This window comes from Roseomonas sp. OT10 (genome assembly GCF_020991085.1).
In the GTDB taxonomy this organism is placed as follows: domain Bacteria; phylum Pseudomonadota; class Alphaproteobacteria; order Acetobacterales; family Acetobacteraceae; genus Roseomonas; species Roseomonas cutis.
Genome location: NZ_CP087720.1, coordinates 171630 through 228116 on the forward strand (window position 1 = coordinate 171630; position 56487 = coordinate 228116).

Annotated in this window: 52 protein-coding genes and 4 pseudogenes (2 of these 56 running past the window's edge); 16 read left to right on the forward strand and 40 right to left on the reverse strand. The window is 67.9% G+C overall.

Annotated elements, in window-relative coordinates; all coding sequences use genetic code 11:
* Positions 1–1480 carry the 3' portion of a solute symporter family protein gene (locus tag LPC08_RS25105; protein ID WP_230453174.1) on the forward strand. The gene continues 65 nt to the left of window position 1, outside the view, so the window shows 1480 of its 1545 coding nt (coding positions 66–1545); the start codon falls outside the window, past its left edge; it ends in the stop codon at positions 1478–1480.
* A complete protein-coding gene (locus LPC08_RS25110) occupies positions 1480–2247 on the forward strand; it encodes a maleate cis-trans isomerase family protein (RefSeq protein WP_230453175.1) in 768 nt (255 codons plus the stop codon). Before LPC08_RS25105 ends, LPC08_RS25110 begins: the two co-directional genes overlap by 1 nt.
* A 432-nt stretch (positions 2248–2679) precedes the next feature.
* Here LPC08_RS25110 and LPC08_RS25115 read toward each other — a convergent pair.
* A pseudogene (locus LPC08_RS25115) lies at positions 2680–2907 on the reverse strand (GMC oxidoreductase); the annotation flags it as partial.
* Between the two features lie 28 nt (positions 2908–2935).
* Positions 2936–3481 carry a TetR/AcrR family transcriptional regulator gene (locus LPC08_RS25120; protein WP_230453176.1) on the reverse strand — a complete coding sequence of 182 codons (546 nt, stop codon included), beginning with the start codon at positions 3479–3481 and terminating at the stop codon, positions 2936–2938.
* A gap of 284 nt (positions 3482–3765) precedes the next feature.
* Here LPC08_RS25120 and LPC08_RS25125 point away from each other — a divergent pair.
* Positions 3766–4209: pseudogene (locus tag LPC08_RS25125) on the forward strand (IS110 family transposase); the annotation flags it as partial.
* 686 nt (positions 4210–4895) lie between these two features.
* Here the strand turns inward: LPC08_RS25125 and LPC08_RS25130 are convergent.
* Positions 4896–5924: an IS110 family RNA-guided transposase gene (locus LPC08_RS25130; protein WP_230453177.1), complete on the reverse strand. Its 1029-nt coding sequence runs from the start codon at positions 5922–5924 to the stop codon at positions 4896–4898.
* A gap of 178 nt (positions 5925–6102) precedes the next feature.
* On the opposite strand from LPC08_RS25130, the gene LPC08_RS25135 reads away from it, so the two are divergent.
* Positions 6103–6696, forward strand: coding sequence for a transposase (locus tag LPC08_RS25135; protein WP_230453382.1), 594 nt, complete (start codon positions 6103–6105; stop codon positions 6694–6696).
* Here the strand turns inward: LPC08_RS25135 and LPC08_RS25140 are convergent.
* The 4 genes and pseudogenes from LPC08_RS25140 to LPC08_RS25155 form a co-directional block, all read right to left on the reverse strand.
* Positions 6688–7101 carry a cyclophilin-like fold protein gene (locus LPC08_RS25140; RefSeq protein WP_230453178.1) on the reverse strand — a complete coding sequence of 138 codons (414 nt, stop codon included), beginning with the start codon at positions 7099–7101 and terminating at the stop codon, positions 6688–6690. The two genes, LPC08_RS25135 and LPC08_RS25140, sit on opposite strands and share 9 nt — an antisense overlap.
* A gap of 91 nt (positions 7102–7192) precedes the next feature.
* Positions 7193–7960 carry a glucose 1-dehydrogenase gene (locus LPC08_RS25145; protein WP_230453179.1) on the reverse strand — a complete coding sequence of 256 codons (768 nt, stop codon included), beginning with the start codon at positions 7958–7960 and terminating at the stop codon, positions 7193–7195.
* A 38-nt stretch (positions 7961–7998) separates the two neighbouring features.
* Positions 7999–8925 carry an SMP-30/gluconolactonase/LRE family protein gene (locus LPC08_RS25150; protein ID WP_502592171.1) on the reverse strand — a complete coding sequence of 309 codons (927 nt, stop codon included), beginning with the start codon at positions 8923–8925 and terminating at the stop codon, positions 7999–8001.
* A gap of 92 nt (positions 8926–9017) precedes the next feature.
* Positions 9018–9341, reverse strand: a pseudogene (locus LPC08_RS25155) (cysteine hydrolase family protein); the annotation flags it as partial.
* 103 nt (positions 9342–9444) lie between these two features.
* Between LPC08_RS25155 and LPC08_RS25160 the strand changes: the two are divergent.
* On the forward strand, positions 9445–10266 hold the full coding sequence (locus tag LPC08_RS25160; protein ID WP_230450819.1) for an IS5 family transposase: 822 nt from the start codon (positions 9445–9447) through the stop codon (positions 10264–10266).
* A gap of 2 nt (positions 10267–10268) precedes the next feature.
* Here the strand turns inward: LPC08_RS25160 and LPC08_RS25165 are convergent, their stop codons facing one another.
* The 5 genes from LPC08_RS25165 to LPC08_RS25185 all read right to left on the reverse strand — a co-directional run bounded on the left by LPC08_RS25165 (position 10269) and on the right by LPC08_RS25185 (position 15521).
* Positions 10269–10586, reverse strand: a complete 318-nt coding sequence (locus tag LPC08_RS25165; protein WP_230453181.1) for a cysteine hydrolase family protein — start codon at positions 10584–10586, stop codon at positions 10269–10271.
* A gap of 14 nt (positions 10587–10600) precedes the next feature.
* Entirely contained in the window at positions 10601–12820 is a 2220-nt protein-coding gene (paoC, locus tag LPC08_RS25170; RefSeq protein WP_230453182.1) for an aldehyde oxidoreductase molybdenum-binding subunit PaoC, read from the reverse strand.
* Between the two features lie 4 nt (positions 12821–12824).
* Positions 12825–13775, reverse strand: coding sequence for an FAD binding domain-containing protein (locus LPC08_RS25175; protein WP_230453183.1), 951 nt, complete (start codon positions 13773–13775; stop codon positions 12825–12827).
* On the reverse strand, positions 13772–14410 hold the full coding sequence (gene paoA, locus LPC08_RS25180; protein ID WP_230453383.1) for an aldehyde dehydrogenase iron-sulfur subunit PaoA: 639 nt from the start codon (positions 14408–14410) through the stop codon (positions 13772–13774). The genes LPC08_RS25175 and paoA overlap by 4 nt, the downstream gene beginning before the upstream one ends.
* Positions 14411–14810: 400 nt before the next feature.
* Positions 14811–15521, reverse strand: a complete 711-nt coding sequence (locus LPC08_RS25185; RefSeq protein ID WP_230453184.1) for a dihydrofolate reductase family protein — start codon at positions 15519–15521, stop codon at positions 14811–14813.
* A gap of 149 nt (positions 15522–15670) precedes the next feature.
* Between LPC08_RS25185 and istA the strand changes: the two genes are divergently transcribed.
* Together istA and istB are read left to right on the forward strand one after the other, a co-directional pair.
* Positions 15671–17194, forward strand: coding sequence for an IS21 family transposase (istA, locus tag LPC08_RS25190; RefSeq protein WP_230453384.1), 1524 nt, complete (start codon positions 15671–15673; stop codon positions 17192–17194).
* Entirely contained in the window at positions 17184–17963 is a 780-nt protein-coding gene (gene istB, locus LPC08_RS25195) for an IS21-like element helper ATPase IstB (RefSeq protein WP_230453185.1), read from the forward strand. The genes istA and istB overlap by 11 nt, the downstream gene beginning before the upstream one ends.
* 88 nt (positions 17964–18051) lie before the next feature.
* On the opposite strand, the pseudogene tnpB reads toward istB, so the two are convergent.
* The 4 genes and pseudogenes from tnpB to LPC08_RS25215 all read right to left on the reverse strand — a co-directional run.
* A pseudogene (gene tnpB / locus LPC08_RS25200) lies at positions 18052–18207 on the reverse strand (IS66 family insertion sequence element accessory protein TnpB); the annotation flags it as partial.
* Positions 18207–18602, reverse strand: coding sequence for an IS66-like element accessory protein TnpA (gene tnpA / locus LPC08_RS25205; RefSeq protein ID WP_230453186.1), 396 nt, complete (start codon positions 18600–18602; stop codon positions 18207–18209). The gene tnpA and the pseudogene tnpB, both read right to left, overlap by 1 nt.
* Before the next feature lie 363 nt (positions 18603–18965).
* Positions 18966–20033, reverse strand: a complete 1068-nt coding sequence (locus tag LPC08_RS25210) for a PD-(D/E)XK nuclease domain-containing protein (protein WP_230453187.1) — start codon at positions 20031–20033, stop codon at positions 18966–18968.
* A gap of 119 nt (positions 20034–20152) precedes the next feature.
* A complete protein-coding gene (locus tag LPC08_RS25215; RefSeq protein WP_230453188.1) occupies positions 20153–21118 on the reverse strand; it encodes a Piwi domain-containing protein in 966 nt (321 codons plus the stop codon).
* A gap of 131 nt (positions 21119–21249) precedes the next feature.
* Here LPC08_RS25215 and LPC08_RS25220 point away from each other — a divergent pair, with 131 nt between their 5' ends.
* Positions 21250–22593, forward strand: a complete 1344-nt coding sequence (locus LPC08_RS25220) for an IS1380 family transposase (RefSeq protein WP_184521074.1) — start codon at positions 21250–21252, stop codon at positions 22591–22593.
* Positions 22594–22721: 128 nt separating this feature from the next.
* On the opposite strand, the gene LPC08_RS25225 is transcribed toward LPC08_RS25220, so the two are convergent.
* The 9 genes from LPC08_RS25225 to LPC08_RS25265 form a co-directional block, all read right to left on the reverse strand.
* The gene (locus tag LPC08_RS25225; RefSeq protein WP_230453189.1) at positions 22722–24077 is read right to left on the reverse strand and encodes an argonaute/piwi family protein; all 1356 of its coding nucleotides are present in this window, start codon (positions 24075–24077) and stop codon (positions 22722–22724) included.
* Between the two features lie 484 nt (positions 24078–24561).
* Positions 24562–25035 (reverse strand): hypothetical protein, encoded by a 474-nt coding sequence (locus LPC08_RS25230; RefSeq protein ID WP_230453190.1) that lies wholly within the window; start codon positions 25033–25035, stop codon positions 24562–24564.
* 3 nt (positions 25036–25038) lie between these two features.
* Positions 25039–25578 (reverse strand): helix-turn-helix domain-containing protein, encoded by a 540-nt coding sequence (locus LPC08_RS25235; RefSeq protein ID WP_230453191.1) that lies wholly within the window; start codon positions 25576–25578, stop codon positions 25039–25041.
* A 364-nt stretch (positions 25579–25942) separates the two neighbouring features.
* Complete coding sequence (locus LPC08_RS25240) at positions 25943–26779, reverse strand: segregation and condensation protein A (RefSeq protein WP_230453192.1); 837 nt, start codon at positions 26777–26779, stop codon at positions 25943–25945.
* Positions 26772–27509 (reverse strand): hypothetical protein, encoded by a 738-nt coding sequence (locus tag LPC08_RS25245; protein ID WP_230453193.1) that lies wholly within the window; start codon positions 27507–27509, stop codon positions 26772–26774. Before LPC08_RS25245 ends, LPC08_RS25240 begins: the two co-directional genes overlap by 8 nt.
* A 10-nt stretch (positions 27510–27519) precedes the next feature.
* The gene (locus LPC08_RS25250) at positions 27520–28566 is read right to left on the reverse strand and encodes a site-specific integrase (RefSeq protein ID WP_230453194.1); all 1047 of its coding nucleotides are present in this window, start codon (positions 28564–28566) and stop codon (positions 27520–27522) included.
* Between the two features lie 47 nt (positions 28567–28613).
* The gene (locus LPC08_RS25255) at positions 28614–28973 is read right to left on the reverse strand and encodes a type II toxin-antitoxin system PemK/MazF family toxin (RefSeq protein WP_230453195.1); all 360 of its coding nucleotides are present in this window, start codon (positions 28971–28973) and stop codon (positions 28614–28616) included.
* Complete coding sequence (locus tag LPC08_RS25260; protein ID WP_230453196.1) at positions 28974–29192, reverse strand: hypothetical protein; 219 nt, start codon at positions 29190–29192, stop codon at positions 28974–28976. It lies immediately after the preceding gene.
* 449 nt (positions 29193–29641) lie between these two features.
* A complete protein-coding gene (locus LPC08_RS25265) occupies positions 29642–30220 on the reverse strand; it encodes a recombinase family protein (protein ID WP_230453197.1) in 579 nt (192 codons plus the stop codon).
* 136 nt (positions 30221–30356) lie between these two features.
* Between LPC08_RS25265 and LPC08_RS25270 the strand changes: the two genes are divergently transcribed.
* A complete protein-coding gene (locus LPC08_RS25270) occupies positions 30357–33314 on the forward strand; it encodes a Tn3 family transposase (RefSeq protein ID WP_230453198.1) in 2958 nt (985 codons plus the stop codon).
* 95 nt (positions 33315–33409) lie between these two features.
* On the opposite strand, the gene LPC08_RS25275 is transcribed toward LPC08_RS25270, so the two are convergent.
* The 8 genes from LPC08_RS25275 to LPC08_RS25310 all read right to left on the reverse strand — a co-directional run bounded on the left by LPC08_RS25275 (position 33410) and on the right by LPC08_RS25310 (position 40431).
* The gene (locus LPC08_RS25275) at positions 33410–34585 is read right to left on the reverse strand and encodes a hypothetical protein (protein ID WP_230453199.1); all 1176 of its coding nucleotides are present in this window, start codon (positions 34583–34585) and stop codon (positions 33410–33412) included.
* Between the two features lie 281 nt (positions 34586–34866).
* Positions 34867–35280, reverse strand: a complete 414-nt coding sequence (locus tag LPC08_RS25280) for a hypothetical protein (protein ID WP_230453200.1) — start codon at positions 35278–35280, stop codon at positions 34867–34869.
* Positions 35280–35639, reverse strand: a complete 360-nt coding sequence (locus LPC08_RS25285) for a hypothetical protein (protein ID WP_230453201.1) — start codon at positions 35637–35639, stop codon at positions 35280–35282. Before LPC08_RS25285 ends, LPC08_RS25280 begins: the two co-directional genes overlap by 1 nt.
* A gap of 92 nt (positions 35640–35731) precedes the next feature.
* Positions 35732–36256, reverse strand: a complete 525-nt coding sequence (locus LPC08_RS25290; RefSeq protein WP_230453202.1) for a hypothetical protein — start codon at positions 36254–36256, stop codon at positions 35732–35734.
* A 158-nt stretch (positions 36257–36414) separates the two neighbouring features.
* Entirely contained in the window at positions 36415–37200 is a 786-nt protein-coding gene (locus tag LPC08_RS25295) for an 8-oxoguanine DNA glycosylase OGG fold protein (protein WP_230453203.1), read from the reverse strand.
* A gap of 122 nt (positions 37201–37322) precedes the next feature.
* The gene (locus tag LPC08_RS25300; protein ID WP_230453204.1) at positions 37323–38408 is read right to left on the reverse strand and encodes a hypothetical protein; all 1086 of its coding nucleotides are present in this window, start codon (positions 38406–38408) and stop codon (positions 37323–37325) included.
* A 129-nt stretch (positions 38409–38537) separates the two neighbouring features.
* Positions 38538–39020, reverse strand: coding sequence for a hypothetical protein (locus LPC08_RS25305; protein ID WP_230453205.1), 483 nt, complete (start codon positions 39018–39020; stop codon positions 38538–38540).
* Positions 39021–39189: 169 nt separating this feature from the next.
* Complete coding sequence (locus LPC08_RS25310; RefSeq protein ID WP_230453206.1) at positions 39190–40431, reverse strand: hypothetical protein; 1242 nt, start codon at positions 40429–40431, stop codon at positions 39190–39192.
* 212 nt (positions 40432–40643) lie between these two features.
* Here LPC08_RS25310 and LPC08_RS25315 point away from each other — a divergent pair, with 212 nt between their 5' ends.
* The 3 genes from LPC08_RS25315 (at position 40644) to LPC08_RS25325 (ending at position 44169) form a co-directional block, all read left to right on the forward strand.
* Positions 40644–42497, forward strand: coding sequence for an ATP-binding protein (locus LPC08_RS25315; protein WP_230453207.1), 1854 nt, complete (start codon positions 40644–40646; stop codon positions 42495–42497).
* Positions 42498–42709: 212 nt separating this feature from the next.
* Positions 42710–43153 (forward strand): hypothetical protein, encoded by a 444-nt coding sequence (locus LPC08_RS25320; RefSeq protein ID WP_230453208.1) that lies wholly within the window; start codon positions 42710–42712, stop codon positions 43151–43153.
* On the forward strand, positions 43153–44169 hold the full coding sequence (locus tag LPC08_RS25325) for a DUF4917 family protein (protein ID WP_230453209.1): 1017 nt from the start codon (positions 43153–43155) through the stop codon (positions 44167–44169). The genes LPC08_RS25320 and LPC08_RS25325 overlap by 1 nt, the downstream gene beginning before the upstream one ends.
* On the opposite strand, the gene LPC08_RS25330 is transcribed toward LPC08_RS25325, so the two are convergent.
* A complete protein-coding gene (locus tag LPC08_RS25330; RefSeq protein ID WP_230453210.1) occupies positions 44136–44879 on the reverse strand; it encodes a recombinase family protein in 744 nt (247 codons plus the stop codon). The genes LPC08_RS25325 and LPC08_RS25330 overlap by 34 nt on opposite strands.
* Before the next feature lie 21 nt (positions 44880–44900).
* A complete protein-coding gene (locus tag LPC08_RS25335) occupies positions 44901–45608 on the reverse strand; it encodes an IS5 family transposase (protein WP_230453211.1) in 708 nt (235 codons plus the stop codon).
* A gap of 283 nt (positions 45609–45891) precedes the next feature.
* On the opposite strand from LPC08_RS25335, the gene LPC08_RS25340 reads away from it, so the two are divergent.
* Positions 45892–46185 carry a hypothetical protein gene (locus LPC08_RS25340; protein ID WP_230453212.1) on the forward strand — a complete coding sequence of 98 codons (294 nt, stop codon included), beginning with the start codon at positions 45892–45894 and terminating at the stop codon, positions 46183–46185.
* A 283-nt stretch (positions 46186–46468) separates the two neighbouring features.
* On the opposite strand, the gene LPC08_RS25345 is transcribed toward LPC08_RS25340, so the two are convergent.
* The 5 genes from LPC08_RS25345 to LPC08_RS25365 form a co-directional block, all read right to left on the reverse strand.
* A complete protein-coding gene (locus LPC08_RS25345) occupies positions 46469–47068 on the reverse strand; it encodes a hypothetical protein (protein ID WP_230453213.1) in 600 nt (199 codons plus the stop codon).
* A gap of 89 nt (positions 47069–47157) precedes the next feature.
* Positions 47158–48204: a DNA cytosine methyltransferase gene (locus tag LPC08_RS25350; RefSeq protein WP_230453214.1), complete on the reverse strand. Its 1047-nt coding sequence runs from the start codon at positions 48202–48204 to the stop codon at positions 47158–47160.
* A gap of 104 nt (positions 48205–48308) precedes the next feature.
* Positions 48309–50021 (reverse strand): DUF8724 domain-containing protein, encoded by a 1713-nt coding sequence (locus LPC08_RS25355; protein ID WP_230453215.1) that lies wholly within the window; start codon positions 50019–50021, stop codon positions 48309–48311.
* Positions 50018–52756, reverse strand: a complete 2739-nt coding sequence (locus LPC08_RS25360) for a helicase-related protein (RefSeq protein ID WP_370643384.1) — start codon at positions 52754–52756, stop codon at positions 50018–50020. Before LPC08_RS25360 ends, LPC08_RS25355 begins: the two co-directional genes overlap by 4 nt.
* A 310-nt stretch (positions 52757–53066) precedes the next feature.
* On the reverse strand, positions 53067–54188 hold the full coding sequence (locus tag LPC08_RS25365) for a sigma-70 family RNA polymerase sigma factor (protein ID WP_230453217.1): 1122 nt from the start codon (positions 54186–54188) through the stop codon (positions 53067–53069).
* 116 nt (positions 54189–54304) lie between these two features.
* On the opposite strand from LPC08_RS25365, the gene vsr reads away from it, so the two are divergent.
* The 3 genes from vsr to LPC08_RS25380 form a co-directional block, all read left to right on the forward strand.
* Positions 54305–54688, forward strand: coding sequence for a DNA mismatch endonuclease Vsr (gene vsr, locus LPC08_RS25370; protein WP_230453218.1), 384 nt, complete (start codon positions 54305–54307; stop codon positions 54686–54688).
* Positions 54689–54813: 125 nt separating this feature from the next.
* The gene (locus LPC08_RS25375) at positions 54814–55836 is read left to right on the forward strand and encodes a hypothetical protein (RefSeq protein ID WP_230453219.1); all 1023 of its coding nucleotides are present in this window, start codon (positions 54814–54816) and stop codon (positions 55834–55836) included.
* Between the two features lie 91 nt (positions 55837–55927).
* On the forward strand, positions 55928–56487 hold the 5' portion of the coding sequence (locus tag LPC08_RS25380) for an HNH endonuclease (RefSeq protein ID WP_230453220.1). The gene runs 352 nt beyond the window's last position; only the first 560 of its 912 coding nucleotides appear in the window; the start codon lies at positions 55928–55930; its stop codon lies off the right edge, out of view.

Here is a 56487-nt window from a genome sequence, read left to right on the forward strand (position 1 = left end):
GGCACTGACCATGGTTGTCACGCGCTGGGCATCCCGCCGCACCCGGACGGCGGAGGACTTCCTGGCCGCCGGGCACGCCGTCAGCGCCAAGCAGAACGGCATGGCCCTGGCGGGCGACTTCGTTGCCGCCGCCGGCTTCCTGGGCATCGCGGGCTTTGTGTCCCTTTCGGGTTTCGACGGGCTGATCTACGCCATCGGCGGCGTCATCGGCTGGCCGATCATGATGTTCCTGCTGGCGGAGCCGCTGCGGAACATGGGCCAGTACACCTTCGCCGACGTCCTCGCCTTCCGCACGGGGAACTCGTCCATCCGCGTCATCGCCGCGGTCAACGGGCTGGTGATCGTGGTGATCTACCTGATCATGCAGATGGTCGGCGCGGGCACGCTGGTCGGGCTGCTGTTCGGCCTGCCCTATGCCCTGTCCGTGGTGGTGATCGGCGGGCTGATGCTGGTCTACGTGCTGTTCGGCGGCATGCTGGCCACCACCTGGGTGCAGATCATCAAGGCCTTCCTGATGATGTTGGCGGCCTTCCTGCTGCTGGGCCTTTCCCTGATGGCCTTCGGCTTCGACCCGACGGCGATGCTGCGCGGCGCGGTGGCCCGCGGCGGCGCCGGGGTCCTGGCGCCGGGGCGGGCGATCTCCGGCCCGATGGAGGCGCTGTCCGTGGCGCTGGGGCTGGCCCTTGGCGTCGCCAGCCTGCCGCATGTGCTGATGCGCTTCTACACCGTGCCGGACGCGCGGGCGGCGCGGCGTTCGCTGTTCCTCGCCACCAGCGTGATCACGCTGTTCCTGCTGATGACCTTCATGCTCGGCTTCGCCGCCATGGCGGTGGTCGGGCCGGAGGCGATCCGCGCGGCCGACCGCGGCGGCAACATGGCGCTGCCGCTGCTGGCCCAGTCCGTGGGCGGCGCGCCCCTGCTGGGCTTCGTGGCGGCGGTGTCCTTCGCCACCATCCTGGCGGTGGTGGCCGGGCTGGTGATCGCCGGCGCCGCCAGCCTGTCCCACGACCTCTGGAGCAAGGTCATCCGCCAGGGCAAGGCTACGCCAGCCGAGCAGCTGCGAGTCGCGCGGGCCGCTTCCGTCGCGATCTGCGTGCTGGCCGTGCTGCTGGGCTTGGCCTTCCAGGGGCAGAACATCGCCTACCTTGTCGGCCTGTCCACCGCCGTCGCGGCCAGCGCGAACTTCCCGGCCCTGGTGCTGGCGATCTTCTGGCCCCGGCTAACAGCGGCGGGGGCCGGGGCCGGCATGCTGATGGGTCTGTTGTCGAGCATCCTGCTCATCGTCCTGTCGCCGCTGGTGCAGGTGGACATGCTGGGCCATGCCACCGCGGTCATCGAGTTGCGCAATCCGGCCATCATCAGCGTTCCCTTGGCCTTCCTGACCACCATCCTTGTCTCCCTGGCCACCTCGCGCGCCGACGACGGGCAGCGCTATGCCGAGATGGAGCGGCGCATCCTGGCGGGGGAGGCAGGACCGTGATGGCACCGGCGCCTGTTGCACCCCGCTACGGGCTGCGTGCCCGCGCAGCGGTAATGCTGCCTTCCGGCAACATCACCGCGGAGCCGGACCTGCTTGCCATGATGCCGGTCGGCGTATCTCTGCATGTGACGCGCCTGCCACTGAACGGCAGCTCCCGTGAGGAGCTGCTACAGATGGCAGAAGGTGTCGAGGCGGCGGCTACTCTGCTGGGCCATGCCCAGCCCGACGTCATCGCCTTTCACTGCACGGCGGTCTCGACCTTGAGCGGTACGCTGGAGGCCGATATCCTGCGGCAAGCGGCTGCGTCCGCTGGATGCCCGGCCATTGCGACTTCTCAGGCGATCCTGGCCGGCGCGGCCGCCCTAGGCGTGCGCCGCATCGCGCTGGTGACACCATACATTGACGAGATCAACCGGCGGGAAGCCGCGTTCTTCAGGCAGCACGGGCTGGAATGCGTCGCCGAGCATGGGCTGGGACTGCGCACACCCGCCGAGATGTTCGACGTCCCGCCTGCCCGATGGCTGGATCTGTTGCGGAAGCATGTGCCGGCCGAGGCAGAGGCGGTGCTATTGAGCTGCACCGCCATCCGAGTGCTGGAGATGGTGGATGAGGCTGAGGCACTCCTGGGGCGTCCGGTGCTGACCAGCAACCAGGCTATAGGGTGGCTTCTGCGCCGGCATCTGGGTATCGACGTGCCGCTGGCCGGATTCGGCTCGCTCCTATCCCGGTCAAGCTTGGTCAAGCTCGGTGAACAGGCTGGTGGCTGAGCCGGCCCAACCCCGAGGGGGAGGACGGCTGGGAATACGCGGAGGGACAGGGAAGCGAAGCTAACCGCCGTGTCGGGGTTGCCCGATCCTCAGCCCGGAGCGGTTCGAGGAGGGCGCTCAATTTCCTCCTGGAGATGGTCCGCCGTCGGAGAGTAAACTTGCTACAGGCCCTCGCCGGCCGCCCTCCGCGACCGGTTCGTGGTGCCGCTAGAGCAAGCGCCGGACGGCGGTGCTTGGCCGGCAAGCGGACTGGGCGGTGATAGCCAGCGAGCTGGTCCGCCTGGAGGCGCAGCTGCTGATGCCGGCGACAACGGAGGCGGCTGTTTACAAGACAATATCTATAGCGAGCAGAAGCAATAGGATGTCGATCAGCCGTGCAGGTGATCTCCGCCCAGGCGAGACTGCGCTCCTCTCCGTCCTTTGTCGCGCCGATCAAGCAGTCACGCGTTCCCGCATTAGATTGGCAACGCGCTCGGCGATCGTGATCGTCGGAAGATTGGTGTTTGCACAGGGGATGGTCGGCATGAGCGAGACATCGCAAACCCGCAGCCCTTCTACTCAGCGCACCAATCCGGCGCCGTCCGTTACGGCCAAGGCGTCGTCGGTCCGTCCGATGCGCGAAGTCCCGGAGGCATGCCAGCAACCTCCACCGCTCCGTCGAGTTAAGCGCTGAGTATGTGCTTCCCGCTCAAGCCATCTGAACGGCCCCGATCAGCGCGCGCGTGACCCAGCGCGCCGTGTCCTCGATCTCGGCCGGCGAGAGCACGCAGACATCGCGCAGCACCACCACCGTCTCAATGCCGGTGAACAGCGCCAGCGCATGGATGAGGCGGGCGAAATCCGGCTCCGACACATGGGGGCGGAGCGGCGCCAGCACCTGGCTGAGCCAGTCCAGCCGCCGCGCGCTGCGGCGGTTCTCGACATCCGCGTCCTGCAGAACGGCCTGCGCCAGATAGGCGCGGAACAGCCGCTCATGCCGATGCATCAGCGCCAGCACGGCGGCGACGAGATCCTGTGCCATGTCCAGCACCTCGGCCGGGCTGCCGGGCGGCGGGGCGGCGCTGAAGCGGTCCAGGTCGGCCGCGATGGCATCGAGTATCGCCTCCTGGATCAGCGCCTCCGGCGTCGGGAAATAGCGGTAGGCGGTGGCGCGCGAGATCTGCGCATGGTCGGCGATCTCGGCCAGGCCGGGCTGGCGGCCGGCCTCGATGAGTTCGCGCGCGGCGCGCAGCAATTCGCGCTGGGTGCGCTGCTTTTGCCGTACCCTTCCTGAATCGAATTGACCGGACACTCTCACCTCGATATGAGACTACCATATCATGAAGAAACGCGTGTTTCCTGACGGGATATAGCCCGCACGAGCGACGAGGCAATGCCATGACGCCAGCCCCATAGGGGTCGTGTCCCCGGCAATGGTGTAGGACTTGGAGTTGATGGGGTGGACGGCCCCTGCTGCGCGGCATCGAGTGGCCGGATCTGGTCGTCGCTGGTGACGCCGGAGGAGAGGAGCCGTTCGTCATGGAGGTCAGCACCGTCGGCCTCGACCTCGGGAAGCGCGTCTTCCAGTCCATGGACTGGATGCGGCGGGTCGGCTGATGGTCCGCCACAAGCTGCAACGAGGGCAGGTGGTCGGGTTCTTCGCAGGCCTGCCGCCTTGCCAGGTGGGCATGGAGGCCCTATGCGACCGCGCAGCACCGGGCATGCCAGATCCGGACGCTCGGGCACGAGGTGCAACTCATCCCACTCGCCTACGTCAAACCCTATGCGCGTCGGAGCAAGATCGATACCGCGGACGCGGCGACGATCTGCGAGGCAGCCTGCCGTCCGAGCATGCGCTTTGTGCCGGTGAAGTTTGAGGAGCAGCAGACCGCCCTGCTGCACCACAGGGTGTGGGATCTCCTCGTCCGGCAGCGGACAATGCTGATCAATGCGTCGGGCAGTCACCTCGCTGAGTTCGGCATCATCGCGCCGGCCGGGACGCCATCGTGTCGGTGACTTGGTGGTGCTGATCCAGGAGGAGGCAGAGACCGGCGGATGCTCTGTTGAAACCTTTTTGGCGGCTGGGCGCTGGGGAAGGCATCTGAGGTTTCGGTGCGAGGTCATCGATGCGCGGGATGACGAAATCGGCGGTGCGGGTCGCACGTGAGGCCCTGGCCGTCGGGCGACGAAGCTTTCCAGCCTATGGGAGCCGGACTTCCCGCCACGACTTCACCCAAGCCCAACTCTTCGCGCTCCTGGTGCTGCGCCAGTTCCTGCAGACCGACTAGCGTGGGCTGGTGACCCTGGTGGCCGAGTGGCAGGAGTTACGAAAGGCCTTGGGCCTCAGGAAGGTGCCACACTATTCCACCCTGGCCTATGCGGCACGCCGTCTCCTGGTGGAGGCAGAAAACGTATGGCCCGCCCCATCGGCAAGCGGTTTCTGAGATCTGCCGCAGGCAGTCTGCATCAACGTATCCGGTCTCAGGGTCGAGCCCTGGCCAAGATGGAGATCCGCGCGTCCCAGGCCTCATAAAGGGGCCGGCATCAGGTGCCATTTTTCGCCATAGGCTTGTGGGACACCGGTTGACTGTCAGGCCATCTCACGTCCACCACCCGCAGACCTCCTCCAGCCCCTGACGCCGGGTGCGCGTCACGGGCCGATCTTGTTTCTACGCTGCCGCGGGCCGCATGGCAGCGAACTCCGACCTGTTCCGCAGCAAGGCCCAGGCGATGCGCGCCATCTTTGCCGCAAGTGCGACCACGACCGTGTTGCCGTGGGCCCGGGCGAGGAGACCTCGCAGCCAACCACCCAGCGGGGTCGCGGTGCGTGACAGCGACGGCATGGCCGATCGCGCGCCCTGGATCAGGAGCTTGCGTAGGTACTTGCTCCCGCGCTTGGTGATGCCCAGCAGCTTCGGTTTGCCTCCGGTGGTCGCCTGCCGCGGCACGAGGCCGAGCCAAGCCGCGAGGTCGCGGCCGCGCCCAAAGGTCTCGCCGCTGCCGACGGCGGCCACCAGCGCCGTCGCGTTCAGCACGCCGATGCCCGGGATCGTCGCCAGGCGCCGGGCCGCAGGATCGTTGCGGGCCATCCCCGCGAACTCCTCGTCGAACGAGGCGATGCGCTCGTCGAGCTGCTGCCACTGCTCCGCCATGTCCTCTAGGAGCCGCCCCACCCTGGCGCTCATGACCGGGACGTCCGCCGTGGCCAGCTCAGCAAGGGCATCCCGGAGCTTGCGTGTCCCCTGCGGGACGGTGATGCCGCGCTCGAGCAGGATGCTGCGCATCTGGTTCATCAGCGCGGTGCGCTGCCCCACCAAGCGATCGCGCGCCCGGTGCAGGATCTGCGCGTCGAGTTGCTCTTCGCTCTTGAGCGCCACAAACCGCATCGTTGGCCGGGTCGCAGCCTCAGCGATCGCCTCGGCATCCCGGTCGTCATTCTTCTGCGCCTTGACGTAGGGCCGCACGTACTCCGGTGACATCAGGCGCACCTCGTGGCCCTGGCCCGCCAGTTGCCGGCCCAGGTGGTGCGCCCCACAACACGCCTCCATCGCCACGATGCAGCCCGGCGCCTTGGCCGCGAAGGCTGCGATGCTCTCCCGCCGCATGCGCCGCCGGACCACCACCCGACCAGAGGCATCCAACCCTACCAGGCTGCAGCTGTTCTTGCCGAGGTCAATCCCGAGAACCTGAACGTCCATGCGCCGTCTCCCTTTCCGGTTGCCCCAGACAGGCTACGCGAAAGAGGGGCGGGCCATTCCATAAAGGGGGGCCTTCCACCATGCCTAGTTGGTCATCGTGGAGCGGGCCAGGTCTGTCGGCCTGATCGACGCCTCACCTGTCGCCGCGGTGGACGCGACTGGACTGGAAACACGGCATGTGAGTGAGCACTTCGGCAGACGACGCGGCAACGGTTCGGGCCATCGGCAGCGAGCCTGGCCAAAGCTCACCGCAGTTCTCCACATCCACTCTCATCTGATCATCGGCGCTGTCACTGGCGTCGGCCCCAGCCAGGACTCGCCCAACTTCGCACCCGCTCTGCGCCAAGCCACTGCGCTCGTAACTCTGAGCATGGTTCTGGCCGATGCGGGCTACGACGCTGAGCACAACCATCGTCTCTGCCGCGATGAACTCGGCATCGGGCGCAGCATCATTGCCCTGAATCGGCGGAACACAGGGCGGCGTTGGCCGAAGACGCCCTACAGGCGAACCCTCCACAAGCACTTTCCCCGCGTTCTTTATCACCAGCGTTGGCACATCGAGAGCGGCTTCAGCCAGCATAAGCGCCGCCTAGGCTCAGCGCTGACCGCACGCGGAAATCAGGCTCAGCGGCGCGAACTCATCCTGCGCGTCCTCACCCATAACCTTATGATCCTCAGATCCCGGCCGGGAAGGTTTCAACAGAGTAGCTTTGGAACAGAAGCGCCGAGGAGGTGCGATGCACCGCGCCGCATTTCAATGTCATCATTGTAGCCTCTCGATTCGAATGGCGACCGAACCCGGGCGATCAAAGATCGAGACATCGCCCGTGACACGGCCGAGCACGATAATGCCGGGCGAGGGGACACGACCGTCACGGTAATAGATCACGAAGTGGTCGGAACTCCATAATCCCAGTGTGCCGGCCGCGAAGTCCCGCTGACGTTCAACCTCCGGCAGGGACCTGGGAAGATTGCCGGTCTTTTCCTGTCCAAGATGGTCATGCATATTGAACGATACAGGCAGCATGCCGACGAGCGAACGTGCGGCAACATTGTCGTTCAGTTCGGCCGTTACCTCGCCCCAATCGGATGCGATGAGGATGCGTTCCTGCGCCATGGCGGATCCCGTACAGACGAGAATGGCGGCAACTGCTACTCCCGTGACGGATTTCAGCATGTGAGCTCTCCAGCAGTGGCTGTGGGCGTTGCGAGGCGCAAGGTTTACGGCATGCGGACAAACGAAGCGGAAGTAGGTAGCCCCAGCCCCATCAAGGCACGGTCAGACCGCCGTCCACGGTGAAGGCCTGACCGACAACATAGCTCGCGCCCGCGCTGCACAGCCACAGCACGATCGAGGCAATCTCCTCGGGCTTGCCCGCACGACCAATGGGGATCCGCTTCACCATCTCGGCGTAGGCCTGGTCGTCACCTTCGACGACATCTCGAGCAATCTGCGTGTCGATCGTGCCCGGGTTCACGGCGTTCACGCGGATGCCGTGCTGGATGTATTCCAGGGCGGCCGTGCGCGTGAGGCCGACCACACCGTGCTTGGAAGCGATGTAGGCGCCGATGCCTGGGTTGCCAGTCAGGGCGCCGACCGAGGCGTTGTTGACGATCGCGCCGCTACCCTGGCGCTGCATTTGCCGCAGCTCGTGCTTCATGCAGCACCAGACGCCGCGCAGGTTGATCCCGATGACGCGGTCCCATTCCTCGCGAGTGCTGTCGGCTGTCGGAGCGACGTGGGCCATCGTCCCCGCATTGTTGAACGCGGCGTCGAGGCGGCCGAACTCTGCAACGGCGCGTTCCACCATGGCCGCCACCTGGCCGTCGTCACTGACATCGCACGAGACCGCGATCGCCTTGTGCCCGTCGGCGACCAGCTTCTGCGCTGCCCCCCTCACCGCGTCCTCCTTGAGGTCCGCGAGCACGACGGCAGCGCCAGCTTCAGCGAAGGCATTGGCAGTCGCGAGCCCCATGCCGGCACCGGCGCCGGTCACGAGGGCGACCCGTTCCCTGAAATCGTAGGTGGGGTTCATTTCAAACCTTGTGACGCTGTGGATTTGCGGGGGGGACTTTAAGGGGGGGCAGAGGCCATGCCGCTTCCCGGGGCTCTCGCGTGGAAGATCCTTGCGCCGCCGTTCGGCGCCCCGTCACTGGTGACGATGACCATGTCGCGGCTGCCTGGCCGGATGGCCATGCTGGTAACATGCAGGTTCCGTCCAGCATCGCGGCCGGGCAGCAGCACCTGACGGATCGGCAGACCCTCCCGGGAGAAAATCAGGATGCGCCCTTGTCCGTAGAGCGCGACGTAGACACGGCCCTCGCTGTCGACGCGCATCGAATCCGGTGCGGGACCGGTGAAGTGATAGGTGACTGCGGCGCCGAACGGCGCCACGGCGGTCGCGCCGACCAGGTCCAGGCGGTAAAGCCGCCCGAGCGCATACTCGCCAACCCAGAGCCGCTTGCCGTCCGGGCTGAGCGCAATTCCGTTGGCGACGGCGAGGTTGCGGACGATCGGCACCGGCGGTCCGCCGCCTGGAGGCACGTACCAGACGCCACCCGCGGGGTCGCCCACCGTGCCGCGGGCGTCCGTGAAGTAGAAGCCGCCCGCGGCATCAAAGATGAGGTCGTTCGGGAAGAAGCCGGCATCCTCGGGCAGGACCGTCCGCAAGCTGGTGCCGTCAGGTTCCATGGCGACGATCGCGCCGCCGCCCTTGCCGTTCCCGGCGGCGATGAAGATGCGTCCGTCGCGGGCGATGGCCATGCCGCCGGGCATCAGACCGTCCAGTTTCGATATGGAGGCTATCCTGCCGCTCCGGTCCAGGCGCAGCACACGCCCTCCCTGAACGTCCGAGAAGATTAGGCCGCCGGTCCGTTCGAACACAGGCCCTTCCAGATCCAGCTTCGCGCCAGGAACCGTGACCGGCCGATCGGCAAGAATGGTCGGCAGCGCGCGTTCCGCCGGTGGTACGGGCACCGCGCTCTCAGCCGCAGGCCCCAGGCGCTCCGCAGCTACGGCGGGCGGGCCGAGCGCGAGGCAGGCGGTCAGGAGCGCCGACCCGAGATAGCGGCCGCGCTCGGGCCTGCGCCTCCTCACGCCACGTTCGATCCTAGCTCGGCGAGGAGGGCGTCGTGCGTCAGCGGCCGGGAGAACATGGGAAAGTTCTTCTCCACGGCGGCCGCCTGCTCCTCGGGGCTGAGTGTGGCGGTGCAGTCGGTCAGCGTCACCACCCGGAAGCCGCGCTCGTAGGCCGAGCGCATGGTGGACTCCACGCAGCAGTTGGTGAGGAACCCACCGATCGCGAGGTCGGTGATCCTCCGCTGGCGCAGGATGAAATCGATGTTGGTGGAGGCGAAACAGTCCAGTCCCCGCTTGCCCTCCAGTACAATGTCACCCCCCTCTGGTGCCATCTCCTCAGAGCCTGATCCGAAATTAAGTTGAGTGGTATCAGCGGGTTAGCTTGACGCCAGCCCAGGTCATTGATTCAGGGGTTTTTGCGAAAACTTCCGGAGATCAACGATGTGGACCGATACCACTCGGGCGCAGTATGCCCGTGCGGAACTGGCTTTGCCAAGCGATTTGACCGATGCCGAATGGGCACTGCTGGAGCCGTTCTTTCCGCCAGCATCGCATGTGGGCCGCCCGCGCAAGTGGCCACTCAGGCGGATTGTCGAGGCGATCCTGTATCTGCTGCGTGGCGGCCTGCCGTGGCGGATGCTGCCGCCCTGCTTTCCGCCGGTCTCGACGGTGCGGCGCTGGTTCTACCTGTGGCGGGACAATAGGCTGTGGTTGTCATTGAACCATGCTCTGTTGCTGATCGCCCGTGAGGGGACGGGTCGCGAAGCCTCGCCCAGCGCCGGGGTAATCGACAGCCAAAGCGTCAAAACCACGGAAAGCGGCGGACCTCGGGGCTATGATGCGGGCAAGAAGACCAAGGGCCGCAAGCGCCACATCCTGACCGACACCGACGGCAATCTCGTCCATGCGGTAGTCCACACCGCCGACATCCAGGACCGTGACGGTGCGCCGCTGGTGCTGGCCGAGATCATCAAGCGCTTCCCGTGGCTGCGCCATGTCTTCGCCGATGGTGGATATGCTGGCGACAAGCTCAGGGACGCCCTCCGGCGGATCGGCAAATGGACCGTCGAGATCGTCAAACGGTCAGATGCCGCAAGAGGGTTTGTCGTCCTCCCGCGCCGTTGGGTTGTCGAACGCACACTGGCTTGGCTCAATCGGAACCGCCGCCTCGCCAAGGACTTCGAGCAGACCATCGCATCGGCTACCGCATGGCTCTTCATCGCCTCGATCCAGCTCTTCGCACGCCGCATCGCAAGGCCATGAAATCACGCCGGATAATTATGAATCAGACTCTCAGCGAAGGCGGCGCCCCAGCTTCCTTTGCGGAATGCCCCCACCTGCTTGATCCCAGCGAGGATGCCATAAGGCTCGGCCGGGATCTCGGGGTAGCCCGCCGCGAAGGCGATGGGCGCGTGCAGCACCGTCACGCCTAGCCGACGCGCCTCTTTGGCAACCGTCTGGGCATGGGCCAGCATGCCAGTCTCGGCCATCACCGCCTTGACGGCGTCGTGCTGGACGCCTCCCTCACTGACGAAGTCGTTCTGGAACTCGATCAGCAGGAGCGCGGTCGTGTCCGGCTTCATGGTCCGCTTTCCCTTCAGGTCACCGCCGGCAGGCGGTCGAGGTGCTTGTCGAGCGTGATCGGATAGTCACGCACCCGCACGCCGGTCGCGTTGTAGATGGCGTTCGCCACCGCCGCACCGACACCGCACAGGCCGAGCTCGCCCACGCCCTTGGCCTTCATCGGGTTGGCCTTGTCGTCGACCTCATCGAGGAACACGACGTCCTGATGCGGGATGTCGGCATGGACCGGCACCTCATAGGTCGCGAGGTCGTGGTTGACGAAGAAGCCGAGCCGCTTGTCGACCGCCAGCTCCTCCATCAGCGCGCTGCCCACGCCCATGGTCATCGCGCCGATCACCTGGGAGCGCGCAGACTTGGGATTGAGGATGCGGCCGGCCGCGCAGACCGCCAGCATCCGTCGCACCCGGGTGACGCCTGTATAGGCATCCACGCCCACCTCCACGAAGTGTGCGCCGAAGGTCGACAGCTGGTAGGTCTTGCTGAGGTCGCCGAACTCGATCCTGCCCTGCCCGGTCAGCTCGCCGGCGGCCGCAGCCTCCTTGAGCTCGACGGAGCGGTTGCCGCTGCGGACCTTGCCGTCCGCGAACACCATATCGGCCGAGTTGAAGCCGAGGCGCTGCGCCACGGCCTCGCGGAGCTTGACGCAGGCGGCATAGACGCCCGCGGTGGAGTTGGCCGCGCCGAACTGGCCGCCCGAGCCTGCCGAGACAGGGAAAGCGGAGTCGCCCAGCTTCACCACCACACGGTCAGTCGGTACGCCCATCATCTCGGCAGCGGTCTGCGCGATGATGGTGTAGGAGCCGGTGCCGATATCGGTCATGTCCGTCTCGACCGTGACCAAGCCGTCACGTCCCAGCCGCACGCGGGCACCCGAGGGCATGTCCATGTGGTTGCGGAAGGCCGAGGCCACGCCCAGGCCGACCAGCCAGCGCCCATCGCGCACCTGGCCCGGCTTGGCGTTGCGCCGCGCCCAGCCGAACCGGTCGGCGCCCTCGTGGAGGCAGCGGACCAGTTGTCGCTGCGAGAACCGGCGGTCCGGCTTCTCGGGATCGACCTGCGTGTCGTTCTTCACGCGGAAGTCGATGGGATCCATGCCGAGTTTCTCGGCCATCTCGTCGATCGCGATCTCGAGCGCCATCATACCCGGCGCCTCACCCGGCGCACGCATCGCATTGCCCTCGGGGAGGTTGAGCACGGCCAGGCGCATGGAGACCATCCGGTTCGCGCCGGCGTAGAGCAGCTTGGTCTGGTTGACCGCCGTCTCCGGCTGGCCATCCGGCTGGTCGCCCGAGCCGCTCTCGTGCGCGATGGCCGTGATGACGCCGTCCGGCGATGCCCCGATCCGGATGCGCTGCCGGGTCGCGGGACGGTGGGTCGTGTTGTTGGCCATGAGCGGGCGGGTCAGTGCCAGCTTGACCGGCCGGCCCGCCGCCTTCGCGCCCAGCGCCGCCAGCACCGCGTCAGCGCGGAGGAACAACTTGCCGCCGAAGCCGCCACCCACGTAGGGCGACATGAAGTGGACCTTCTCCTTGGGGATGCCGAGGGTGGTGGCGAGGTCCGTCCGGCCCCAGTCGATCATCTGGTTGGATGTCCAAACCGTCAGCTCGTCGCCCGTCCAGGCGGCAACGGACGCGAAGGGCTCCATCATCGCGTGGCTGTGGTCCGGGGTGGTGTACTCGGCGTCGAGCTTGACGGGCGCGGCGGCGAAGGCCTGCTCGAAGTTCCCGACCCGTTCGACCGGGGATGCGCCGCTGCCCTCGCCGCTCGTACCGCCGGTGAGTGGGGCGGTCTTCAGCGCATCGGCGAGATCGAACTGCCCTTCGGCACGGGCATAATCCACGTGGATCAGTGCCGCCGCCGCGCGTGCTTGCTCGAAGGTCTCGGCCACCACGACCGCGATCGCCTGGTGGTAGTGGTCCACCTCCGGACCGCCGAGCAGTTTGACCGTATTGTACTTGCCCTTGCCGAGCTTGCCCGCGTCCTGGGCAGTGACGACTGCCATCACGCCGGGCGCGGCCCTGGCCTTCGCCACATCCATCGAGCGGATCCGTCCCTTGGCGATCGCCGCGCCGACGACGAAGCCGTAGGCCGGGTTCGCGATCTCCCGGTGGTGCTCGTAGGCATAGGTGGCGGTACCCGTGGTCTTGGCCGGTCCGTCGATCCGGTCGAGTGGACTGCCGACCACGGCCATCTGGTCGATTGGGTTGGAGCCGGCGGGAGTGTCGAACTTCATGGGTTCAGCCCTTGGCTTCAGCGACGACGAAGGCCAGCGCGCGGGTGGCGAGCGGCAGTTTGAAGGCGTTGTCCGCCGTCGGCGTGGCACCCTGGAAAGCGCGTGCCGTCACGGCGGCGGCGCCTTGCGGCAGCAGCGCCTCGGCTTCCTCCACGCGCCACGGCTTGGGCGCCACGCCGCCGAAGGCGACCCGGCCGGTGCCGTCCGGCTGGATCACCGCCGCGACCGAGACCAGGGCGAAGGCGTAGGACGCACGGTCGCGCACCTTCTCGTAGAAATGCTTGCCGCCCAATGGCGGTGGCAGCGTGACCGCGGTGATGAGCTCGCCGGGGCGGAGCGTGGTGTCGTCCTGCGGCCTGTCGCCCCAAAGACGGTGGAAGTCGGCGATCGGGATGGACCGGCGCTGACCGTCCGCCCCCACCGTCTCGACCACGGCGTCCAGCACGCGCAGTGCCACCGCCATGTCGCCGGGGAAGGTGGCGATGCAGGACGAGCTGACGCCGATGACGCCGAGCTGGCGCGAGGAGCCGCCGATCGCCGCACATCCTGATCCAGGCTCACGCTTGTTGCACGGCATGTTGGTGTCATAGAAGTAGGCGCAGCGCGTGCGCTGCAGCAGGTTGCCCGCGGTGGACGCCTTGTTGCGCAGCTGCCCAGACGCGCCGGCCACGATGGAGCGGGTGAGCACAGCGTAGCTCTTCCGCACGCGCTCGTCGGCCGCGAGATTGGTGTTGGTGACCAGCGCCCCGATGCGCAGGCCGCCCTCGGGCGTGTCCTCGATCGTGTCGAAGCCGAGGTCCTGTACGTCGACCAGGTGCGCCGGCGTCTCCACCTCCAGTTTCATCAGGTCGAGCAGGTTGGTGCCACCGGCAATGAACCTGGCACCGGGCCGCCCGGCGACGACGCGGGCCGCCGCGACCGGGTCCTTGGCGCGCTCGTAGGTAAAGGCTTTCATGCACTCTCTCCCGCGACTTCGGCCATCGCCTCGGCGATGTTGGAGTAGGCGCCGCAGCGACAGATGTTGCCGCTCATGCGCTCGCGCATCTCGATGTTCGTGGCGCGAGGGGGCTGCGTGAGATCGGCCTGGACATGGCTGGGCACACCGCGCTTGATCTCGTCCAGCATCGCCACGGCCGAACAGATCTGACCGGGCGTGCAGTAGCCACATTGATAGCCGTCGTGCTTCACGAAAGCCGCCTGCATCGGGTGCAGGTGGTCAGGCGTGCCGAGCCCCTCGATCGTGGTGACTTTGTCGCCCTGATGCATGACTGCGAGGCTGAGGCAGGAGTTAATCCGCACCCCATCCACCATCACCGTGCAGGCGCCGCACTGGCCGTGGTCGCATCCCTTCTTGGTGCCGGTCAGGTGCAGGTGCTCCCGCAAGGCGTCGAGCAGCGTCGTGCGCGCATCCAGCATCAGCTCATGCCGCTGGCCATTTACCTCGAAGCTGACCGGGAGCGCTGCGGGTTCACCTTGCATGGACTGCCTCTCCTGAGCCTCGGCGGGGTTGACAACGGCCAGGACCGTGGAGGCAGCGCCCGCGGCGAGCACACCGCGACGCGTGATCTCCAATTCTGGTGTATCCGGCATGACCTTGGTTCCTTTCGTCGTCCAGCGCTGATGAAAAGGGTCGATCCAACTGACCACCGCGGAAAACACCGGGGCGCAATCCACTGTACCTAGTGTTCCATCTGCTCGATGGTTGCTGAGTCCGGATCATCGAAACGCTGAACGCTGTTCATCAATCCCATCGGCTGTGCATCTGGTCCTGATGTGGAGGCGCCTCATGTCAGGGGCCACCGCGTCGGACACGATCTCGCCACCAGCCGCCCCGAGGGTGATGACGGTTTGGACCATCACCACGATGACACTGCCGCCTGCTTCCGTTGCATTCGGCACCCGGCGCGAGGCCGTCTCCGCTCGGACGGGGGGGAACCTCCGAGGCAATGTCGCCAATCGGTCGCCAGGTGCACACAGCCATGACCGACACTCAACGCGCCGCGCGCTTTTCGTTGTCGACGGCGTATCGCAGCCACAGGCGAGCACCTTCGAGCAGGTTGTGGCTGGTGAGGGAGAGCCCGCTGATCGGCGCCGGGCCGCTACTGGTATCGCCGCCATCGAAGGTGGTCGGGGTGTCACGCCGAGCGTCGACCGCTGGTTCAAGAATCAGGCTGATCTCGTCGATCAGGCCAGCCCGTAGGAACGAACCGTTCATTCCACCCCCACCCTCGAGAAGGAGCCGCTCAATCCCGAGTTCACGCTGCAGCGCGCCGAGGAGTAGCGCCAGGTCGATCTCGGTCTTGCCGGCGAACACGTATCCCACCCCGTCCCCGTGCAGCCCGGCCAGGTGCGCGTCGGAGACCTGCTCGGTCAGGACGACCACGATCGGCTCACCATCCACATCTGCGCGACCCCATGCCACCTTGCCTTTGCCATCGACCATGATGGCGTAAGCTTTGGCGCCCTTACGCGGCAGCCACGGCTCGCGGGCGAAGGTTTCGGCCACCTCATTGGGGTACGCCTCGCGCCTGGCGAATTCCTGCGCCGTGACGCGACCCACGAGCCACGACCCGCCGCCCATCTCACGGTGCAGCCGGTCGTAGATGCCGGGATCGTGGACACCCGTCGGCGCCCAGCGGCGCGGCAGGATCTTACCGTCGAGGCTGCTGGTCATGTGGCAGATGACATGGGGCTTCGACATGCGGCGGGGTCCGACCTGAGTACAAACCTTCAACGCCCTGTTGATTTGCACTGAGAGCTGACCCGGGAAGGGTCAGAGTTTCCGCCGAGAAATGACCCGTGTCTGTTCACCTCCCCGACCGGCTGTTCGGGGTTATCGGAGTGATCGACATGGAGTTGTTGAGCGTAATCCGCCGGTGGCACTACCGGGATCGCATCCCGATCCGCGAGATCGAGCGGCGGACGGGCCTGTCGCGGAACACGATCCGCAAATACCTGCGGTCGAACACGGTTGAAGTGAAGTTCAAGGTTCCCGAGCGTCCGAGCCGCCTGGACCCGTTTGCCGACAAGCTCTCGGAATGGCTGAGGGTGGAGGCGGGCAAGGGCCGCAAGGGGCGCCGGACGGTGCGTCAGATCCACGCGGACCTGGTGTCCCTGGGTTATGGCGGATCCTACGGCCGGGTCGCAGCCTTCGTCCGGCGCTGGCAGGCGAGACGGGAGGTGGCGCAGCGGACCACCGGGCGCGGGGTGTTCGTACCGCTCGCCTTTCAGCCCGGCGAGGCGTTTCAGTTCGACTGGAGCGAGGACTGGGCGACGGTGGGCGGCAAGCGGCTCAAGCTGCAGGCCGCCCATACCAAGCTGTCCCACAGCCGAGCCTTCGTTATCCGGGCCTACAAACTGCAAACCCACGAGATGCTGTTCGACGCTCTGGCCGAGGCATTCCGGGTGCTGGGCGGGGTGCCGCGTCGCGGCATCTTCGACAACATGCGGACGGCCGTGGATCGCGTCGGCACGGGCAAGGTCCGGCAGGTCAACGCGCGGTTCCAGGCGATGGCCAGCCATTACCTGTTCGAGCCGACATTCTGCTCTCCGGCCTCAGGTTGGGAGAAAGGTCAGGTCGAGAAAAACGTCCAGGACGCCCGGCGGCAGATCTGGCAGGGCATGCCGCCGTTCGCGGATCTGTCCTCCCTTAACGCCTGGCTGGAGGCCCGCTGCATCGAGCGCTGGGGCGAACTGTCCCACGGGGTGCTGCCGGGCAGCGTCGCCGAGGTGCATGCCCGGGAGAGGGCGAGCCTGATGCCGATGGGACGGGCGTTCGACGGCTTCGTCGAGCACGCCAAGCGGGTGTCGCCGACCTGCCTCGTGCACTTCGAGAGCAACCGCTACAGCGTCCCCGCCTCGTTCGCCAACCGGCCGGTGAGCCTGCGGGTCTATCCCGACCGGCTCGTCGTGGCAGCCGAGGGACAGATCCTGTGCGAGCACGCCCGGATCGTCGAGCGCTCGCACGACGTCCCCAGCCGCACCGTCTACGACTGGCGGCACTACCTGGCGGTGATCCAGCGCAAGCCGGGAGCGCTGCGCAACGGCGCGCCCTTCGCCGAGATGCCGGAGGCATTCCGCAGGCTCCAGGCCCAGCTCCTCCGGCGGCCAGGAGGCGAGCGGGAGATGGTGGACATCCTCGCCCTGGTGCTGCAGCACGACGAGGGGGCCGTGCTCTGCGCCGTGGAACTGGCCCTCGAGGATGGCGTCGCCACCAAGACCCACATCCTCAACATCCTGCACCGCCTGACCGACGGCATGAGCACGGCCGCGGCGATCGATGCACCCCAGGCCCTCGCCCTGAACCAGGAGCCGAGGGCCGACACCGGCCGCTACGACGCGCTGCGGACCCGCGAGGTGCGCCATGCGTCATGATCCCGCCAGTGCCGCCCTCGTGGTCATGCTGCGCGGGCTCAAGATGTTCGGTATGGCCCAGGCAGTCACCGAGCTGGTGGAGCAGGGCGCGCCGGCGTTCGAGGCGGCGGTCCCCATCCTCTCCCAGTTGCTCAAGGCCGAGATGGCTGAACGCGAGGTGCGCTCGATCGCCTACCACATCAAGGTAGCCCGGTTCCCCGCCTACAAGGATCTGGCGAGCTTTGATTTCGCCGTGAGCGAGGTCAACGAGGCGACGGTCCGGCAGCTGCACCGGGGCGAGTTCACCGAGCGGGCCGACAACGTCGTGCTCATCGGCGGGCCAGGCACCGGCAAGACGCACCTCGCCACGGCCCTGGGCGTCCAGGCCATCGAGCATGGCCGCAAGAAGGTCCGGTTCTACTCCACCGTCGACCTGGTGAATGCGCTGGAGCAGGAAAAGACCGCGAACAAGGCCGGGCAGCTCGCCGACCGCCTGCTCCGTCTCGACCTCGTCATCCTCGACGAGCTCGGCTACCTGCCGTTCAGCTCCTCGGGCGGTGCGCTGCTGTTCCACCTGCTCAGCAAACTCTACGAGCGCACCAGCGTCGTGATCACCACCAACCTGAGTTTCAGCGAGTGGGGTGGCGTGTTCGGCGACGCCAAGATGACCACGGCCCTGCTCGACCGGCTCACCCACCACTGCCACATCCTGGAGACCGGCAACGACAGCTTCCGGTTCAGGAGCAGCTCGGCCGAGCCCAGGAACAGGAGGACCAAAACACCCGCTTGACCCACGACCAGAGCCCGCGGGACATATCTCTGCACGGGTCAGTTCTCGATGGAAACGTAGGGTCAGTTCTCAGCGAAACTCAACACATGTCACCCCGGCGCCCCCGAAACAGGAACAGGTGCCCCGAGAACGGGTCCTCCTTCAGCACCGTCTGCACCTGCGCGGCAAGCCCGTCGAAGCCCTTGCGCATGTCCGTCGTGCCGAGCGCCAGGTGGACGCGCGCTCCCGCGGGCAGTGCGAGCATCAGGCCTCCAACGCCGCGGCGAGCCGCCTCAGCACCTCCGGCCGGATCGCCTCTGAAACCCGCAATATCCGGCTGTTCCGCAGAACCACCTCCACCCCGGCGGTGTCGCGGACAGGCTGCTCGGGATGGGTGAATGCCGGAGATGTCGCCTCAGGCGGTGACCCGTCCACCAAGTGCACTGGCACCAGTGAAGGAGATCTCTCCGCCTCCGGCGGGACCAGCCCCGGCATCGTGCCCTCGCGCGCCTGCCGCCGCCACTCAAACAAGAGGCTTCGGCTCACCCCGTGCCGGTCGGCCACCCCAGCCAGCGACGTGCCGGGACACATCGTCTCCTCGATCAGCGCCAGCTTCTGCTCCGTCGTCCAGCGACGACGCCGCTGCACCACGCTGATCACCTCGCCACGCGATCCGTCCGACAATGTCCTTACCCCTACGCGTAAGGGCGGTTACCGACAGATGGCCCGCCCTCAGGCGCGTAGGTCAGCCCACCCCCGTCAAGCGTCACAAGGCAGTCGAGGAAAGACGCTTACCGATCAGGCGCAGCAATTCGAGATGCTCTGGACCGTACACCCCTCGGATAAGGAACTCCCCGATTTCGAGGTCTGCCATCTGGCCCTCGGATGCCGCGTTCGGCTCGTGCCTGACGAACCGAAGTTCACGAGCCGGTTCTGAAACTGGACCAGCGTACCCCGGGACTTTCGGTTCTGGAACCACGCCGATCTACAGGCGGTGCCCAAGCGGCCAGCCCCAGCGAGGCATCAAGAGCCGGACCGCTCCATTTTCCCTGGCCTGGATACCACGACCGCGCCTATGACCATCGAGAGCTGCTTAAGCCCTGCGATAAGCTTCTGGTGCTCTTCTACCCGCCGAGCCTCGTCCCACACGAACGGGATCAGCGATGTCCATCTCCGGTCTGTGGCGTACAGACTCGCGTCTGCAGCGATCTCCTCGATGATGTCCTGGAAGGATTTTCCTGGGCGCATGAACTTCACCTCCACCACAGTGCCGAGGCTGGGTATGGAGAGATCGACGCGAGGGTTTTTCTGCCCTACGGGTGACAGCGTTTCCTCATCGTTTAGATCAGGAAACAAAGGCGCCAGCACCGCCCAAAGCAGATTCTGAACGTGGTACTCATTCTCCACATCCCATTGCGTGATGTCCGATCTCCGCGTCCTGGGGGCAGCTTCCCAGGTCCAGCGCTTAAACGAGCGCTGCACGCCCTCCAACACATGGAGTACATCGAGGGGGTCAAGGACCCCCATGCGCGCCGGTAGGTTGCGTTCGGTCAGCACGTTCAGCGCCCGTAGCAGCAATGCTGCTTCAGGTACTACTTCCTCGCCTGCGGCAAAGTGCAGGATGCGGTTCCAAGCTTCGTTGCAGCAGCGGTCGTCTGGACGACTGAGTAAAAGCTGCGAAAGGGCTACTCGTGCTTCGGGGAGCATCACAGCACTGTCCTGGCGCCCAGGAGCATCAATCAGGTGTGCTGCCGCGACGAAGAGCGATCGGTCCAGGGTTGCTAAATCCGGCGACGCTGCGCTCCTCACCACCAGATCTTTAAGCCAGCGTGCTTGAGAAGTACCGGCGTGGCGGCTAACGCCTAACGCGATGCCGAGCGCGGCGACGCCGTCTGCTTCGAGCGTGTATGGCTGATGCGGACGGAACCATGCACGCTCACTCAACCACGCCAGACCATCGGACAAGGCGGGCTGGAAGCTATGCTCCAGATGTCCGGTCGCGGCCGCGTAGCCAAGGGCTGCCACGTCTCCGACGGACCGACCGCCGCCCGCGCCGAGGCTCGCGGCTGCAGCCCCGGGCAGTTCGCTCAATCGGTTCTGCTCATCCAGGAGCCAGGCTCGGAAAGCCTGCACATGAATGGCCGAGAATGGCGTCGGCTCGGCGGCCGCAATTAGGCCGGCCCTGATCTGGGGGATGGTGGGGCCGGCGCTCACAAGAACCAAGGCCTGCGCATCACCGCGCCAACTACTGCGGTATCGGGGTCCCATCCCGGGGTACGCTCGAGGCCTGCGAGTTGCTTCGCAATTTCGTCGGCGTAGAGGAGTGTGATCGGGAGCCTAGCTCGTTCGTAAGTACGCCAGGAGTGGCAGGCGAAATCCGATACCTGACGCGTCAGCGTTCGCATGTCGCGAAAGGTCGATTTCTCGTGCAGGCGGAGTAGCACCGGATCAGGGATGCCCTGCGACGCGGCTCTGATCTGATCCCGTCCGGTGAGGGAAAGGAGCCACTCGTGGTCGCTGAGTTCTACGGCCTGCCCACGCTCGGGCGCATAGGCACCCTTGCCAGTCGCTGAGGCGTGGTCGAACAGCGTGAATGGGTGGTCCTCGGCCACATGGAGGAAGGCGAACTTCACCCCACTCAGGCCCATGCTTTCCACAGCGGCAACCACGGCATCCGCAGTCTCTTGTCGCATCTGGGTGAAGGCATGAAAGACCAAGCGCACCGTGTCGCCCGCGCGCCAAGCCTCCTCTTGCCGTATGCGCTTGACCGCCTCGATGAGCGTGGCGCGCAGTGCCTCCGGGTAGCGGTCGAACGGTACTGCAGCCGTTCGGGCATCTAGTAGATAGTTACCCTGGCTAGAGAACACGGTCGTGATCCCGACGACCCGTTCCCCTGCACCTCGACGTCGCTCCTTGTGGGTATGAGATCCGAGGCCAAAGACAAGCTCGTGATCTGTCGAGGGCCGGGCCTTCAGCAGCCAAGGGGTACCGCCGAGCTTGGCGTAAGTGGCCAAGCTGACGTTTGCCAAAGCGCAGGCGTACTCGAAGTCGCCCATGGCCATCATCTCGGCGGAGAGTGCCTGCACTGGCACGTCGCGCCGCAGGAACGCAGCCTTCGCCCACCAGTAAGGGCTACTGGTGGCAGGACGATCCTTCCAGGATCGCTGGACCTGCACCAGGGCTAGCCGCTCTTATTCATCACGGGCCTACGGTGCGGCTGGCGGGCGTGGCGTAAGCTGCTGATTGCGTTTACGGACTTGGGTGTCGAGACCAATCCGCAGCAGCATCAGGCCGCGCCACACCCGCCATGGATGACGATACGACCGAGCCCTTCGGCTTTCCAGCGATCGGCCGCAAGAAGGTGGTCGCCGCCTTCGACGGCGGGCGGCTGACCTCGGATGGCGGGGTAATGCTGCTGGCCGCGGCCGAGCGACAGCTTGGCATTTGCGATCGGCTGGCGGCGCTGATCTTCGACCCGCGCGACCCGGCGCGGGTGGTCCACCCATTGGCCGACATCCTGCGAGCGCGGATCCTGGCGATCGCCTGCGGCTATGAGGATGCCGACGACCTCGACCACCTGCGCCGGGATCCCGGCTTCAAGCTGGCCTGCGGTCGCCTGCCCGACAGCGGGCGGGACCTGTGCTCGCAGCCGACCATGTCGCGCTGGGAGAATGCGCCCTCCCTGCGCGAGGTGGTGCGCCTGATGCGGGCCATGGTGGACCTCTACTGCGCCAGCTACCCGAAGCCGCCCGCGGCGGTGACGTTGGACATCGACGACACGGTGGACGTGGTCCACGGGCGCCAACAGTTGTCGCTGTTCAACGCCCACTACGACGAACGCTGCTTTCTGCCCATCCATGTCTACGACACCGCGACCTCCCGCCCGGTTATGGTGCTGCTGCGGCCGGGCAAGACCCCCTCCGGCGCGGAGATCCGGGGCCATCTCCGCCGTCTAGTCCGGCAAATCCGGCGCCACTGGCCGAGCACCCACATCACCCTGCGCGGCGATGGGCACTACGGCCGCCCGGAGGTGATGGCCTTCTGCGAGGCGGAGGGCATCGACTACGTCTTTGGCCTGCCAACCAATGCCGTGCTGCGGGCCGCCGTCGAGGACGCGGCCGACGACGTGCGGGTCCGCCGTGCCGAGGAGAATGCCCCGGTGCTGCGCCGCTATGCCGAGACCCACTATGGCGCCAAATCCTGGGGCAAGCAGCGTCGGGTGGTTGCCCGCATCGAGGCCAGCACCCAGGGCCTCGATATTCGCTTCGTGGTCACCAGCTTCACCCGCGGCAGCGCCGAGTGGGTCTATGACGCCCTATACTGCGCGCGGGGACAGGCGGAAAATCTGGTGAAGCTGCACAAGGCCCAACTCGCCTCCGATCGCACGTCTTGCCGCTCACCGCTGGCCAATCAGGTCCGTCTGGTCCTGCACACCGCCGCCTACTGGCTGCTGCTGACCCTGCGCGACCGCATTCCCACGACGCATGAGTTGGCGGCTGCCGAGTTCGCCACCCTCAGGCTACGCCTGCTCAAAGTGGCGGGCCGGGTCATCGAAACCGCCAGCCGGGTCCGCCTCGCCTTCGCCGCCGCCTGCCCGCATGCCGTGCTGTTCCGCGGCCTCGCCCGCAGCTTCCATCCGGCCGGACCATAAGCAACGGGGCTAGTGCCCCACCAATCCTCTCGCCCAGCAACTTCCAACGCCGCCCGTCAGGCCCAACCACCCCGCCGCAAGCGGATGCAGCCGCGTGCCGAACGCTCAAGTCAGCCTGCCAGGACGCCCTACGCTCCAACCCGGTGAATAGGACGGGCTAGATCCCATGGCTGGTCCCGAGTGGCGGCCGCAGACAGAGCGTTACGGGCGGCTTCAGCGTAGGCGTCAGCGCTGTCATCCTTGGCCTCGAAGAATTCAACTTGCGGCTTCTGAAGCCGGAAGCGGCCCAGCAGCCCCGTCGCATGGGGTACAAAGCCTTTGTGAGATTGAACTTCGGGGAGACCCTCAAGGAAGTGCGCGACCGTCTCTGCCATGGCACCGCGCCGGCGTGCCTCGCAGATGACAGCAATCCTCGGCCGCTTTCGTTCAAAGGTCGCTCTATCGTAGGGCCCGGTCTTATCGAGCTGCCTCTGAGTCCAGTTGTCATTGCGAGAGCCGCTTGGGTCGAACGAGAACGTGGGCCGTTGGAACACCTCAGCTGGCGGAAATGGCACTGACTCCGCTTGGTCAAGTGGACTCTCAAACTGGAGAGGCACACCATCGGCGATCTGAAGGCCCGCACGTCCGAAGTAGCTCAGGGCGCGTTGAAGCGTCTCAAGGCTGGCCTTGCCTGCCCTCAGCTCCCCTTCGATCTCCTGCACCTCCTTGAGCACCCGCTCAGCCCGGCCCTGCATAAGCGCCTGCACGACCGCGTTGAAGTTGGCACGCGTGGGTTCAAGGAACGCGAACCCAAGGGCCATCTCCTCGGGTCCGCCGTCATGGTCGGCAAGTCTCAGGACTTTACCATCATTGGCAACCACGCGCCCAGCAAGTCGCAAGCGCCTGGCTACCTTCGGATCCGGGTTGTCCGTCCAAGTGGAAACGTAGTTCCCGATGAGCGGCATGCCGATCTCGTGCAACTGACCACAGTCGACCTCGATCACGGTCCGGAGGCGGTTCCCGCAGGTCAGCACCACGTAGGGCTCCTCGCCGGGATGCTTGATGATCCGGGTCTCGAAGCGCAAGACGACACGCTTCTTCAGCCAGGGTGGCAGCCCGATGGAGGGCGGGATGACGTTCTCCTGCTTCGCCGTTTCGACGATAGGCGGACGTCGGCTGACCACCCGGTAAGCGCTGGGAAGGGTGAGGAGGCGGCGGAACACCGCCTCGCGGGTGAGTGTGGCGAGCAGCCGCATGTTGTCGGCGGCGGGCAGCTCCATCCGATGGCCAGGCAACTCGGCGCCAGGTTTGAGCGGCACGACAACCATGTCGTTCTCGCCGTAGCGAGTCGCGAAGACGTCCTGTGCCGGTCGGTCGAGGAGGTTATGGAGCTGTTCTCGGTTAAATGGGACCACCGCTGCAGGAATAGGCTGTCCAGGGCGAGCGAGCCGGAACCCGTTCAATGCCAGCACAGGTTCCTGACGTGCAGCGAATCGATCTGGCATGGTGCAATTCTATCGGCTCGGCGGGTTCGTTCGCGATTCCGCCCTCAGGAAGGCTCCCACCTACGCCAAAATAGCAAGGTGCAACTTTTGATCGAGGGCTGATTACTGAGTGTAGGCGCTTTTGCAGCCCGCCGCTCTTCCTAGACGAGTAGACGAGCATGTCTGGTAGCCCCTTGAAAATGAGGCCCACCGAGGATATCTTATGTCCTGCAGGGGAAGCCCTGCGGGCGACTTGTCCGGCCGCGTGTTTGGCAAGCGTCGTGGCCACCCGGAGGCCAAGAGCCCCGGTTGCCGGCCACCTTCTTCTGCCAAGCTTCGAGAGCCGCCTTCGGGCGGCTCTTTTGCTATGGGATCTGGATCCCGTACCGTTCCCGCAGGCCAGTGGCGTTGAGCTCAGCGCCGACGATCCACTTCCGAGAATACGCCACCACGTCAGCCAACTGGAGCAGCCGCGAGGCAGACGAATCCAGCCGCGAAACCCGGTTCACGGCCCGGAACCGCCCGTCATTCCTCCGCGCCTTCCCGATCTCGGCTTCGAACGCCGGATGGTCGTATGGTGGTTCACGTCGGTGATCAGGTCGACGTTGCCGATGGTGTCGCGGCCGAGCACGTCCTGTTGGAAGCGCTTAAGCCCGATCTTCACGGTTTCGATCACCGCGTGAGCATAGAGCACCGGAGGCTCTCCACCGCGGGCCGGGATCTTCTGGTTGACGAGCACGAGCCGCCCTCGGGGCACTGCTGCCCAGAAACGCTGCAACAGGCTTTGGAGGTAGCTATCATCGAGCGCCGCCGCGTGAATCTCGTTCGCGCTAGGCTCCAGGAGATCGCTGAAGCATTTGTCCACGCGGCCGGCCTCACGCGCCAGCACGAGCACGCCCCCGAGATACAGGTCCCCGGCGCCGGCCGTGCCGTACTCATCGATAAAGCAGAGAACCTTCTTGTTGAGACCGGACGCCATGACCTATCCCATAGTCGCGGCATCATTCTCTGCCGCTGCCGGAGGAGGGGTCCGTTTGGGTCGGAAGCCTGGGCGAGCCACGGCTTTTCGGCGTGCCTTATTCTCTTCCGCGACCTCGCGGAATGCCGGCTCCAGCTCTTTCAGCTTCGCGACCAAGCCCGACAGGTCGTACTCGTTGGAGATCTTGCCGCGGTTCAGGGCCCGCCGCTCAATCCGCCGCACGAAGCCTGATGCCTCCAGCTCGGCAATTCGACGCTGCACCTGCCGCTCGCTGAGGCTCAAGCGCTCTGCCAGGTCAGCCTTCTTCGGGAAGGGCTTCCGCCCTGCGTCCCACCAGAAGTCGGCCAGCTGCAGCAGCACCGCGAGCTGGGTCGGATCGAGCCCGAGCTTGCGCTGGGCGCGGAAGATCAGGGATGGCAGAATGCAGAAGCCCAGGTCCAGGACCTCCTGCCCCCACTTTTTTGTCGATGCTCGCGTCGGCTTCGTTTTCCCGCCCGCGGGTGGGGTGACACCCTCGGCTTCCGTGTTAGATTCAGTGCTCATCGCGCTCTCCTTGGGTGCCAAAATGCCCATGGAGAGCAAGCAGCTCAATGACCTCCGACCGGACGTTTTCGTCTCCTCCTACCAGTCGCAGGTGACCGGAAGTCTCGCGTCACTGGCGTCCAGACGTAAGTAGGACATACCGGCTAATCGGATGAACGGCGAAACTGATGAACGTAGGAACGGGGGATTACCGGTCGCAGATGTCCGGTCGGTTTGAGCAGAAGTCCGGCAGACATATTGGGGCGACCTCTGACATCCACGCCAGCCGCCGGACTGTCCTCGACGGCTGAGTTCATGGGCCCGGCTACCGTCTCGCGCGAATAGCCACAGGAGGCCAGTTCGCTCCGGCCGGTGGCCGCCCTGCTCACGCTCCGTAGTTTGCCCCTGGACGCGTATACAGGCGGATCGCCCCGAAGATCTCTTCCTGCACCATCTCTACCGCTCCGTTCCTGGCCAGCTCCAGCCCAGCCAGCAACGTGCTGGCGAGCGCCGCGCGGGCCTTCAGCGGCCTAGCCGGCTCCTCAGCCGGCAGTGGTGGGAGGAACAGAGCCAGGTCGCCACCCTGAGGATGGTGCCCTAGCACGGCGCGGATGTGCTCCAGGGCATCCGGGACTCTCCAGAGGTTCGGAATTGCGGGTCGGTAGGGCGGCGCTACTTCATCCTCCTGCCCTTCCCTCCCCTCCAGCATGACGAGGGTCGCCTCCAGGAACGCGACAAAGAGTTCCGCCTGTGGTTTTGGCGTCGCCCGCTCCTGATTGCCGCGCGCGAACACGTCCCAGCCGAGTTGCGGTCGTGCTGAGAGCCAGAAAGCTGCCGCCTTCATCGCAGCGAGTTCTTCCAACTGCCCGAGCCGTCGGTCCACCTCTGCCGCGGCCTCTTCGGCGGCCTGCAGACTGGCGGGGGCGAGCAGCTGTGCCCGGAGCCGCAAGAGTTCGCTCGCCATCACCAGCCAGTCGGCCCGGCGCTCCAACCGGGCGAGACTGCCCTCCAGCGCGGCCACCAGCTGGTCGGTCAGAGGGATGATTGACAGTCGGCCGAGGTCGAGCTGGTGCCGGCGCACCATCTCCAGGAGAAAGTCGAGCGGCCCCTCGAAGCCCTCCACGCTGAGGTGAGGCATATCGGCCGGCCGAGGTCGCCCATCGGCGGCCTTCTCTTCCTGCCAGGGATCCTCAACCGCGGCCGCGGCGTCGGCGTCAGCCACGACGCGCCCTGGCCGACCGGGGTGGTTTGTCCCGATTGTGCTTCTTGTCCCGAATGCCCTGCTTGTGCTGGATGGGCGCGATGGATCTGCGCGTGGGCTCATCGTCGTCGCCGCCCGCGTAGTCCGGCTGCAGGGTGAAGCTCAGGGCCGGCCAATTTCGGCGGAGTCGGCGCAGTGCCTGCCAGGGCGACCAGTCCGCTGACCAGAACTCGACGCGCAGCTCCGCCATCCGCCGCTTCCGGCCGTCGAGGGTGGGCTCCAGCTCCCGCACATGCCGCAGCGGGCGTGTCGTGCCCCAATGCGTCCAGAGCCAGATGCGGCTGTCTGGGTCGTCGGGCCCGAGACGCAGGATTCCGGGTGGGGCCGGCAGCAGGCGGTGCAAGTCGAAGGGGCAGCTATGGTCCGTGCCGATGCGGGCGATCGCCCGCTGGTGGTTGGCCGCCGCGGCATCCCGCAGCCGCCGGGCCAGGATCCGCGCGCCCTGCAGGCTGATCGCCCGCTCACCCTCGGCTGGCGCCACGAGTGACAGAAACCAGTCCTCCTCCATGCCGTCGAAGTCCAGCACCCAGGGGATCACCCCTGCCCCGGCGGCTGCCGCCCGGAAGCGACCCATCTCCTCCGTCGGCCCGGTCACCACCAGCACATTGCGCAGCCAGTCGGTGTGCGCCGACGCCGGGAGCGCCGTCAGGTCCGGCGCGTCGTGGGCGGTCGGGGCAAGAGGGGCGGGCATCCCCCCTGCCCTACAGGTCGAGCAGTCGGGCCGGGCTGTCCTGGGTGATCTTGGCCCGGCGGCGATAGCCTTGCGTGGTGGCGATGCTCTTCTGGCGGGTGTGGTGCATCACCTGCTCGTCCAGCGCGCCCTTCAGATAGGCCTCGGTGATGAAGCCGGCGCGCAGCCCGTGCGGCGAGAGGCGCTCGGTCTCATCCACGGTGAGGCTGGCGAGCTCGGCCCGCTTGCGCAGGATCCGCCACACGCTCTTGCTGTCGAGCCGTCCCTCGAGCACGCCGCGACCGCTGAGCCCGCGGAACACCGCGCCGTACTCGATCCGCGCCCGCCGCAGCCACTCCTCCATTGCCCGAACCGGGCAGGTCAGGGGATTGAGTCCCCGCGGGATGCCGACCGTGGCCCCCTCCCCTTCCTGGTCCCGCTTGGAGCGCAGGATCTGCAAGGTCATGCCCTCGGGCGTGAAGCGCAGCGCCTCGCGGTCGAGGGCCACCAGCTCGGAGCGTCGCAGCGCTCCTGCGAAGCCGGTCAGCAGCAGCGCCTTGTCGCGCAGGCCCGGCAGGTCGGTGCCGCAGGCGGCGAGCAGGCGCTTCACCTCGGCCGAGGTCAGGGCGGCGGCGGGCCGGGCCGGCTTGCCGTGGCTGGCGAGGATGCCGCGCAAGGTCATGCGGATGGCGGGGTGCCCGGGCTCGATCGGGTGACCGGTGCGCCGGTGCATCTCGGCGATCGCGGCGAGCCGGCGGCGCAGGCCGGAGCGGCCGAGCTGGCCGGCGAGGCTCGCCAGATACCCCGCGATCACCAGCGGCTCGGCCGGCAGCGGCGACACGCCACCCGCCTCGCACCAAGCCGAGAACAGGCTCCAGTCGGTCGCGTAGGCGCGGCGGGTGTTTTCGGACAGCGCCTTGCCGGCATAGCCGGACGCCTTGGCGACCGCTTCCCCGACGGGGCCGGAGAGTAGCGCCAGCACGGCGGCGGGGCTCTGGCCGGCGGCGGCGCGCAGCAGCGGCGTAGCCAGCACCGGGCGGTGCTCCGGCGGCAGCACCTCGCCTTCACGCGCCGACAACCTCGGATCCGCCGAACCCTCGGGCGGGGCGGCTTTATGGCCCTGGTTCAAGACCCGCCTGCCTCGGTCCTGGCGAGCTGGCTGAACCCGAACACGCCGAAGAACAGCGCCGCCTGTGTCGCCAGCCACTCCGCCGGCGCCTCGCCCAGCCTGCCGGCAATGACGGAGCGGTCGAGCGTCGCCAGCTTGTCGAAGCGCACTACGGACGGGACCTTCAGGCCGGTGCCCGCACCGGCCGCGAGCGGCGCCATGTCCGGTCCGCTGCGCGGCACCGAGGTGATGAAGCACACCACCAAGTCGGTGCGCCGGTCGTTGTCGCGCGACACCACCAGGGCCGGGCGCCGCTTGTCGCCGGACAGGTCGGTGAACGGGAAGCGGGTCAGGACGATGCTGCCGAAGGCGAACATCTAACGCCCGGGCTTGGCCAGGTCGTTGTCGGTGTAGAGGTCCGGCTCGTCCTCGAGCCAGTCGAGCGCCCTGCCATCCTGGGCGATCCTGGCCATGGGCAGGCTCTCGGTGTCGGCGAGTTCCACCACGACGTGGACGCGGGTGCTTCCCGAGATGCCGCGTCGCGCGAGCTCGGCCGGAATGTCGCCGGCTTGGGCGTCGAGAACAATCTGCTGCACGGGTCACCTCCTTGCTGGCCAACACCCGGCCACCACGGTCCGGACCGCCTTCCTAACACGGCCGGGGCAGCGCCGGTCATTGCACGCCCAGTCTACCGCAGGCAGCCAAAATAGGGCAATCGGCGTTCTCTTACTGTTAAATCCGATAATGACAGGTTATCGGGCGCGGCGGAGCGGTAACCTTTTGATATTTGGTGCGGCGTGCCTGCAGGAGTTGCCTCCTCCGGACCGCGATGCGCGATGAGCCTGCCTTAAGGCAGGGCCGAGCGCGTTCATTTCATCGCTTCCGGTTTGAACCGGCGGCCACATCGGAAGGAACGATCAGGAGGTGCCGCGATGTCGGGAAGGGTCCCGAGCTACGAAAGCCAGCTGGAGACCTCGAGTTAGAGGCCATAGCGTTGGTTGTCAGACAGACAACGCGAAGGGCGAACTTTTGACGAACACCGGGATCATGGCGGAGGGGTGAGCGGTAGAGCGCCGGCTCGTCGCAGCTCACGATAGACGGTCGAGCGCCCGAGCCCGATCTGCCTGGCGGCCGCGGTCGGCGACAGGCCTGCGGCCACGAGCTTCAACGCCGCCTCGGCCCGGTCGCGATCGAGCGGTTGCCGGCCGGGGTGCCGGCCACGGGTCCGAGCGGCAGCGATGCCATCGCGCGTCCGCTCGGCGATCAGCCGGCGCTCGAAATGGGCGATCGCGCCGAACACGTGGAACACCAGCTCCCCGGCGGCCGAGGCGGTGTCGATCCGCTCCTCGAGGCTCAGCAGCGCGATGCCGCGCTCCTTCAGCATGGTGACGCTGGCCAGCAGCTCGGCCAGGGAGCGACCCAGCCGGTCGAGGCGCACCACGGCCAGCGTGTCGCCGCGCCGCGCGTATTCCAGCAGGGCGGCAAGGCCGGGTCGCTCCATCGAGCGACCGGAGCGGACATCGCTGAACACCCGGATGGCACCGGCCTGGCGCAGGCGCAGCTCCTGCCCGGCGACGTCCTGGTCGCCGGTGGACACGCGTGCATAGCCCAGGACGTCGCCCATGCCGTCCCCGAAACGCTCGGTTCCTGGACAGCCGGCGCGAGGCTGCGTGGTACCGCCTGGAACCGTCCACAGACTACGTCTCCCAATCCAGGGGCGTCCACGATCATGATGCAGGGTTGGGGGACGGAAACACGCCTTGGTTCGACGACAGCTGCTGACCGACGCGGAGCGCCAGACCCTGCTCGGTATCCCGACCGACCCCGACGACCTGGCCCGGCACTTCACCCTGTCCCGGCCCGACCAAGAGCTGGTGGCCGGGCGGCGGGGCGACCCCAGCCGCCTCGGCTATGCCGTGCAACTCGCCCTGCTGCGACACCCCGGCACGACGCTGGCCAACCTCGGCCAGTCGGTCGACCCGCTGATGACCTGGCTGGCACGGCAGCTGGAGATCCCGGCAGCCGCCTTTGCCGACTATGCCCGGCGCCCCCAGACCATGACCGACCACGCCAGGCAGCTCGCCGCCATGCTCGGCCTGCGACCGGCGACCGCGGCCGACCTGCCCTTCATGGTCGAGGCCGCGACGGAGGCGGCGCGTGGCACGGAGGCCGGCGCGCCGATCGTGGCCGCCATCATCGCGGCGCTGCGCGGCGCGCGCATCATCCTGCCGGCCGCCGCGGTGATCGAGCGCGCCGCCATCGCAGGCCGTGCACGGGCCCGCCGGCTCGCGACCATCGGCATGCTGGCTGGCGTCCCGGACGCGCAGATGGCGGAACTCGAGCGGCTGCTCGTGCCGGACCCGGCGGTGGGCATGGCGCCGTTCGTCTGGCTCAAGGCCCTGCCGGCCGCCCCCAAGGCGGACCACGTCCGCGCCCTGCTCGACCGGCTGCATCGGGTCCGCGGGCTTGGCCTGCGGGACGAGGCCGCCGCGGCGGTACACGAGGCACGGCGACGGCAGTTCGTCCGCGAGGGCCAGGCCGCCGATGCCCACCAGCTCGCGCGCTACACGGCGCGCCGGCGCCGGGCCATCCTTGTCGCCACCCTCCTCGATCTCGAAATCCGCCTGACCGATGCGGTGCTGGACATGGCCGACCGGCTGATCGGCAGCCTGTTCGCCAGGGCCCGCAACACCGCCCGCCGCCATTACGCGGCCAGTGCCGGCGAGGTCGGCCGGCTGATGCGCCTGTTCCACGGCACCATCAACGCGCTGGCCGCGGCCCGGGAGAACGGCCTCGATGCCTTCGAGGCCGTGGATGAGTCGGTCGGCTGGACGAAGCTCCTGCATGTCCGCGGCGAGGTGGCGGCCCTGGCCGATCTGGCCGACGAGGATCCGCTGCTGCGCGCCGCCGGGCGCTGGCGGACGCTGCGCAAGTTCGCCCCCGACCTGATCACGGCCCTGGAGTTCCGCGCCGCCCGCGCCGACGAGCCGGTGCTGGCCGCCCTGCGGCTGCTCGCCGACCTCGACCGCACCGGCCGACGCGAGATTCCCCCCAATGCGCCGATGCCGTTCCGCAAGGCATGGCGGCACCTCGTCGCCACCGGTGCGGCGCCCGACCGGCGGCTCTACGAGACGGCGGTGCTGGCGACGCTGCGCGATCGGCTGCGCTCGGGCGATGTCTGGGTGGAGCGGTCTTCCGGCTACCGGCGCTTCGACAGCTACCTGCTGCCCACCGAGGCGGTGCCGAATGCCGCGGCGACGCTCGGACTGCCGGCCACGGCCGACGAATGGCTGGCGACGCGGGGCGCCGACCTCGACCGCCGCCTGCGGCACTTCGCGCGCCGACTGAAACGCGGCGATCTGGAAGGTGTCGAGTTCCGCGACGGACGCCTGCACGTCACCCCGGTGCGGGCAGCCACGCCGCCCGAGGCGATGACCCTGGCCCGTGCGATCGAAGCCCTGATGCCGGCCGCACGGATCACCGAGGTGCTGCACGACGTCGCCCGCGCCACCGGCTTCGCTACGGCCTTCACCAACTTGCGGACCGGCGAGTGCTGCGCCGACGAGAGCGCCCTGCTCGCCGCCGTGCTGGCCGACGCCACCAACCTCGGCCTTGGCCGCATGGCGGCGGCCAGCCAGGGCATCACCCGCGACAGGCTGATCTGGACGGCCGACGCCTACATCCGGCCGGAAACCTACCGGGCAGCGCTCGCGCGTATCATCGACGCCCACCATGCGCTGCCGATCGCCGCCGCCTGGGGCAACGGCGCCACCTCGTCCTCCGACCGGCAGTTCTTCCGCTCCGCCAGGCGGGGCGACGCCACCGGGGAGATCAACGCCCGCTATGGCGCCGACCCCGGCCTCGGCTTCTATACCCACGTCTCCGACCAGCACGGGCCCTACAGCACCTGCATCATGTCGGCCACCAGCCACGAGGCCCCGTACGTGCTGGACGGGCTGCTGCACCACGGCACCGCGCTGCGGATCGGCACGCACTACGTCGATACCGGTGGCGCCTCGGACCATGTGTTCATCCTCTGCGCCATGCTGGGCATCCGGTTCTGCCCGCGGCTGCGCGACTTCGCCGACCGCAGGCTCGCCACCCTCGCGCCGACCTCGACCTACAAGGAACTCGCCCCGCTGCTGGGACGCCGGGTCAAGGCGGAAGTGATCCGCGGGCACTGGGACGAGGTCCTGCGCCTGGTCGCCTCGCTGCGCGCCGGCACCGTGCTGCCCTCCGCCATGCTGCGCAAGCTCGCCGCCTACCGGCGGCAGAACCAACTCGACCTGGCGTTGCAGGAACTCGGCCGCGTCGAGCGCACCCTGTTCATGCTCGACTGGCTGGAATCCCCCTCGCTCCGCCAGCGCTGCCAGGCCGGGCTGAACAAGAGCGAGCAGCGCCATGCGCTCGCCCAGGCAGTGTTCACCTTCAAGCAGGGCCGCGTCGCCGACCGCAACCATGAGGCACAGCCGTACCGCGCCTCCGGGCTGAACCTCGTGATCGCCGCCATCGTGTACTGGAACTCCACCTACATCGCCGATGCCGTCGCGCACCTGCGCGCCCAGGGCCAAGCCGTGCCGGACGAGTTGCTCGCCCACACCTCGCCCCTGACCTGGGAGCACATCGGCTTCTCCGGCGACTTCCTCTGGGACCGTGCCGCCGCCACCGCAGGGCGGCGGCGCCCTCTCAATCCAGATCGCGGCAGGACAGCCGCCTGATCCACGTTCACGCCCCGTTCGCTCTTCGCGTTGTCCGTCTGACAACCGACGCTATGCACTCATGTAGGGGCCGCGCCGTCCTCCCCCGCCGCGGGTCAGGCCCGGCGGCGCTCCGGGCCGGCACCCCGGACCAGGCGGTCGAGGGGCAGGTCGGGCGGCGTGGTGCGCCAGCGGGCGCGCTCGGCGTCCGTCGGCTCCCGCACCGCGTCGCGCCAGCGCATCGTGCCGCCGTGCCAGCAGACCCAGTACGCCGCCTCGTCGCCCGCGAGGTAGCGCGCGGCCTCGCGGGGGCCGAGGAGGTGCACGCCGCCCTCGCGCAGGCGCCGCACGGCGGTCCTGAGCCAAGCCGAACGCCAGAGGTCCTCCGCGTCCGGCTCGACGGCGAGGCCACAGAGGTCCGCGTAGCGGTCCTCCGGCCAGCCGTCGGGCTCGCGCGTCGAGGTGCAGCCGTAGATCGAGGCCGAGTAGCCGCTGCCCCAGCGCGAGGGGAGGAAGTCCACGGCAGCGCAGGGCGCCTCGGCGTAGCGGACGCCGTCGGCGAGGAGGTCCTCGGAGTTCGCGAGCCGCTCCATCTCGGGGAAGCGCGGCATCAGGCCGGGGTCGGCGCGGACGATGCGCTCGCGCACGCGGTCGAGGAGGGCGGGGTCGGGAAGGCGGTCGGCCCGCATGAGGTCGAGGAGGTCGAAGGCGACCGCGTTCGCCTCGCCCGCGGGCGAGACGGCGGAGACGCCCGAGCCAAAGGCGTGAGCAGCCCAGCCCTCCAGTTCCGCCGCCAGCGCCGCGTAGGGGGCGCGGTAGCGCGGCCGGCCGTGGTCGGGGTCGAGGCCCATCGCCGCGCAGGCTTCGCGGTAGGCGGGGTGGTCCCAGCCGTAGCCCGTCCCCGAGAGGGCAAGGGCGCGGGAGAGGAGGGGATGCGCCTCGTCCAGGTCGGCGGGCGCGGTGCCGGGGGTGAGCGGCTGAAGGGCGAGGATCGGCTTGACCCTGTAGGGCACCACCTTCGCCGCGACCGCCTGCCGCACGGCGCCGTCACGGACCTCGAAGACGACGGTGGGACCACCGACCGCGAGGAAGGAGCGCGCCATGTCGGCCGCCGCCCCGTGCTGCTGCGGGAGGGAGGCGACGACCTCCCAGGCGGTCACGAGGCGGTCGCGCCCGCTGTCGGGACCGTGCCGCTCGACACGCCAGCCCTCCCCCTCGCGCACCGCGACGTGCCGCGCTGCCAGCGGCACGAAGCGCCGCACCTCACCTTCGCTCGTCCGGTCCACCCTCACCGTCACGCCTCCAGAACAGGAAGGAACATGGACACCGGGCGGAGGACGTCATGCAAGAGCCCTGCGCACCGTGCCGTGGCGGTGATGAAGCGTGTCTGACCCTCCTAGGGCCGACGATGTGGGGATTTCGTGCCACCCTTCTGTGGCGCGCAGGTGCTTGATCTTCCTCATGCGCGGGATCTGCGCGGAAGGGTTCCCTTTCCTGCTGCAAGCGTCGGTCGACCAGCTTCATAGAACAAGCGCGGTCGGTCCTCAGCTTGGCGGTCAGAAACGGCAGATTACTATTCGTCTGCCCCAGTTTTGGCCTGAGGATGAATGCGAGAGCGATAGTGCGCGTCGGTCAAGACCAGCGTGCACCTCGTTGGTAACGCAAATCGCTCCATGAGCTTGTTTGTCCAGTCGTCTTGCAGCAGCGTGGGATCGAGGAGCAGGAGGTAGCGGTCATCCTCTGCGCGCCAGTTCACCCGCCCGCGGGGGTAGGTGCCGTAGTCTCTCGAAAGCCCCCTGCCGAGGCTCGGCCAGACGTCGACGTGACCTTCCTCAACCGTTCGGAAGCCGCCGATGTCAGGTATGTCGGAGGCGGGACGGGAGAGGTCGCGGATCTCCCAGTTGCCGAGCGTATTTGGCACGACCCAGAAGATGCCGAGCCGCGGCATGGGCGTGAACGTTGCTGGACAAGGGATGATCCTCGCCATCAGGACACCTGGAAGTAGGTGCGGCTGCCGATGGGCTCGCCGTCCTTCTCGAAACGGCCGGACGTCCACTTTTCCGGGCGCTCCATGAACACCTCCCATACGATGAGGCCGAAGCACCGTGCCGCGATCTGCTCATTGCAGCGCGCCGCCTTTTCGTAGATCGCCTGGTAGGGTGTTCCGCGCCAGTCGGAGCCGGGCATCCAGCCCGCGGTCTGGATCCGGGTTCCACTGATCTCCGCGTTGAGTGCAGCTTTGACGGCCGTCACCTCGGTCGGCGTCATCAGCGACGTCATCCGGCGGTACTCGACCTCGTAGGGTACCTTCGTGATGCGCTTCCCGCTCATCATGTCGACCAACATGCAGCTCTCCCAAGGACGCCTGTCGATGACGGGGTTGACGGTGGGCAGCCTGGCCGTTCGAAGATCGCCGGCGTGCCCACGCGCCGGGGACGTCAGTAGCGGACCGAGATCTCGATCGAGCTCTCGGGCACGCCGAGGCCGAGCGCGAGGCCGGCCTTGGCCTCGGGGATGGTGAGCGGACCCGGGCCATCCTGGTCCTCGTCCTGCGCCGTGCCTGCCGAGGGCGCGGCGAGCCGGCGCTCCGGCATCGGATGCCAATCCAGGGTGGCGGGGTCCGTGATGCCGAAGTCCTCGAGGGAGCCATAGCGCACGGGGTTACGCAGCCCCGGCCAGGCATTCGGAACATCTATTAGTGTGTATTCCGAGAACATCACGAGATACCTTCCCGGCCGACCCTCGGGCGAAGGCTCGACGCCGCTGATCCGGCCGACCATGAAGGCGTGATGGTGTTCGCGATCGGCGCCGCCCCAATGCCCGTTGTGTCGGTTCTGGACGCAGACACAGTATGCGAGGGGCTCGACGTTCTCCGGCTTCAGGCGCCATGCCTGCGTGCCGCCGTCAGCAAGCAGCCGGGCGGTTCCTCTTGCGGTCAGGACGACGAGGCAGGGGGTGGTCATGGGGACATCCTATCCCGGAGTTCGTAAGAGCATACGCCATAGTTCTCTGGGAAAATGCAACGAATATTCGAGGAAAACTTTTCGACCGAGAGATGCCCTCCCTGATGACCCCGCAACGGCGCGCCACCCTCTGGGGCCGCTCACTACGATAGCGCTGCTCAAGCCGGCCCTATCGTCGGTGTCTGCCTGTGGTGGAGAACATGCTTTCGCCAAGCGCCCCGTCCCCGGCCCCGTGACATGAGGAGGAGCTCGGCATCCATCCGGGAGAGCGAGACCTCGCCGGCGATGCGATCAACGGCGGAACAGAACCGCTCATAGCGGTCCGGGCCGTTCTCATCACTGACCTGGAATGCCGAGCGGAGGCCTACCTGGCGCGTCTTCTTCGACCTCTTCCAGGTGTAGGTCGCGTTCATCAGCACGGTATTCGGGTCGCCGGTCAGAACGTTAAGCGAGCAGCCGGTCCACTGGTCCATGATATAGCCGACGTCGTGCACATCCTTCCCGCGAAGGAAGAAGACGAGCTTTGTGAAGTAGGCAGGTCCCATGCCGGGCAAGACCTTCCTCAACCGCAACGCGTGGAAGCGCGAGTACGCATCGGCACGGCCGAGGTCTTCGAACCGCACCTCCTCTGCCGCCCGCCGCCACACCGCGCCCGCGCCCGCGCCAAAGAGGGCCTTGCCATGGCTGACACGCATGCCGCCCCACGCCAGAATCACGGCGCAGAGCGTCATCGTGTCCTGGCTGGCATCGGCAACCAAGCTGAACAGGTCCTCCCGGTTCGGCTCCGACCGATGCCGCTCTATGCCAGGCAGTCCATCTCTTTCACCAAGCCCGAGGCTGGTTACCCATTCCAGGCCGGTGCGGGTGCCACGTTCCTCGGCAGCCCGGTCGTACGCCCTACGAGCCTTGCGGAGCGCATCGAGGTGTCTCGGCTCCAAGTCCATCAAGATCCTCCCTACGCTCCCAGGACGGAGCCCACAGTCTCCATGCAAAAGGCCGGACGCGCTCCGCAGGCAACCTGCACGGCCTTCAGTCGATCGAGCTGTCCGGCCCCGCGGGCTTCCCCTCAGCGTCGGAAACCAAACCAATCCTCCACGAACTCCAAAGGTGCATCGGCGAAGGCTTTCCTGCACGCCAGGGCGAGGGCCTTGCTGGCGCTGCAAGCCTGGCGTAACGCCGAGCGGGCAAGTGCCCCGCCGACGTAGTCGTCGACGCAGTCGATGTCGCTCGTCCACGTCGACCAGTAGATGGGAGCGCGATAGCTGCCCCAGCCAGCGCTACGTAGCAGCGCGACCTCATCGTCCCAGCGCATGACGAGCGCTCCCGGTATCACGTCGAATCTGTAGAGAGTTCCCTTTACCCCTACCTTGAAGGATTGGATCGCGTCGGGGTGGGCCAGGACCTCGTCGCACACTCCGATCGACCAGAGGTCGCGACAGTCTCCGACATTGATACCGACGAGCCTCATGGCCTCCATGATTCGGGCGCGATACTTGATGGGACGAGAGTTGCCTGCTCCCTTGACCTGCTCCGCATCCATGTCGGGAAGCGAAACCTGCAAGACGGCTGCGCTTTCGCCATCGGCCGTTTCCAGCACGTGGAAGGCGCTCTCCCCTTTCCGGAGCAGCTGCGCGTAGTCTGAGGCGAAGTCGGGATTCGCAAGGCAGTTTCTGAGGGCGTGGCCCGCGCGCTTCAGGTCCTTCTCCGTCGTGAGCCGGACGACCCTTCCCCCGAGGCGGTGCGACAACGCGATGCTCGCGGGCTCGGCGCGTTGCTTGACCTCGCTGTTTCGGTTGATGTGATTCTTCCGGACCGACTGGAACTGCTTGCACAGCCCGTGCAGGTCGTCGAAGCCCACTAGATCCTCCTTCAAGGCCCGCAGGGTCTTTCTCGCGATGTCCGTCGCCTGCTGGCCATGATGGTTCTTCTTGCTGCCCATCCAGCTCAGCGTCTTGATGACGTAGTCCACGACCTCCAGGGTCGTGCCTGTCATCCGCATCCTTTCCGATTCCTTGCCGGTCACCCGGCCAGGCTCGTCGAGGACCCACTTGGCGGTGATCGCCGCGAATGCTGGCCGGATGTCCGTGCCGAGCCGGGCTGCGCGGGACGCGACGTTGCGGCTGATGCGGTCGATTGCGGGAGCAGTGCTCATGCTGGTTTCTCCTCACGTGTTGATATCGTAACGATTAGTGCTAAACCTCGGGCGCTTCTGGGCCCTGTCGGATCATAAAGTCTGTTTAAGAGGCTTTATGGGGTGGAGCCGGCCGCCCCAAGCTGCGGCCTACTGGGGAAGAGCCTCGATAAACTTGGCCAAGCGCTCCGCCTCGCGAGACGTGAGGTCGGCCGGCAGCTCGATGCTAATCCTCAGGCCTGGGCGCAGGTTGAACACGTGCTCAACCAGGGCACCGTCGTCGCCCTCGGCGGCCTCGTCCTCCACAACCTCGTCCTCGTCCACCTTGTGGATCTCTTTCGTGGACCCGCTTGCGGCGGCACCTACGTCCCGAATGCTGTAGTCCCAGACGATACGGGTCTTCGCTCCCCGGCGGCCCACCACGAACCTCCCGAATCCTGCGTTCGCTAGGTCTTGCAGCAGGCCCACTGCCGCTTCGTGCCCCAGCTGCCCGTGCCGGCGAACCGTGTCGACCGATGTCTCCCGGCTGTCCTTCTGCCGGCCCGCTGCCCAGGTGAAGAAGGGGTGATTGTCGGGATCGCGGTAGAGGGACTGAAGCGCCTTGGCCTTGGCTTGCGAGATCTCTTCGGACACGGGACCAACGTCCTTTGATGTGGTGGCACGGTCCTTATAGGCCAAATTTAGGCTTTTAACCAGCCTAAAAGAGAGAAATAGACGACGAAAATACAGTCAAAGAGCGCGTTGACCTATCGCTTGCATGCCCCCGAACCTCTAGCGCTGCCAGATGGCGCTTGGGATCGGCCTACCGCGCAGGGCGGAGCCACGGATCGGCCGGCTGCTCCGCCTCCTTGTCGAGGGCCTCGTAGCCCCGCAGCAGGGCGTCCACGCCCCCCGATAGCGGATCCAGGCGCGCGGCGTGCTCGGCGGCCCAGGAGAGCCACGCGCGAACCTCCTCCGGCACCGCGTCCCCGGCCGTTCCAGCGCGGCACTCGACCTCGGCGACGAAGCGCCGGACGGCTTCAGCCCGGCCCCAGGCCTCTGCCTGGCCCTCCAGCTGCTTCCTCCGCGCCTCCTCCGCCCTGCGGCGTCGCTCGGCCTCGGCGCGCTCCCGCGCCCGCTCCTGCCGCTCGGCCGCCTCGCGGGCCTCCCCCTCGCGGCGCCGGCGGATCGCGGCACCGATCTTGGCGAGCGCCACGACCACCTCGTTGAGCCTCTCCTCGACGGGGCCGCGGCGGCCGTCGGTCCAGCGCTTCTGGACGCTGTCAGCCCCGGGGAGCCAGACGTCGATGCGCAGGGTGAGCTTGCCGCTCGGCGTGAAGTCCCACTTGGGAAAGGTGTTCCAGGACGAGCGCTTGAATTCGGCCAGCTCGGCCGGCGTCGGGACGTGGTCGCTCCGGTCGGCATTCTCCTCGATGACGAAGGGGATCCGGTCTCCCTCGACGATCACGGTGGGCGGGGTGCCCCGGCCGCCCACGCGCGGGTCGGGCCGGGCGCCCGGGTCGAGCCGGTAGCCGCGTCCCTCCAGCGCCTTCAGAAGCGCGTCGGCGATGCGGAGCGCCCTGGACCTCATCGCCGGGGAGACGCGGACTGAGAGGGGTGCGGGCTCGCGTGCGGCCTCCGGGGGGAAGCGGGGCCAGATCATCCCGAAGTCGTCGGTCTTCGCGCCGGCGATGGCGTCCGCGGTCGCCCGAACGGCAGGGTGCGGGTCTGTCAGACGCTCGGCGACGGTGATTCGGTTCTCGGGGCGTGCCTCCTCCTCGAGCCGCGCCGCGACGGCGGGGTCATCCGTCAGCGTGTCGACCTTCACCGAGGCCGTGATGGTGACGGCCTTCTCCGTCGCAGGATTCTCGGCGGGCGGGAGCGGCGGCTGCGGGCTCGGCTTGCCGTGCTGGAGCTTCGCCCAGTGCCCGCGGGGCGGCACGGGAACTCCGAGCTTGCGGCAGGTCTTGGCGAGGGCGACGCCGGAGACGCCGTACCGCTCCGCAACGCGCGTCATGGGCTCGCGCCAGACTTGGTCGTACAGCTCCTTTCGGCTCGCGTGCATGGGTCGGCGTCATCATCCTCCCGCGAGAGGGTAGGACGGAGAATTCCCCGGGCCCATCCAGGTGCTCCCCAACCCAGGGAAGGGAGAGCTCGGGTTGGAGGATGTCAGCTGTAACGAACCGCCATGCCCATCTCCCTCACTATTGAGGGCTGCTTCCGGTCCTCGCCCCGACGCCGAACAGCCGGCGTCACAGAGAATGGAGCACGAGTGCCATGCTGAACGACGACATTATCCCCGGCGAAACCTCCGGGACCGCGCCCGACGACTCTGCCCTCGACTGGTCCTCCGATGCGCCGCGTGGTGGCCGGGCGGTCATGGGCCGCATCCTGAAGGAGAAGGCGTCGGTCCCGCTCTTCTTCGCGCAGACCCTCGTCCAGTCGCTCCGCGACGTTGGCTACGACCACACGACCTCCGCCCTCTGCGAGCACGTCGACAACGCGATCCAGGCCGGCGCGAAGGAGGTCCGCGTCCTCTTCCGCCAGACGGGGAAGAAGGGCGAGTACCGGATTGACGCGGCGGTCTACGACGACGGGCGCGGCATGTCCCCGTCTGTCCTGAAAGTCGCGACCTCCTTCGGCGGCTCGCTCAACTTCAACAACCGCAAGGGCATCGGGCGGTTCGGGATGGGCATGAAGACTGCGGCGCTGAGCCTCAGCCCCGTGATGGAGCTCTACTCCTGGCAGGAGGCGGGCGCCTTCTACAACATGACCCTCGACGTGGAGGCGATCGGGAAGGAGCGGGCCAACCTCGTCCAGCTTCCCGATCCCACGCTCATGACCGAGCTCCCGGACGAGGTCGCCGACCTCTTCCTCAAGCCGATGTCGTTCCCGTCGGACCGGTCGGAGCAGCAGCTCCTGGCCGAGCCGGGCGAGGATCTCGCCGATCGCCTCGGCCGCTCGGGAACCATCGTCTACATGCCGGAATGCGACCGGCTGACCTACGCGAAGGCTCAGACGCTCGTGGACCACGCGACGAAGGAGATGGCGCGGGTGTACCGCCGCGCGATCGGTGCTGGCCTCCGCCTCTTCGTGAACAACCGGCGCGTGGAGGCGTCGGACCCGACCTACTCGATGCCGAACGCGCGGCACGCCCGCCTCGACATCTCGCCGAAGCAGAGCCGCCTCATTCTCCCGAAGCAGGTCGACATCAAGCTCCACGAGAACGGGTCGGAGACCGTACCCGTCACGGTGAAGATCTTCCGCCTGCCGATTGAGGAGTGGTCCAAGCTCGACCGGAAGACGCAGCGAAACGACCTCCGCATCTTCGACGGCTACACCGTATCCATCCTGCGGAACGGGCGGGAGGTGTTCGCGGGGCCGATGCCGAGGCTCACGACGCGGCACAGCGTCACGAACTGGTACCGTATCCAAATCGACATTCCCGGCGAGCTCGACGAGGCCTTCGGCATCGCCTCGAACAAGCAGGGCGTGCGGATGAAGGGCTACGTCGAGGACGCGATCAAGGACGCGATCGGCGGCGAGATCTCGCGCATCAACGACGAGATCAAGCGCTTCCAGGCCGAGATGGCGGCGGCCCGCTCCCCGGCGAAGCCGACGACGAGCGAGGCGAAGGCAGCCGAGGCCGACCCGTTCCAGCGCACCCAGATGGCGTCCCTCTCGCCAGAGGAGGAAGCCCAGCTCGAGGAGAACCTCCGCGGCCTCGCCTTGACGCTGCGCCGCGACGGCGAGACGGACGATGAGGCCTTCGAGCGGGTGAAGGCATCTCCCTACATCATCGTCTTCCGCCACGACGAGTATTGGCCGTTCTACGACGTGCAGCAGCGCTTCGGCCGGACCATCCTCACCCTCAACACGGCCCACCCCTTCTTCACGCAGCTCTACGACCCCATCAGCAAGATGGGCGTGGCGGCGGAGGCGGAGGACACGCCGGGGGGGGCCGCCCCACCGGCGGAGCAGAGCGGCCCCATCGTGGCGCTCGACCTCCTGCTCCTCTCTCTCGCGCGGACGCAGGGGCGCCTGGCCGGGACTGGCGATGACGCGAAGAAGGTCCTCGACCTGCTGCGGCGCGAGTGGTCCGACACCTACCGGGTGCAGATGACGGCCTGAGCGCCGGGGGCGGGGATGACCATCCCCGCCCCTTGCGCGAGTGGAACGTGCGATTAGTATCGAGGACGGGTCGAAGGTCTTGATGCGGTCCCGCATCCCCTCCCCTCCGGGCACAGCGTCCTGGGGTGGAGGAGCGGGGAAGCCGACATGAAGGCCGACGTCCCGGTCACCCTGCGCGCCGACAGTGGCCGCACAGAACGAGGGTTTGGACGATGGCGGAGATCCCGCATCCCTGGCGTGCCTATGCGCGCCTTCAGCAACAGGTCGGACAGAGCCGCCGCGCCGACGCGCGGGCCTGGGCCGTCGAGGCCGGCCTCGATCACCTCCTCGGAGTGCCGGCCGGAGCGGCGGAGGGTGACGACGTCGCCCGCGCCGTTTCGACCGCGCGCCGGCGCGAGGCGCACCGCGGCGGGGCCCTGCGGCGCCATGCAGAGGTCTGGAGCGGCCCCCGGCACCCGGAGACTGCGATCCACGCCCGCCTGACGCTCGAAGCTATCCGGAGCCGCCTGACAGGGTCGGAGTGGGACGTCCTCTGCGATGTCGGAGCCGGGCGGAGCTACGACGAGATCGCGGAGGCGCGGGGCGGCACCCCCGGGGGCTGCCGCATCCGGGTCCTCCGCCTCCGGCGAACCCTCGCCGTGCGGGAGGCCGCGTGATGACTGAGGTGATGACGTTCGCGGACGCCCTGGGGCGCTCCGACCCGGGCAAGCGCAAGCTCCTCCTCGGCAACGGCTTCAGCATCGCGTGGCGGGCGACGGCCTTCACCTACCGCTCGCTTCTCGAGGCCGCGGACCTACCGCGGCTGCCCCGCGCGAAGGCGGTGTTCGACGCCCTCGGAACCTCCGACTTCGAGGAGGTGATCCGCTCCCTGCTGAGTGCAGCGCGGATCACCCCGGCTTTCGGGTCGGCCGGCGCCGCGATGGCGGAGGAGATGCGGGAGGATGCGGAAGCGCTGAAGGGCATCCTCGTCGAGGCGATAGCGAGCCGACATCCCGACCGCCCACAGGCTGTCGGTGACGCCGCCTTCGCGGCGTGTCGTGCCTTCCTTCGACACTTCGGCTGCTACTACACCCTGAACTACGACCTCCTTCTCTACTGGGCCCTGATGCACGATGAGGCGGACGGCGCCGTCCTGCCGCGGAACGACGGCTTTGTGCATCCCGACGGTGAGGGAGAGACGGAGTACGTGGTCTGGGAGGGCGGTGGTGATCAGGATGTCCACTTCCTTCACGGTGCGCTTCACCTCCTCGACGCCGGCGCCGAGCTACAGAAGCGAACATGGATCCGGACGTCGGTGCCGCTGATGGACCAAGTGCGGGAAGCGCTGGATCAGGAGCGCTACCCACTCTTCGTCGCGGAGGGTGAAAGCCGGCAAAAACTTTCCCGCATCCAGCATCACGGCTACCTCAGCCGCGCGCTGCGGAGCTTTGGCAGCATCGGCGGCGACCTCTTCATCTACGGGCACTCGCTCGCGCCGAACGACGAACACGTGCTGCGCAAGATCGAGCGCGGGAAGGTAAAGCGGCTCTTCGTCAGCCTCTACGGAGACCCCTCGTCGCCCGACAACGTCCGTATCATCCGGCGCGCGATGGAGATGTCGGAGCGGCGTGGCGGCCGGAAACCGCTGGAGGTGCAGTTCTACGATGCAGCTTCCGCCCAGGTCTGGGGGTGATGCCGTGGACCTGGTCCTTGGCTGGCACGGTTCAGCACGCGCCTGACCTGCCAAGGCCGCCACCCCTCCCCGCCTCGTGGCGTGCGCACGCCGCGGGCGGTGAGGGCGTCCGCGAGTTCCTGCAAGGTGATGGCCCCTGCCCTCCTCGCGGCCTCGACGTAGGGCAGCACCTCCGCCGCGCGCCGCGCCGCCTCAGCCGACCACGCCGCGCGCGCATCGGCGGCGGTGGCCGTGTCGCCGGGCTTGAGGCGCGGGTTGCCGAGCCGCACTCCTCGTGCCTTCGCGGCAGCCAGCGCCGCCTTCGTGCGTGCCGAGGTGGCGTGTGCCTCCTCCTCCGCGACGAGGGCCATGACGCCGATCGTGAGGCGATTAGCATAGGGCATGTCGGCCGCGACGAACTCGACGCCGGCCTTCTCTAGCCCCAGCAGGAAGTGGGCGTCGCGGGCGAGGCGGTCGAGCTTTGCGATCAGCAGCACGGCGCGCCGCAGGCGGCATTCGGCCAGGGCGAGGGCGAGCTGCGGCCGGTCTCCCTTCCTGCCGCTCTCGACCTCCTCGAAAGCGGCGGTGACGGTGCCGCCGCATCCCGCCGCGTGTCGGGCAACGGCCTCGCGCTGGGCGTCGAGGCCGAGACCCGATCTGCCCTGCTTGTCGGTCGAGACCCGGTAGTAGGCGACGAAGCGCGGCCCGGCGGGGGCGGGAGAGGGTGCCATCGCCCGTGAAGGTGCCCTGGATTAGGCTCTACGGACAAGGTTATGTGCCAGGCGCCAGTTGATGAGCGCCGCGGCCAAGCAGGCGAAGGCGCGGAAGCTTGCATGCGTCTTGTCCAGGCGCAGGCTCATGCGGCGGAAGTCCTTCAGGCGGTTGAACGCGTTCTCGACCAGGTGCCGGGTCCGGTACAGGGCCTCGTCGTAGGCGTGCCGGACCACCCTGTTGCGCCTGGGCGGCACGCACACGCCGATGCCGCGGCCATGCCAGTGCCCGCGCAAGGTGTCCGTGTCGTAGGCCCTGTCACCGACCACGAACACGGGTTGCAGCCCCTCGGTGAGCGCCCCGGCGTGGCGACAGTCGGCCTGCTGGCCCGGCGTGACCAGCAGGCGGCGCACGAAGCCCAGGCCGTCCACCGCGTGATGGACCTTGCTGGTCAGCCCGCCCCTGCTGCGGCCGATGCCCTCCTCGCCTCCACCACGGGCGCCTGTGCTGGTGCGGTGGCACTTCACGCTGGTGCTGTCCACGTGCAGCACGTCCGGCGCCGCCCGGGGCTGCGAGCTCTGGAACAGGCGCTCGAAGACGCCCTTCCTGGCCCAGCGCCGGAAGCGCCTGCGGGCTGCGTCCGCAGACGGCACCAAGCAGCCCAGCTCCGCCCAGCTGCAGCCCTGGCGCAGCACCAGGAAGCAAGCCCCCACGAACCGGCGCAAGGCGTCGGGGTCGTGCAGGTGCATGTATGGCTCCGCCCGCAGGGCCGGCAGCATGCGTTGCCACACCCCATCCCCGATGACATGCTCCTTCACGCCCAGGCCCCATGTGATGCTCGCAACACACACGAACGCCCGGGCAGGCCACGGGACACACTCGCCCCGTGGCCACCCCCCTCACCTCAGAAAATCTTGTCCGTAGAGCCTAGACGAATTCACAATCTAAAACGACCGTTTGAGGAATCGTGAACTGGCCCCCGAACTCACCGGATGGCATGATGGACTCCACTGCTGGCCGGAAGAGGGGGCAATGGCGAAGGGACGCGACCGCGAGCGCCGCTGGATCGTGCTCGGCACCGACGGCCGCCACGTCACCCTTGGCCGGCACTCCGACCCGACGGAGGAGGAGGTCCTTGCGGCCGAGCGCTCCCTGTCCGCCAACGGCCTCGCCGGCTGGCTCGCGGTGATGGAGGGCGACTACTACGCCCGCCGCGGCCGGCCGGGCCTGATGATGGTCCGTCCTCTCGCCGCGCCAACGGGCGCCTTCAAGGATGCTGCGGCGGCGTTCGAGGCAGCGCGCGCCCGCACGCTCCAGCCGGCGTAGCGCCGCTCGCGCACCGTCGCGGCCACCACCACCTGATGCGCATGCGGCAGCAGCCCTGGGCCGACGTGCCCGATGCCGCCGTGCCGTCATGCGCGGCAACAGGGCAAAGGACACGAGCCTGTCGAGGGCTCGTCAGGCCGATCGACGCGGGCCCCAATGGCGTCGAGGATCCGCTTGCCGGCAAGGCCGGCGAACCTACGTCCCTCCTGCATACCCTCGGCTCGAAGGCGATCCATCCACGGCACCGGGATGGACGCACCTCCGGCCTTCCCCGACCGTGCGATCAGACGTAGGTGGCTAGGAACGGCTTGACGTACTTGCCGACGTCCATCGTCCCGAAGACGCGAATGCGCGCCTTCCCGGGACGAAAACGCATGGCGAGATGGCAGGTCTCCGAGATGACTCCGTTCCTCCCGAGCCCGACGAGCTTGGGCAGGCCCATGCCTACCTTCAGGTTCGGGTCTTGGACGTCCTGCAGGACGAGGGTGCCTTGACCGTTGGCGAACGTCCTCCAGGCGTCGCCATACGGCGTCCAGCCGACGGGGACGAGATCCACCTCCACCTCGCAGAAAGCGTTTCGCGCGGACGCCCGGGCGGCGCACCAGGCCTCGTAGGGATCGCGATGGAGGTGGCCCCGTGCCGCGAGGTGACCGAGCACGGACCTGTAGGTCGCTTCGATCGACCGCGTGAACTCGACCTTCTCGGTGACCTTCCGGCCGCGCTTGCCGGCGACCTCGGCGTGAACGTCCGCGCTCGGCAGTCCCAGTCTTCCGAGCAGGCTCCCCAACCCGATCCTGAGCTTGCCTCCGACGGTCGCCTCCCGAGTTCCCTCAGTCTGGACGGAAGATGCAGTCGCGCGCAGGTCCTCGACCTGCGCGATCAAGTTCGTCAGGCCCTCGTCGTCCCGATAGACGATCTCGCTCGGGATGCGGCCTTCCGATGCCCCTGCAGGCGTGCCCTCAATCGGAGCGATCAGGCGGGCACCATGTCGAGCGTGCGAAGGATACTCCGGCCGATCACCTGCCCCAATCGTACGGGAACCGCATTCCCGATCAGCCGACCTATCGTCTTCATGATCACCGGCTCGTCGTCGTCCAGGAAGGCATACTTCCGGGGGAAGGTCTGCAGGATCGCTGCCTCCCGGAGCGAGAGGCCCCGGTCCTGCTCGGGATGACCGAACCGCCCGCTTCCGAAGGCGTACGCCTGGGTTGTCATGGTCGGCGCGATGCGATCCCACTCCATTCGGCCGTAGACGCTACCGTAGCCCTGTCCTTCCGCACGCCGATGGCACGGGGCCCTGAGGTTCGCGTGCCAGTCCCGCCAAGTCCCCCCCGGCACGGAGGCACGGATCCTCCTGAGATTGAGCTTCGAGAGGGCGCTCGCCTTGTGCAGCCGGTCGCCGGGATCCGTTTCGCCCGCGGCGAGCCGGGGCAGGTCGCCGATCTCCTCCCGGACGGTCGTCGGAGTCTGGCCGAATTCCAGCGGCGTCAGGAGATGGATCTCTTGATCCTGCGCGGCGAGGAGGACTAGTCGGCGGCGCATCTGAGGGACCCCGTAGTCGGAGCACTGCACCACGTTCTCGTCGATGTGGTAGCCGTGCGACCGTAGCGTCGCGACGAAGTCGGCGTGGACCTCGTGCTTGAGGAGGGCCTCCACGTTCTCCATGGAGACGATGTCGGGCTTCGTCTCCTCGATCAGCTCCGCGAACTTCTCGAGCAGCCGCCACCGCTCGTCAGTGCTCGCCGACCGCCCCTGGGTGTAGCGGGAGAACGGTTGGCACGGCGCGCAGCCCACGAGGATCCGGACCTCGGCGTCGCCCCACCACTCCCGGAGGTCGTCCCCGTCGAGGTCGCCGACGTCGCGCTCGTGGAAGCGCGCCCGGTTGTTCTCCTCGTAGGGGAAGCGGCACGCCGGATCCATGTCGACGCCGGCGGCGACGACGAGACCCTCCTTCTCCAGACCGGCGGTCAGACCGCCGGCACCGCAGAAGAGGTCTATGGTCCTGGCCCGCGAATCCATCCCACGCCGGTCGTTTCCGCGCCGAGGGCAGCATAACACGGGCCGTTGTCAAGATTGAGCGCGCCGGAGCCTACGTGGAAGCCTCGCCCGGAGTGTGGCCGACCTCAGGCCCGGAGGTAGCCGCCATCCCCGAAGAGGACGCCGCGGTCGAGGTATCGGTTAAACGCCCGGCAGGAGGGCTCCCCGAGGTGGAGGCAGGCCGGGCACGCGCCTCCCGAGGTGGTGCATCCCGGGTCGAGGGCGCACCGGCTCTCGTCGTGGACCACCGCGTCGAGGAGGCGGTGGAGCTCCGTGTCGAAGACCGCCTGGAGGCCGCCGAGGACGAAGTCCCCCCGCGCCGCACCGTAGACGTAGAAGCCGAGGTGGCGGGGCACGAGGAGCTCAGAAAGCGCGCTCCTCTCGATGCCCGCGAACACCGACGCCGCGCGGACGACGCGGTGGGCATAGGAGTGGACGAGGGTCAGGAGGGCCGAGCCCAGCCCGTCGTCGGGATCCTGCCCGTAGTGGGGCACCACGGCGGAGGACAGGATCGCGACGCGCGCCGCGCGGTCGTCCGCGGCGGGCGGGAGGGAGTAGCCCTGGGCGACCAGCCACGCGTGGACCCGCAGCGGCGCGAGCCAGAAGAGTAGTGCTTCCGTCTGCGCGAGGTCGCCGTAGATGGTGTAGCCGCCCCTGGGGGTCCGGTAGGTCCGGAGCCGATCCTCGCCGGGCGCGCCGCCGCCCCGGGTGTACCCGAACTGCGCGGTCAGCACGGGGAAGCGGTCGATGAGCTCGACGGTCTCCAGGCCGGCCACGGAGAGGGCTGCCCCGTACCGCGCGCCGTGGATTCCGGCGAGGACCGGATCGTGGGCGGACCGCTCGCGCAGAACGGCGATCGTCGCTCTCGGCTCGGCCATCGAGAGGGCGATGGTGACCGCCTCCTTCTCGGCCTCCTCCCGGACCGCTTCGGGTAGGGCGACCGGGACGGGATCATCGGCGAGCTCGCCGGCGGCCTCGGCGGCCTGGACCATAGCGGCGATGACGGCATCGGACAGGCCGGTGGCCTTCAGCTCGCGGGTCAGCGCGTCCCGCGTCGGGCGACCCGCGCGGATCCCACCCGGGGCCATGCCGTCCAGAACCCACCGAAGCGCCCGCGCAGGTCCCCCGGCATCCGTGATCTCCTGGATCCGCTCGTTCGAGGGCGGGTTCACCATGACGCAGGAGCGAGGAGTGAACACGGACGAGGCGCGGTGGACCTGGAAGACGTAGCGCGGATCGCCGACGCCGCACGTGCAGTTCCGGGCAACGAAGCCCCGCTGGGTGACCCGGTTGCAGACCGGGCACTCGAACTGGATCTCGCGTGCCGAGGACGTCCCCGGCCAGCGCACGCGCACCTGCTTGTGGGTGGGACAGCGCGGCAGGTAGGGGGCGATGAGGTCGCCGCACCCGGAGTGGAAGCCCACGAACGGCAGCTGTCCCCGCGCGTCGCTGCTCCCGCACTGGCAGTTCCCGGTCGGAGCGTCGTGGATGCGGTTGCAGGTCCGACAGACCCAGACGCGGGGAAAGGGCTCCAGCTGCACGCCATCCTCGCGACTCACGGAGACGACCTCTAGATCCGTCCTCGCGTGCATGTCCTGGACGAAACCGTCGTCGGTGCCCGCCGCCTCCCATGGGGAGGCCAGTCGCTTCAGCTCCGACCTGAGGCCATCGGTGTAGACTCGCCGGATGGCACCGGGCTGCCGCCAGTGGGAGACCTTCCAGACGCTGCCCTTCGCATCGACGGTCTGGTCGGGCAGGAACCCGAACAGGATCTGCGTCGCGCTCCGCTGATCCCTCATCGCAGATCTCCGTAGATCGGCACCTGTTCCTCGACGTCTCTGAGGGAGAGCATCGGCGCACGGGTCGGGGACGCCTCGGACGTGAACCGCTTCCCCACCGGCGGCGTCCGGATGTTCCGCTCGAACCGCCGGAACCAGTCGTCGAGGTAGTCCCGCAGTTCCACGTCGAGGCTAGCGTCGGCCGCGACGCTCGCCTTGATTTCCTCGCGATCCCTCTCGAGCCAGCGTGGATGACCCAGCAGGTAGGCCCGAAGCTTGGCGATGGTCGTCAGCGCGCTGCCATACCGGGTCTCGTGCAGGGCGAGGACGCGGGCGAGTTCGAGCCCAGGGATCGTCCTCTCGAGCACCCGGCGGCTCCGGCGCGTGATCGGGATGGTCTCGACGAACCGGTCGCCGTGCTCCACGAACTTCTCGAAATTGCGGAACACCGCAGCGTCCCGTTCCCGCCCGATCTTGTGGACGACGAACACGACGCCGGGCCAGCGCCGTCCGACGCGCGCGGTCGCCTGGATGAACTCGGCGGTGCCGAGCGGTAGGCCGAGCATCACCATGACGTTCAGCCGGTCCACGTCCACGCCGTGTGACATCATGGAGGAGGCGGACACGACGTGGACCCGGTCGAGGAACTCCCCCTCGGGCCGCTCCAGGCGGTTGAGTACCTTCCGGACCTCGTCGAAGCCCGTTCGGCCCGTGAGGGAGACGACGGTCGGAGGCGGTCCGTCCACCCGGATCTGGGTCTCCGCGGAGCGCTCGACGGCGTCGAGGTCGCGGAGCGTGTTACCGTAGACGACGTTCGTCCCGTAATTGCTGAGGATCGAAGCGGCCCACGCCGAATCGACCCCTGCCTCGGCGCAGACGCCAATGGGGTCGGCCTGGAGCCGGCGGGCGATGCCCTGCAGGATGGAGAGCAGACGGTCGGTCGCGAATTCGATCGTCACGCCGCGCGGCGCGAGCGCTACGAAGCGCCGCATGTGCTGGTCGGACGGCGTCGCCCAGAAATTGTCGCGCGGCGACGGTCCCGGCTCGGGGAAGACCCGGGCCTCGCGACGGTAGAGGACGTCCACCTGCCGGCGGTATCCGGCGAGGGTCGCAGAGGAGGCGAGAATCTTCGGCCGCGCCCCGCAGAGTTCCTGCTGGAGGTCGTCGTAGAGCCCCTCGTAGTGGGCATCCACCGCGCCGAGACTGTCCCGGAGGAGGTGCAGCTCGTCCTGTAGGCGGTAGGAGGGTCCGAACAGGGCGGGGTCACAGGTCAAGGCGGTGGGGGTCGCATTGCAGCCAGGGACGAGGCAGCCCTTGGGCGTCTTGCTCCGCGGCGAGTATGTCCACCCGTGCCCCGCCCTGGGGCACCGTCCGAGCGGCGGGCCGACCAGGCCCCGCATGGACGCCTGGAAGGCGATGCTGGCCGCCTTGTCGAGCGTTCCGACGACGACCGTGGGAAGGAACCGGTAGATCTCGTTGTCCACCACGAAGATCGGGAGGGGGCCGTCGGTCCAGGCGCATCCCGGATTCCCGCACCGGTGCTCCAGCCGCCAGAGGGTCTCGTCCAGGCCGATGGAGACCTGCTCCTCCCGACAGAAGGGGCACTGCTCGACGACCTTCGCCTTTTCGAGCTTCGCCTGGCTGTAGGGGTACCACTGGGCCGTCGTCTCGGCGTCGGGGTCCAGCCTGTTCGGAGTGGATCCGTCGCCGACGAAGAAGCCGAGGGAGAAGGGATCGCCGCCGATCCCCTCCTCTCGGCGGACGATCTCCGCGCCGGCGAGGGCATTCGCGAAGCGCTGGGTCTGCTGCAGGGAGAGGAGGCGGAGCGGGAACCGGCTCCACGCGGTCACGCCGCTATCCTTCCCGCGGAGACGGTCGAGGAACGCCGCGGTCACGAGCAGCCCGAGGTAGGTCTCCGTCTTCCCGCCACCCGTCGCGAACCAGACGATGTCGGCCGTCCCGCTCTCCGCCGTCGGTTCGGCGACGGCCCGTAGGTTCGCGAGGAGGAAGCCGACCTGGAACGGACGCCAGGCGTCGTATTTCCCGCTCGCCGAAATGGCGATCGCCCGGTTCATGAGGCGGAAGCACCGGAGCAGCCGGTCGTCCCCCCTCAGCAGGTCGAGGCCAGCTTGGATCCGCGCGATCTCCGTCCGGAAGCCTTCCGCGCCGCGCTGCGCTTCCTCCCGCATGGCGGCCGACCACCACTCGGTCGCGGCACGCCCGTCCAGGACCTCGTCCGACCACACCCCATCGCCCCAGGAGCGGTGTGCGGTCGCCAGCCTCTCGAGCGCAGGGATGGGGTCGGCCGCGAGGGTCGCGAACCGGAGATCCGGCGCTTCGAACGCCGGGTTCCAGAAGTGCGGGCGACGACGGAGGCTGGTCGGGGCGTCGACTGTCCGCAGGCCGCCGCCCTGCAACTCCTCAACCCCGCAGTTCTGGCCGTAGGCCGGCACCGATCTGTCGTAGCGGAACGAGTCTGGGAGGGACTCGAGGGAGAAAGGCCTCGTCGCCAGCCCGCTCAGCTCCAGCGTGCACTCGTAGAGCCGGGTATCGACGCCGGTATGCTGTTCGGGGGAGCGATTGACGAATTCGACGACGAGCTCCGGCGAGCCGTCCCGCCCGACCCCGACCTCGACCCGGACCTCGGCACGGTGGACGTCGAGGCCGGTAGCGGACCGGAGCGCCTCCTCCAGCGTATCCATGCCGAACGGGGCCTGACCTCCGACGATCGTGCACGGGACGAGGACCCTGCCCATCCGGGTCTTTGTCCACTCCCCGTCGTCCTTCAGCCAGACCGCACAGTCCACCCCGACCTCGAACGACCAGGGTCCGGCATCCCTGGGCCGAACCCGCAGTCCGACGGCGCACGGCTCAAGACGCTCCGCGCGATCGCCACGCGGGTCGTTGCCGACCGCGTCGGCAGGCTGGAGGCGACCGAGGAAGTACTTGCCTGAGGGAGCGTGCTCCGACCGCGCGTCGTCCGTGCCCCTCGCTGCGGCGATGACCCGGGCATGGAGCCACTCGGAGAAGATCTCCGATGCGCGATACTCGTCCAAGCGGTTCCTCCTACTCGACGAAGGACTTCAACGGGCGGCTGATACGGGGATGCTTCAAGCGCCTCAGCCCCTTCGCCTCGATCTGCCGGATCCGCTCGCGGGTGACATTGTAGCTCCGCCCAATCTCCTCCAGCGTCTCGGGGCGGCCGGTGTCCACTCCGAAACGTCGCTTGAGGATGGCCTCCGTCCGGGGCGGCAGCACGCGGAGGGCGGATGCGACGTTCTTCGTGAGAGCCCGGTCGATGGCGACCTGCTCCGGCGACGGGTCCTCGCAGGGTATGATCGAGATCAGTCCTCCACCCTCGCCTTCGTCGTCCAGCGCCGCTTCGAGGGACACCACTCCCGTCCGGATGGCCTTCCTGACCCGCTGGACCCGGCGCTGGGACCACTCAAGTTCGATGGCCATCTCCTCCAGGGTCGGCGAGCGGCCATGCTCCACGCCGAAGCGATCCTCGGCGCGGCGGAGCTTCAGCATGTCCTCGGCGACGTGCACGGGGAACCTGATCGTCGTGCCGCGGTCCACGATCGCGCGGGTGATCGCCTGGCGGATCCACCAGGTCGCGTAAGTGGAGAGCTTGAGTTCCCGCGTGTGGTCGAAGAGCTCGACGGCACGGATGAGCCCGGGAACCCCTTCCTGGACGAGGTCCTCGAGCGTGAGGCTGGAGTAGCGAAGATGGCGGCGGGCCACCGAGTACACCAGGCGCATGTTGCACTCGACGAGGGTCTCGAACGCCTCCTTCCCGAGCGCGACCACCTGCCGCGTGGCGTGGTCGGAGGCGACGGTGCCTTCGGCGATCGCTACCTCCATGCGCCGCCCCTGGAGGTAGCGCCGGCAGAGCTCGCCCTCCTCCTTCCGGCACAGGAGGCGATGGGCCATCAGCCGGTCGAAGACCCCACGTCCGGCACGACTGGCGACCTGCGGAGCCGTACCTACCTCCGCCTCGTCGTCCTGAAGCGGGATCCCGGCCTCCGAAAGAGCGCGGAAGAGGGCGGCGCAGGCTTCGGGATTCAGGCCCCGCCGCTCAATAAGGAGTTCCACCCGTGAGTGCTGGATCGGGCTCTCCGCTCGCGAATAGTCGGCCCGCAGTGTCCGCACGACCCCCTCGACGAGTTCGCGCTGCTCCTCGTCCACGCCCGGTCCCATCCTCGAATGTGGAGGATCGTCCCATTATCCGCGATGATGATCAACGGGGGGACGGGAACGTGAATCCATTGCCGGACGCGGTCTCGGAAAGGACGCGAGCCCGGATGAGGGCGACGAAGGGCAAGGATAACCGAGGCGAACTGGCCCTGCGGTCGGCGCTCCACCGGCTCGGGCTACGCTTCCGTCTCCAGCGTCGTCTCCTGCCTGGCTCCACCCGTACGGCGGACGTCGTCTTCCCCGCCGCCCGGGTCGCGGTCTTCCTGGACGGCTGTTTCTGGCACGGCTGTCCCGTCCACGGGACCTGGCCGAAGCGAAACGGCGACTGGTGGCGCGCGAAGATCGAAGCGAACCGGCGCAGGGACCGCGACACGGACGAGCGACTGACCGCGCTCGGGTGGCGGGTGGTCAGGGTCTGGGAACATGAGGTCCCAGCCGAGGCGGCGGAGAGGGTTTCCGGTCTCGTGAGGGGAGAGCCCGCCCCTGGGTGAGGCGACGCCCGGAGCGGGTGACCGGACCTCGAGTGTGGCCCTGGGGATGGTCCTCTATGCCGTCGGGCGCGAGGATGCTGGCTGGGTCGCCCTCGTGGGGCGTCCAGATGCGAGGACGGGGGGCGGTGAGCGATACGAAGGCGAAGGTCCGGGATCCGAAGGTGCCGCTTGCGGCGATGGAGGGTGCCGCGGACGTGCGCTCCGCCGTCCGGGACTGGAAGGCGCGGTTCGCGGAAGGGGCCGCGCGTCGGCCCGGTGCCGAAGACATCCTCCTCCATCCCGATCTGGGCCTGTGGGGCCATTTCGGCAGCTGGCGGGGCCGGATGGTGAACACCTTCGGCGCGAGACACGACGAGCCCGGCGGCAACCGGGTGGTCGAGATCAATCCCCCGAACGAAGGCATCGCCCCGGGACTGCAGGGAGTGCTGGCCCGAGACGCCGCCGGCCGACGCTGGGTGCTCCACAAGGGGCGCATGTCGGTTCCGGAGCGCCGCATCTCGACGGCGGAGTTCGCGCGGCTGTCCCGCACCCGACCCGTGGGCGTGCGTTTCTCCGATGGTTCCGAGGTAGCCTGCCATCCCGTCGCGGATCTCGACGCGCCGGCGGGGGATGTGCAGCGCCGCATGGCGGCTTACGTCGCCGAGTGCCGGCGGGTTCGGGACATCGTCGCCCTGGGTGAGGTCGCGGCGGATCGGAACGAGGCAGTCGAGCGGGCGGAGCGGAGCTTCCCGGAACTGCGGGGCAGCTACGAGGTCGGCGCGCAGGACGCACGGACTGCCCATCGCCACCATGCGGACGTCTGGCACGCCCTCGTCGCCGAACTGGACGCCCTGGAGGTCAGGCACGGCAACGGGCGCGTCGGGCGATGGGGCCCCGACCTGCGGACCATCGGGGGTGGCGCGGTCTTGTTCGAGATCAAGGTCGCGGCGACGGCGGCGGACCTGCAGACGGCGGTCGGCCAGCTGTTCCTCTACGAGAAGCTGCTTGAGGAGCCGCATCGCAAGGTGGCGGTCCTACCCGCGGGCGATCTCGGACGGGTCGAGGAGCTGCTCGCATCCCTGAACGTGGAGATCCTGCCATACCACCGGCGGGGCCGCCGCGTATCCTTACCCCGGAACGTCCTTCGCCGCATCGTTGGCCGAGGGTGATCCAGGGGGATCGGATGCCGGTCCGTCGGGTCCAGGGCGACCGAATGGGGCTGACAAGAGCCAAGGGCATCGCGACGGGGTTCGAAGGCGCATGACGAAGGCTGTCTTCGACGTTCGGCCGGGTTCCGGCTACGACGACGAGGTCGTCCGCCGATATCACTTCCCCCGGCAATATCTAGCGGCCGCGCTCGCGGCGGTCGGTGACTGGGTCGTCTACCGGGAACCCCGCAGGGGTGGCGGCAGGGCGGGTTACGTTGCGGTCGCGCGGGTCCGCAGCGTCGAGCCGGATCCCGCCCGGGTCGGTCACTCCTACGCCCACATGTCGGACTACCTCCCATTCGACCGTCCGGTCCCCCTTGATGGGCCGGTCGGAGCCTACGAGGCGATCTTGCGCGGAGTGGCCGGTGCGGACCGCGGGAGGACGCTCCAGGGCCGATCGGTGCGGGCCCTGGTGGAGAAGGACTTCGTCGCGATCGTCCATGCCGGCCTGGCCGAGACGTTGGACCCCGCCAACGCCGTCCGGCTTGGGTTGGCTGGGGCGGAGGTGGACGACGAGACCGCCTACCTCGTCCAGCTCCCCGAGCTGGAGCACGAACGCCGGATCGAAGCGCTCCTCGTGAACCGCAGGATCCGGAACGCTGCCTTCCGCCG

What these genes read in the sequence shown, in the direction of transcription:
- paoC (WP_230453182.1), bottom strand. Translation starts at nt 12,820, where the DNA reads ATGAAGTTCGACACTCCCGCCGGCTCCAACCCAATCGACCAGATGGCC.
- LPC08_RS25310 (WP_230453206.1), bottom strand. Translation starts at nt 40,431, where the DNA reads ATGCACGCGAGCCGAAAGGAGCTGTACGACCAAGTCTGGCGCGAGCCC.
- LPC08_RS25325 (WP_230453209.1), top strand. Translation starts at nt 43,153, where the DNA reads ATGACTGAGGTGATGACGTTCGCGGACGCCCTGGGGCGCTCCGACCCG.
- LPC08_RS25285 (WP_230453201.1), bottom strand. Translation starts at nt 35,639, where the DNA reads ATGTTGGTCGACATGATGAGCGGGAAGCGCATCACGAAGGTACCCTAC.
- LPC08_RS25315 (WP_230453207.1), top strand. Translation starts at nt 40,644, where the DNA reads ATGCTGAACGACGACATTATCCCCGGCGAAACCTCCGGGACCGCGCCC.
- LPC08_RS25130 (WP_230453177.1), bottom strand. Translation starts at nt 5,924, where the DNA reads ATGGACGTTCAGGTTCTCGGGATTGACCTCGGCAAGAACAGCTGCAGC.
- LPC08_RS25235 (WP_230453191.1), bottom strand. Translation starts at nt 25,578, where the DNA reads ATGAGCACTGAATCTAACACGGAAGCCGAGGGTGTCACCCCACCCGCG.
- vsr (WP_230453218.1), top strand. Translation starts at nt 54,305, where the DNA reads ATGAGGGCGACGAAGGGCAAGGATAACCGAGGCGAACTGGCCCTGCGG.
- LPC08_RS25220 (WP_184521074.1), top strand. Translation starts at nt 21,250, where the DNA reads ATGGATGACGATACGACCGAGCCCTTCGGCTTTCCAGCGATCGGCCGC.
- LPC08_RS25185 (WP_230453184.1), bottom strand. Translation starts at nt 15,521, where the DNA reads ATGTCGAAGCCCCATGTCATCTGCCACATGACCAGCAGCCTCGACGGT.
- LPC08_RS25355 (WP_230453215.1), bottom strand. Translation starts at nt 50,021, where the DNA reads ATGAGGGATCAGCGGAGCGCGACGCAGATCCTGTTCGGGTTCCTGCCC.
- LPC08_RS25290 (WP_230453202.1), bottom strand. Translation starts at nt 36,256, where the DNA reads ATGACCACCCCCTGCCTCGTCGTCCTGACCGCAAGAGGAACCGCCCGG.
- LPC08_RS25110 (WP_230453175.1), top strand. Translation starts at nt 1,480, where the DNA reads ATGGCACCGGCGCCTGTTGCACCCCGCTACGGGCTGCGTGCCCGCGCA.
- LPC08_RS25360 (WP_370643384.1), bottom strand. Translation starts at nt 52,756, where the DNA reads ATGGGCAGGGTCCTCGTCCCGTGCACGATCGTCGGAGGTCAGGCCCCG.
- LPC08_RS25335 (WP_230453211.1), bottom strand. Translation starts at nt 45,608, where the DNA reads ATGCACCTGCACGACCCCGACGCCTTGCGCCGGTTCGTGGGGGCTTGC.
- LPC08_RS25145 (WP_230453179.1), bottom strand. Translation starts at nt 7,960, where the DNA reads ATGAACCCCACCTACGATTTCAGGGAACGGGTCGCCCTCGTGACCGGC.
- LPC08_RS25280 (WP_230453200.1), bottom strand. Translation starts at nt 35,280, where the DNA reads ATGGCGAGGATCATCCCTTGTCCAGCAACGTTCACGCCCATGCCGCGG.
- LPC08_RS25175 (WP_230453183.1), bottom strand. Translation starts at nt 13,775, where the DNA reads ATGAAAGCCTTTACCTACGAGCGCGCCAAGGACCCGGTCGCGGCGGCC.
- LPC08_RS25340 (WP_230453212.1), top strand. Translation starts at nt 45,892, where the DNA reads ATGGCGAAGGGACGCGACCGCGAGCGCCGCTGGATCGTGCTCGGCACC.
- paoA (WP_230453383.1), bottom strand. Translation starts at nt 14,410, where the DNA reads ATGCCGGATACACCAGAATTGGAGATCACGCGTCGCGGTGTGCTCGCC.
- LPC08_RS25295 (WP_230453203.1), bottom strand. Translation starts at nt 37,200, where the DNA reads ATGGACTTGGAGCCGAGACACCTCGATGCGCTCCGCAAGGCTCGTAGG.
- LPC08_RS25320 (WP_230453208.1), top strand. Translation starts at nt 42,710, where the DNA reads ATGGCGGAGATCCCGCATCCCTGGCGTGCCTATGCGCGCCTTCAGCAA.
- LPC08_RS25140 (WP_230453178.1), bottom strand. Translation starts at nt 7,101, where the DNA reads ATGCTGAAATCCGTCACGGGAGTAGCAGTTGCCGCCATTCTCGTCTGT.
- istB (WP_230453185.1), top strand. Translation starts at nt 17,184, where the DNA reads ATGCGTCATGATCCCGCCAGTGCCGCCCTCGTGGTCATGCTGCGCGGG.
- LPC08_RS25300 (WP_230453204.1), bottom strand. Translation starts at nt 38,408, where the DNA reads ATGAGCACTGCTCCCGCAATCGACCGCATCAGCCGCAACGTCGCGTCC.
- LPC08_RS25165 (WP_230453181.1), bottom strand. Translation starts at nt 10,586, where the DNA reads ATGAAGCCGGACACGACCGCGCTCCTGCTGATCGAGTTCCAGAACGAC.
- LPC08_RS25230 (WP_230453190.1), bottom strand. Translation starts at nt 25,035, where the DNA reads ATGGCGTCCGGTCTCAACAAGAAGGTTCTCTGCTTTATCGATGAGTAC.
- LPC08_RS25160 (WP_230450819.1), top strand. Translation starts at nt 9,445, where the DNA reads ATGTGGACCGATACCACTCGGGCGCAGTATGCCCGTGCGGAACTGGCT.
- istA (WP_230453384.1), top strand. Translation starts at nt 15,671, where the DNA reads ATGGAGTTGTTGAGCGTAATCCGCCGGTGGCACTACCGGGATCGCATC.
- LPC08_RS25255 (WP_230453195.1), bottom strand. Translation starts at nt 28,973, where the DNA reads ATGTTCGCCTTCGGCAGCATCGTCCTGACCCGCTTCCCGTTCACCGAC.
- LPC08_RS25330 (WP_230453210.1), bottom strand. Translation starts at nt 44,879, where the DNA reads ATGGCACCCTCTCCCGCCCCCGCCGGGCCGCGCTTCGTCGCCTACTAC.
- LPC08_RS25265 (WP_230453197.1), bottom strand. Translation starts at nt 30,220, where the DNA reads ATGGGCGACGTCCTGGGCTATGCACGCGTGTCCACCGGCGACCAGGAC.
- LPC08_RS25350 (WP_230453214.1), bottom strand. Translation starts at nt 48,204, where the DNA reads ATGGATTCGCGGGCCAGGACCATAGACCTCTTCTGCGGTGCCGGCGGT.
- LPC08_RS25245 (WP_230453193.1), bottom strand. Translation starts at nt 27,509, where the DNA reads ATGCCCGCCCCTCTTGCCCCGACCGCCCACGACGCGCCGGACCTGACG.
- LPC08_RS25225 (WP_230453189.1), bottom strand. Translation starts at nt 24,077, where the DNA reads ATGCCAGATCGATTCGCTGCACGTCAGGAACCTGTGCTGGCATTGAAC.